General features: G+C 61.1%; 57 protein-coding genes and 1 pseudogene (2 of these 58 running past the window's edge). 41 read left to right on the top strand and 17 right to left on the bottom strand.

What is annotated here, in order from left to right; genetic code table 11:
• Both JOE65_RS00570 and JOE65_RS15385 read left to right on the top strand, forming a co-directional pair.
• Window positions 1–1,939 carry the 3' portion of an ATP-binding protein gene (locus JOE65_RS00570; RefSeq protein ID WP_205161423.1) on the top strand. Its footprint begins 1,454 nt before the window's first position, so the window shows 1,939 of its 3,393 coding nt (coding positions 1,455–3,393); its start codon lies beyond the left edge, outside the window; its stop codon occupies window positions 1,937–1,939.
• Window positions 1,929–3,167, top strand: a complete 1,239-nt coding sequence (locus JOE65_RS15385) for a Wadjet anti-phage system protein JetD domain-containing protein (protein ID WP_205161424.1) — start codon at window positions 1,929–1,931, stop codon at window positions 3,165–3,167. Before JOE65_RS00570 ends, JOE65_RS15385 begins: the two co-directional genes overlap by 11 nt.
• A gap of 35 nt (window positions 3,168–3,202) precedes the next feature.
• Here JOE65_RS15385 and JOE65_RS00580 read toward each other — a convergent pair whose 3' ends face one another.
• The 5 genes from JOE65_RS00580 to JOE65_RS00600 all read right to left on the bottom strand — a co-directional run bounded on the left by JOE65_RS00580 (window position 3,203) and on the right by JOE65_RS00600 (window position 6,420).
• Window positions 3,203–3,994 carry an amino acid ABC transporter ATP-binding protein gene (locus JOE65_RS00580; RefSeq protein ID WP_205161425.1) on the bottom strand — a complete coding sequence of 264 codons (792 nt, stop codon included), beginning with the start codon at window positions 3,992–3,994 and terminating at the stop codon, window positions 3,203–3,205.
• Window positions 3,981–4,640 carry an ABC transporter permease subunit gene (locus tag JOE65_RS00585; protein ID WP_205163944.1) on the bottom strand — a complete coding sequence of 220 codons (660 nt, stop codon included), beginning with the start codon at window positions 4,638–4,640 and terminating at the stop codon, window positions 3,981–3,983. The genes JOE65_RS00580 and JOE65_RS00585 overlap by 14 nt, the downstream gene beginning before the upstream one ends.
• Window positions 4,641–4,649: 9 nt before the next feature.
• Entirely contained in the window at window positions 4,650–5,468 is an 819-nt protein-coding gene (locus JOE65_RS00590) for an amino acid ABC transporter substrate-binding protein (RefSeq protein ID WP_205161426.1), read from the bottom strand.
• Window positions 5,469–5,539: 71 nt separating this feature from the next.
• Complete coding sequence (locus JOE65_RS00595; RefSeq protein ID WP_205161427.1) at window positions 5,540–6,109, bottom strand: hypothetical protein; 570 nt, start codon at window positions 6,107–6,109, stop codon at window positions 5,540–5,542.
• Complete coding sequence (locus JOE65_RS00600; RefSeq protein WP_205161428.1) at window positions 6,028–6,420, bottom strand: hypothetical protein; 393 nt, start codon at window positions 6,418–6,420, stop codon at window positions 6,028–6,030. Before JOE65_RS00600 ends, JOE65_RS00595 begins: the two co-directional genes overlap by 82 nt.
• A 166-nt stretch (window positions 6,421–6,586) precedes the next feature.
• On the opposite strand from JOE65_RS00600, the gene JOE65_RS00605 reads away from it, so the two are divergent.
• From JOE65_RS00605 to JOE65_RS00640, 8 genes are all read left to right on the top strand, one after another.
• A complete protein-coding gene (locus JOE65_RS00605; protein ID WP_205161429.1) occupies window positions 6,587–8,473 on the top strand; it encodes an FAD-dependent monooxygenase in 1,887 nt (628 codons plus the stop codon).
• 12 nt (window positions 8,474–8,485) lie between these two features.
• On the top strand, window positions 8,486–9,031 hold the full coding sequence (locus tag JOE65_RS00610; RefSeq protein WP_205161430.1) for a DUF421 domain-containing protein: 546 nt from the start codon (window positions 8,486–8,488) through the stop codon (window positions 9,029–9,031).
• A gap of 34 nt (window positions 9,032–9,065) precedes the next feature.
• A complete protein-coding gene (locus tag JOE65_RS00615) occupies window positions 9,066–10,088 on the top strand; it encodes a restriction endonuclease (RefSeq protein WP_205161431.1) in 1,023 nt (340 codons plus the stop codon).
• Window positions 10,089–10,142: 54 nt separating this feature from the next.
• Entirely contained in the window at window positions 10,143–10,391 is a 249-nt protein-coding gene (locus JOE65_RS00620) for a type II toxin-antitoxin system Phd/YefM family antitoxin (protein WP_205161432.1), read from the top strand.
• Window positions 10,388–10,651, top strand: coding sequence for a type II toxin-antitoxin system RelE family toxin (locus tag JOE65_RS00625; protein WP_205161433.1), 264 nt, complete (start codon window positions 10,388–10,390; stop codon window positions 10,649–10,651). The genes JOE65_RS00620 and JOE65_RS00625 overlap by 4 nt, the downstream gene beginning before the upstream one ends.
• A 71-nt stretch (window positions 10,652–10,722) precedes the next feature.
• Window positions 10,723–11,889, top strand: coding sequence for an acetylornithine deacetylase (argE, locus tag JOE65_RS00630; RefSeq protein ID WP_205161434.1), 1,167 nt, complete (start codon window positions 10,723–10,725; stop codon window positions 11,887–11,889).
• An 85-nt stretch (window positions 11,890–11,974) separates the two neighbouring features.
• Window positions 11,975–12,112 carry a hypothetical protein gene (locus JOE65_RS00635; RefSeq protein ID WP_205161435.1) on the top strand — a complete coding sequence of 46 codons (138 nt, stop codon included), beginning with the start codon at window positions 11,975–11,977 and terminating at the stop codon, window positions 12,110–12,112.
• Window positions 12,113–12,117: 5 nt separating this feature from the next.
• Complete coding sequence (locus JOE65_RS00640) at window positions 12,118–13,260, top strand: N(5)-(carboxyethyl)ornithine synthase (protein WP_239536566.1); 1,143 nt, start codon at window positions 12,118–12,120, stop codon at window positions 13,258–13,260.
• A gap of 145 nt (window positions 13,261–13,405) precedes the next feature.
• Here JOE65_RS00640 and heR read toward each other — a convergent pair whose 3' ends face one another.
• Together heR and JOE65_RS00650 are read right to left on the bottom strand one after the other, a co-directional pair.
• Window positions 13,406–14,182, bottom strand: a complete 777-nt coding sequence (gene heR / locus JOE65_RS00645; protein ID WP_205161436.1) for a heliorhodopsin HeR — start codon at window positions 14,180–14,182, stop codon at window positions 13,406–13,408.
• 313 nt (window positions 14,183–14,495) lie between these two features.
• Window positions 14,496–15,428: a transposase gene (locus tag JOE65_RS00650; RefSeq protein ID WP_205161437.1), complete on the bottom strand. Its 933-nt coding sequence runs from the start codon at window positions 15,426–15,428 to the stop codon at window positions 14,496–14,498.
• Window positions 15,429–15,553: 125 nt separating this feature from the next.
• Between JOE65_RS00650 and JOE65_RS00655 the strand changes: the two are divergent.
• The 3 genes and pseudogenes from JOE65_RS00655 to JOE65_RS00665 all read left to right on the top strand — a co-directional run.
• Window positions 15,554–16,153, top strand: a pseudogene (locus JOE65_RS00655) (endo alpha-1,4 polygalactosaminidase); the annotation flags it as partial.
• Between the two features lie 514 nt (window positions 16,154–16,667).
• Window positions 16,668–17,204, top strand: a complete 537-nt coding sequence (locus tag JOE65_RS00660) for a hypothetical protein (RefSeq protein WP_205161439.1) — start codon at window positions 16,668–16,670, stop codon at window positions 17,202–17,204.
• Entirely contained in the window at window positions 17,201–17,563 is a 363-nt protein-coding gene (locus tag JOE65_RS00665; protein ID WP_205161440.1) for a GntR family transcriptional regulator, read from the top strand. The genes JOE65_RS00660 and JOE65_RS00665 overlap by 4 nt, the downstream gene beginning before the upstream one ends.
• Before the next feature lie 22 nt (window positions 17,564–17,585).
• Here the strand turns inward: JOE65_RS00665 and JOE65_RS00670 are convergent, their stop codons facing one another.
• On the bottom strand, window positions 17,586–18,308 hold the full coding sequence (locus tag JOE65_RS00670) for a GntR family transcriptional regulator (protein ID WP_205161441.1): 723 nt from the start codon (window positions 18,306–18,308) through the stop codon (window positions 17,586–17,588).
• Between the two features lie 121 nt (window positions 18,309–18,429).
• On the opposite strand from JOE65_RS00670, the gene JOE65_RS00675 reads away from it, so the two are divergent.
• The 10 genes from JOE65_RS00675 to JOE65_RS00720 all read left to right on the top strand — a co-directional run bounded on the left by JOE65_RS00675 (window position 18,430) and on the right by JOE65_RS00720 (window position 27,689).
• Entirely contained in the window at window positions 18,430–19,764 is a 1,335-nt protein-coding gene (locus JOE65_RS00675; RefSeq protein WP_205161442.1) for an ABC transporter substrate-binding protein, read from the top strand.
• 148 nt (window positions 19,765–19,912) lie between these two features.
• Window positions 19,913–20,782 carry a carbohydrate ABC transporter permease gene (locus JOE65_RS00680; RefSeq protein WP_205161443.1) on the top strand — a complete coding sequence of 290 codons (870 nt, stop codon included), beginning with the start codon at window positions 19,913–19,915 and terminating at the stop codon, window positions 20,780–20,782.
• A 3-nt stretch (window positions 20,783–20,785) separates the two neighbouring features.
• Complete coding sequence (locus JOE65_RS00685; protein WP_239536567.1) at window positions 20,786–21,655, top strand: carbohydrate ABC transporter permease; 870 nt, start codon at window positions 20,786–20,788, stop codon at window positions 21,653–21,655.
• Window positions 21,656–21,690: 35 nt separating this feature from the next.
• Entirely contained in the window at window positions 21,691–22,479 is a 789-nt protein-coding gene (gene nagB, locus JOE65_RS00690; RefSeq protein WP_205161444.1) for a glucosamine-6-phosphate deaminase, read from the top strand.
• On the top strand, window positions 22,476–23,438 hold the full coding sequence (locus JOE65_RS00695) for a glycoside hydrolase family protein (RefSeq protein ID WP_205161445.1): 963 nt from the start codon (window positions 22,476–22,478) through the stop codon (window positions 23,436–23,438). The genes nagB and JOE65_RS00695 overlap by 4 nt, the downstream gene beginning before the upstream one ends.
• A gap of 25 nt (window positions 23,439–23,463) precedes the next feature.
• Window positions 23,464–24,366, top strand: a complete 903-nt coding sequence (locus JOE65_RS00700) for an endonuclease/exonuclease/phosphatase family protein (protein ID WP_205161446.1) — start codon at window positions 23,464–23,466, stop codon at window positions 24,364–24,366.
• Between the two features lie 18 nt (window positions 24,367–24,384).
• Window positions 24,385–25,344: an ROK family protein gene (locus JOE65_RS00705; protein ID WP_205161447.1), complete on the top strand. Its 960-nt coding sequence runs from the start codon at window positions 24,385–24,387 to the stop codon at window positions 25,342–25,344.
• The gene (locus JOE65_RS00710; RefSeq protein ID WP_205161448.1) at window positions 25,341–26,570 is read left to right on the top strand and encodes an amidohydrolase family protein; all 1,230 of its coding nucleotides are present in this window, start codon (window positions 25,341–25,343) and stop codon (window positions 26,568–26,570) included. Before JOE65_RS00705 ends, JOE65_RS00710 begins: the two co-directional genes overlap by 4 nt.
• Window positions 26,571–26,702: 132 nt before the next feature.
• Complete coding sequence (locus tag JOE65_RS00715; RefSeq protein WP_205161449.1) at window positions 26,703–27,290, top strand: pentapeptide repeat-containing protein; 588 nt, start codon at window positions 26,703–26,705, stop codon at window positions 27,288–27,290.
• 12 nt (window positions 27,291–27,302) lie between these two features.
• Window positions 27,303–27,689 carry an RNA-binding S4 domain-containing protein gene (locus JOE65_RS00720; protein WP_205161450.1) on the top strand — a complete coding sequence of 129 codons (387 nt, stop codon included), beginning with the start codon at window positions 27,303–27,305 and terminating at the stop codon, window positions 27,687–27,689.
• Window positions 27,690–27,879: 190 nt separating this feature from the next.
• Here JOE65_RS00720 and JOE65_RS00725 read toward each other — a convergent pair whose 3' ends face one another.
• Window positions 27,880–28,533 (bottom strand): NUDIX hydrolase, encoded by a 654-nt coding sequence (locus tag JOE65_RS00725; RefSeq protein WP_205161451.1) that lies wholly within the window; start codon window positions 28,531–28,533, stop codon window positions 27,880–27,882.
• A 57-nt stretch (window positions 28,534–28,590) separates the two neighbouring features.
• Between JOE65_RS00725 and JOE65_RS00730 the strand changes: the two genes are divergently transcribed.
• Genes JOE65_RS00730 through JOE65_RS00740 form a run of 3 tightly spaced genes read left to right on the top strand, consistent with a single transcriptional unit; the run spans window position 28,591 to window position 30,455 of the window.
• Entirely contained in the window at window positions 28,591–29,370 is a 780-nt protein-coding gene (locus JOE65_RS00730; protein ID WP_205161452.1) for an MBL fold metallo-hydrolase, read from the top strand.
• 9 nt (window positions 29,371–29,379) lie between these two features.
• Entirely contained in the window at window positions 29,380–30,066 is a 687-nt protein-coding gene (locus JOE65_RS00735; RefSeq protein WP_205161453.1) for an HAD family hydrolase, read from the top strand.
• On the top strand, window positions 30,066–30,455 hold the full coding sequence (locus JOE65_RS00740) for a hypothetical protein (protein WP_205161454.1): 390 nt from the start codon (window positions 30,066–30,068) through the stop codon (window positions 30,453–30,455). The genes JOE65_RS00735 and JOE65_RS00740 overlap by 1 nt, the downstream gene beginning before the upstream one ends.
• 19 nt (window positions 30,456–30,474) lie before the next feature.
• Here JOE65_RS00740 and JOE65_RS00745 read toward each other — a convergent pair whose 3' ends face one another.
• A complete protein-coding gene (locus JOE65_RS00745) occupies window positions 30,475–30,654 on the bottom strand; it encodes a hypothetical protein (RefSeq protein ID WP_205161455.1) in 180 nt (59 codons plus the stop codon).
• Window positions 30,655–30,787: 133 nt separating this feature from the next.
• Between JOE65_RS00745 and JOE65_RS00750 the strand changes: the two genes are divergently transcribed.
• The 5 genes from JOE65_RS00750 (at window position 30,788) to JOE65_RS00770 (ending at window position 35,205) form a co-directional block, all read left to right on the top strand.
• Window positions 30,788–32,296 carry a S8 family peptidase gene (locus JOE65_RS00750; protein WP_338021512.1) on the top strand — a complete coding sequence of 503 codons (1,509 nt, stop codon included), beginning with the start codon at window positions 30,788–30,790 and terminating at the stop codon, window positions 32,294–32,296.
• A gap of 74 nt (window positions 32,297–32,370) precedes the next feature.
• Window positions 32,371–32,979, top strand: coding sequence for a class I SAM-dependent methyltransferase (locus JOE65_RS00755; RefSeq protein WP_338021513.1), 609 nt, complete (start codon window positions 32,371–32,373; stop codon window positions 32,977–32,979).
• A 51-nt stretch (window positions 32,980–33,030) separates the two neighbouring features.
• Complete coding sequence (locus JOE65_RS00760; RefSeq protein ID WP_205161456.1) at window positions 33,031–34,182, top strand: thermonuclease family protein; 1,152 nt, start codon at window positions 33,031–33,033, stop codon at window positions 34,180–34,182.
• Between the two features lie 38 nt (window positions 34,183–34,220).
• Window positions 34,221–34,940, top strand: coding sequence for a hypothetical protein (locus JOE65_RS00765; protein WP_205161457.1), 720 nt, complete (start codon window positions 34,221–34,223; stop codon window positions 34,938–34,940).
• Between the two features lie 55 nt (window positions 34,941–34,995).
• Entirely contained in the window at window positions 34,996–35,205 is a 210-nt protein-coding gene (locus tag JOE65_RS00770) for a hypothetical protein (protein ID WP_205161458.1), read from the top strand.
• Window positions 35,206–35,208: 3 nt separating this feature from the next.
• Here JOE65_RS00770 and JOE65_RS00775 read toward each other — a convergent pair whose 3' ends face one another.
• Window positions 35,209–35,631 carry a ChaB family protein gene (locus JOE65_RS00775; protein ID WP_205161459.1) on the bottom strand — a complete coding sequence of 141 codons (423 nt, stop codon included), beginning with the start codon at window positions 35,629–35,631 and terminating at the stop codon, window positions 35,209–35,211.
• 228 nt (window positions 35,632–35,859) lie between these two features.
• On the opposite strand from JOE65_RS00775, the gene JOE65_RS00780 reads away from it, so the two are divergent.
• Genes JOE65_RS00780 through JOE65_RS00790 form a run of 3 tightly spaced genes read left to right on the top strand, consistent with a single transcriptional unit; the run spans window position 35,860 to window position 39,742 of the window.
• Window positions 35,860–37,233, top strand: coding sequence for an MFS transporter (locus tag JOE65_RS00780; protein WP_205161460.1), 1,374 nt, complete (start codon window positions 35,860–35,862; stop codon window positions 37,231–37,233).
• Window positions 37,234–37,291: 58 nt separating this feature from the next.
• A complete protein-coding gene (locus JOE65_RS00785) occupies window positions 37,292–38,689 on the top strand; it encodes an NAD-dependent succinate-semialdehyde dehydrogenase (RefSeq protein ID WP_205161461.1) in 1,398 nt (465 codons plus the stop codon).
• 48 nt (window positions 38,690–38,737) lie between these two features.
• Complete coding sequence (locus JOE65_RS00790) at window positions 38,738–39,742, top strand: NADP-dependent oxidoreductase (protein WP_205161462.1); 1,005 nt, start codon at window positions 38,738–38,740, stop codon at window positions 39,740–39,742.
• Between the two features lie 49 nt (window positions 39,743–39,791).
• On the opposite strand, the gene JOE65_RS00795 is transcribed toward JOE65_RS00790, so the two are convergent.
• Both JOE65_RS00795 and JOE65_RS00800 read right to left on the bottom strand, forming a co-directional pair.
• Entirely contained in the window at window positions 39,792–40,913 is a 1,122-nt protein-coding gene (locus JOE65_RS00795) for an ABC transporter permease (RefSeq protein ID WP_205161463.1), read from the bottom strand.
• Window positions 40,910–41,842, bottom strand: a complete 933-nt coding sequence (locus tag JOE65_RS00800) for an ABC transporter ATP-binding protein (RefSeq protein ID WP_205161464.1) — start codon at window positions 41,840–41,842, stop codon at window positions 40,910–40,912. Before JOE65_RS00800 ends, JOE65_RS00795 begins: the two co-directional genes overlap by 4 nt.
• Window positions 41,843–41,926: 84 nt before the next feature.
• On the opposite strand from JOE65_RS00800, the gene JOE65_RS00805 reads away from it, so the two are divergent.
• Window positions 41,927–43,306 carry a short-chain fatty acid transporter gene (locus tag JOE65_RS00805; protein ID WP_239536568.1) on the top strand — a complete coding sequence of 460 codons (1,380 nt, stop codon included), beginning with the start codon at window positions 41,927–41,929 and terminating at the stop codon, window positions 43,304–43,306.
• Between the two features lie 35 nt (window positions 43,307–43,341).
• Here the strand turns inward: JOE65_RS00805 and JOE65_RS00810 are convergent, their stop codons facing one another.
• Window positions 43,342–43,980 carry a pyridoxine/pyridoxamine 5'-phosphate oxidase gene (locus JOE65_RS00810; RefSeq protein WP_239536569.1) on the bottom strand — a complete coding sequence of 213 codons (639 nt, stop codon included), beginning with the start codon at window positions 43,978–43,980 and terminating at the stop codon, window positions 43,342–43,344.
• A 296-nt stretch (window positions 43,981–44,276) separates the two neighbouring features.
• Here JOE65_RS00810 and JOE65_RS00815 point away from each other — a divergent pair, with 296 nt between their 5' ends.
• The 3 genes from JOE65_RS00815 to JOE65_RS00825 all read left to right on the top strand — a co-directional run bounded on the left by JOE65_RS00815 (window position 44,277) and on the right by JOE65_RS00825 (window position 48,278).
• A complete protein-coding gene (locus JOE65_RS00815; RefSeq protein ID WP_205161465.1) occupies window positions 44,277–44,900 on the top strand; it encodes a hypothetical protein in 624 nt (207 codons plus the stop codon).
• Between the two features lie 115 nt (window positions 44,901–45,015).
• A complete protein-coding gene (locus tag JOE65_RS00820) occupies window positions 45,016–46,410 on the top strand; it encodes an IS1380 family transposase (RefSeq protein WP_205161466.1) in 1,395 nt (464 codons plus the stop codon).
• Window positions 46,344–48,278 (top strand): YhgE/Pip domain-containing protein, encoded by a 1,935-nt coding sequence (locus JOE65_RS00825; protein WP_205161467.1) that lies wholly within the window; start codon window positions 46,344–46,346, stop codon window positions 48,276–48,278. The genes JOE65_RS00820 and JOE65_RS00825 overlap by 67 nt, the downstream gene beginning before the upstream one ends.
• Window positions 48,279–48,461: 183 nt before the next feature.
• Here JOE65_RS00825 and JOE65_RS00830 read toward each other — a convergent pair whose 3' ends face one another.
• From JOE65_RS00830 to JOE65_RS15390, 3 genes are all read right to left on the bottom strand, one after another.
• Window positions 48,462–49,010 (bottom strand): acyl-CoA thioesterase, encoded by a 549-nt coding sequence (locus JOE65_RS00830; RefSeq protein WP_205161468.1) that lies wholly within the window; start codon window positions 49,008–49,010, stop codon window positions 48,462–48,464.
• A gap of 86 nt (window positions 49,011–49,096) precedes the next feature.
• A complete protein-coding gene (locus tag JOE65_RS00835) occupies window positions 49,097–51,016 on the bottom strand; it encodes a S8 family peptidase (RefSeq protein ID WP_205161469.1) in 1,920 nt (639 codons plus the stop codon).
• A gap of 193 nt (window positions 51,017–51,209) precedes the next feature.
• Window positions 51,210–53,669, bottom strand: a complete 2,460-nt coding sequence (locus JOE65_RS15390; protein ID WP_205161470.1) for a flippase-like domain-containing protein — start codon at window positions 53,667–53,669, stop codon at window positions 51,210–51,212.
• A 188-nt stretch (window positions 53,670–53,857) separates the two neighbouring features.
• Between JOE65_RS15390 and putP the strand changes: the two genes are divergently transcribed.
• The 3 genes from putP to JOE65_RS00855 form a co-directional block, all read left to right on the top strand.
• Window positions 53,858–55,381 (top strand): sodium/proline symporter PutP, encoded by a 1,524-nt coding sequence (gene putP, locus JOE65_RS00845; protein ID WP_205161471.1) that lies wholly within the window; start codon window positions 53,858–53,860, stop codon window positions 55,379–55,381.
• Window positions 55,382–55,553: 172 nt separating this feature from the next.
• Entirely contained in the window at window positions 55,554–56,045 is a 492-nt protein-coding gene (locus JOE65_RS00850; protein ID WP_205161472.1) for a methylated-DNA--[protein]-cysteine S-methyltransferase, read from the top strand.
• A gap of 118 nt (window positions 56,046–56,163) precedes the next feature.
• Window positions 56,164–56,423 carry the 5' portion of an RNA polymerase sigma factor gene (locus JOE65_RS00855; protein WP_338021514.1) on the top strand. It continues 136 nt past the right edge of the window, so only the first 260 of its 396 coding nucleotides appear in the window; the start codon lies at window positions 56,164–56,166; its stop codon lies off the right edge, out of view.

Here is a 56,423-nt window from a genome sequence, read left to right on the forward strand (position 1 = left end):
TGGCGAATTATTGCGCGTGCGCGACGGCGAGGGCCTCTGGGAGGGTGCGGCGGAACGCACTCTGCACGGTTTCGCGCTCTCCCTGTTGGTGCCCGAAGAGCACTACGCTGCCGTCAGTGCCTGGGTGGACAGCAACAATGTGCGCGGCCGGCTGGTCTACCGTCGCGTGGGTGGCGAGTACTCGCCGAAAACGGCGGAACAGGGAACACTCGCCGCGAAGATCGTTGTGAAGCAGGGCACCCCCCTCCGCGACTTCCTGCTGGATGAACTGGCCAGCCGATACGACTACGTCTGCTGCGAGCACCTCGCGGACTTCCGCCGTTACCCCAAGGCGCTGAGCGTCCGCGGACAGCTCAAGGGCGGGCGCGGCCGGCACGAGAAGGACGACCGTCGGGACATTTCAGACCGACGAAACTATGTGCTCGGCTGGGATAATCAAGCCAAAATCGCCCGGTTTCTGAATGAGCAGGAGGAACTGCAGGGCCAGCTGCGCAGCACGGAGGCGCACGTAACCACGGTGGACGACGGGCTGGGCAAGCTCGGCCGGCAACACCAGCAGCTGGGCACGGTGGCGTCGGTGGCTGATTTTACCGAGATCGGCTGGCAGCTGACCGTCCGCCGGGTTGAAGAGCTGCGGCAGGAGCGGGAAGGACTCGAATCGGCCAGCGATATTCTGACCCAGCTGACTGCCCGCGAGGCCGAAGTGACGGCCCAGTTGACGCGGCTTGAGGAGAAGGACCGTAAGCTCAGCGAGCGCTTGGGCGGCAATGACAATGCGTCGAAGGCAATCGCCGAGACCATTGAGGAGTGCCAGAGAATTCTGGCCGAGACCCCATTGACGGAGAACGACGGCGTCCTGGCCGCCGTCGCCCGGCTCACCGCTGACACGCTTGGCGAGAAGACACTCACGTACAAGAACACAGCGAGCATGGAGAGTTCGGTGCGGACAACGCTCACCAATCGAGTTGACGCGCTGACGAAGCGGATCGCCACCGTTGCCGCATCCACCGTCCGGCAGATGGCTGATTTCCGCAACAAGTACCCGAATGAGACCACGGAGATGGACGCTGCTCTGGAGTCCGCCGTCGAATTCAACCGGCTATTGGAAGACCTGGTGAGCAACGGGCTGCCGCGATTTGAGGCGCGTTTCAAGGAATCACTGAACCAGAACACCATCCATGAGGTGGTGGCGTTCAATGCCTTCCTGGACAACCGGGCGCAGGACATCCGCAGCCGCATCAAGGAGATCAACCTGTCCCTGGCTGGCATCGAGTACAACCGCGGACGGCACATCCAGCTGGAGCCGCAGAACAGCACGGACCTAGAGGTGCGGCAGTTTGGCAGCGACTTGCGGGCCTGCTCCGAGGGCAGCCTGGGCGATACAGACCAGTACTCGGAGCAGAAGTACCTGCAGGTGGAGCGGCTCATCGAGCGGTTCCGCGGCCGCGAGGGCTATACAGCTCTGGACGACCGGTGGACGGCCAAGGTCACGGACGTGCGCAACTGGTTCACCTTCTCCGCCTCGGAGAAATGGACTGAAACCGGTGAGGAGTACGAACACTTCACGGATTCGGGCGGGAAGTCTGGCGGCCAGAAGGAGAAATTGGCGTACACCATCCTCGCGGCGGCGCTGGCGTTCCAGTTCGGCTTGGGAACGGGTTCGACGGCGGGGCGCAAGGGTGCCGGGCGGAGCTTCCGCTTTGTGGTCATTGACGAGGCGTTCGGCCGCGGGTCGGACGAGTCCGCGCGTTACGGCCTGGAACTCTTCCAACGAATGAAACTACAACTGCTGATCGTCACGCCGCTGCAGAAAATTCATGTGATTGAGCCGTTCGTGTCCCATGTGGGATTTGTGGCCAACCCGCAGGGCGACGATTCGCAGCTGCGCAACATGAGCATCCAGGAATACCGGGACGAGCGGGACCAGCGTGCCGGCTGAGGCTTCCCGTTGGACGGGCGTCGCCGAGCTACGGTCCGCCTCACGCACTGCCTGGAACCGTGGTGTCCTGCTGCGCGAACTGCTGGAGCCCACGGGAGCCTACCCCCGTCGTCGTCCGTTGAAGAAGCCCACCGCGGCACAGCTGCGGACAGACTATGCGGCCGCGCACGAGTGGGTTGGCGAGCTATTCCGTGCAGCCGGCGATTTCGTGCTGGAGACGGTGGAGGTGGGGCGCACCACGATCGGGGCCAATGAGGTGCCGGCGGCTGCCATCTTCGCCTCGGCCCGGGATGAGATTGCCTTCGCGGGAAAGACCAGGGACTCGCTGCGGTTTCTGTCACTGGCTGATCAATTGGCCGCACTGGATCCACGGCTGCGCGGGTGGGCGCTGAAACGTCCGCTGGAACTGCTGGAGCTGGGCGAGAATGCGCTGACGGCTGGGCGGGTGGCGCTTTGGCTGCGGGAGAACCCGTCGCCGGAGGTGTACGTGCGGCAGCTGAGTCTGCCCGGCGTGCACACGAAGTTCGTGGAGACGCATCGGCGGGTCATTGACGCGATGATTGCTGTGCTGGGGGCTGAATCGGACGACGTCGGCCCTGCCGGCTCCGCTGCGGACGTGCCCGATCCGGTGCTCGGCACTGCCCGTACCGCCGCCGCACGGTTCGCGGAGCGCCACGGGTTCCTGCACCCGCCTGAACGCGTACGTTTCCGGGTGCTGGACCCAGAGCTTTCGATACTGGGATCCGTCCGGGACCTTGCGGTGACGGCAGAGGCGTTCAGCACACTCGAGCTCCCGATTGACCGGGTGGTGGTGACGGAGAATCTCGTGAACTTCCTGGCCCTGCCGGAATGCCCTCGTACTCTGGCGCTCTTTGGCGGGGGCTACGGGTTTTCCGCCCTGCGCGACGCCGGCTGGCTGCGAAAATGCGCGGTGCATTACTGGGGCGATCTGGACACGCACGGCTTCCAGATCCTGGACCAACTGCGTGCAGTCCATCCGCACGTGTCCAGTCTGCTTATGGACGAGGCGACGCTGCTGGCGCACCGTGAGATCTGGGGCGCCGAGCCCTCTCCCTCCCGAGCCACGTTGACCCGGCTGACGGACGCGGAGGCTGCGGTGTATCGCGGACTACGTGAGGATGCGTATGGCCCAGCCCTTCGCCTGGAACAGGAGCTGATCCGGTGGGACTGGGCGCTGGAGCGACTGAACCTATCACTCGGCGACTGATGCAAGGCTAGTGCTAGGCTGCCGCCCGCCACCCGTTAGAAGGGGTTCAGCAACCGCTGCACGAAGCGGCGGGTACGCTCCTCGGCAGGCTGGCGCAGGACGACGTCGGGGCTTCCCTGCTCCACCACCACGCCACCGTCCATGAACACCACCTGATCCGCGACCTCGCGTGCGAATGCCAGCTCGTGGGTGACGATCACCATGGTCCAGCGTTCCTCGGCGAGTTCCTTGATAACCGTGAGGACTTCGCCCACGAGTTCCGGGTCCAGGGCCGACGTCGGCTCGTCAAACAACAGCACGTCCGGGTGTAATGCCAGCGCGCGGACAATGCCCACGCGTTGCTGCTGCCCGCCGGAAAGCTCCACAGGATGCTGATCCTTTTTGTCCGTCAGCCCGACCCGGTCCAGGAGTCGCTCGGCCTCTTCCACAGCATCCGCCCGACGTCGGCGCTGCACCTGCACCGGGCCCTCGATAACGTTTTCTAGCACGGTCTTGTGCGGGAAAAGGTTGTACTGCTGAAACACCATCGCGCTGCGGTCGCGCAGGGCGGCCTGCTGCCGGCGTCCTACCGGGCCGGAAAAGTCGACGGCGGGTCCGCCACGGAAGGAGACCGTACCGCCGTCGGGCGTTTCCAATCCGTTGAGCGAGCGCAATACGGTGGTCTTGCCGGAACCAGATGGTCCAATCAGGGCCACCACCTGGCCCTCCGAGACGGTGAGGTCGATGGACTTTAGCACTTCATTGGCACCGAAGGACTTCTGCAGGCCGCGGACCTTCAGGACGGGCTCAGTGTTCTCAGTGTTCTCAGTGTTCTCAGTGGGCGACATAGCGGTCCAGCCTCTTCTCCATATAGGACTGTGCGGACGACAGGGCCAGGCAAATGACCCAGTAGACAGCGGCAGCTTCGATGTAGAGCACCATGAATTCCTGGTTGAACGCGGCGATCTCCTGCGCCTGCCGGAACAGTTCGGTAACCAGGATCAGCGATGCCAGCGACGTGTCTTTCACGAGGCTGATGAAGGTGTTGGACAGTGGCGGCACCGAGACGCGGGCGGCCTGCGGCAAGATGATGCGACGCAGAGTTTTGCCATTGGACATACCGATGGTGTGGCCGGCTTCCCACTGTCCGCGAGGGACAGAGAGGATCGATGCGCGGATGATCTCCGCCGCGTACCCGCCCACGTTGAGGGAGAACGCAATGATCGCGCTCGGCCACGGGTCAATGGTCAGCCCGATGGACGGCAGCCCGTAGAAGATCACGAAGAGCTGCACCAGCAACGGTGTCCCGCGGATAATCGACACGTAGACCCGAGAGATGCCGCGAAGTACTGCTACCGAGCTGAGCCGCATTAGGGCAATGATCAGGGCGAGCGCCAGACCCAGAATAAAGGACGCCAGCGTCAGCGGAATAGTACCTTTGATGGCCCCCTGGATCATGGGCCAGAGCGAGCGGGCAATGAGGTCCCAGTCGATGCCCACCGCTTAGCTGCTGACGTCGGTACCGAAGTACTTGTTGGAAATCTCCGCGAGCGTCCCGTCCTGCTCCAGCTCCGCGAGCGCCTTGTTCACGGCGTCGACAACCTCCGTGCTTCCCTTCCGGAAAGCGAGCGCGGAGTAGGACTTCTCTTCGGTTTCGGCCGCAATCTTGATCTCGTCGTCGGGCGAGTTCTTCTGGTAATCGAGGTAAGTGAGCTTGTCATTGATCGTGGCGTCCACCCGACGCTGTTTCAGGAGAGTGACCGACTGTGCCCACCCCTCGACCGCCTGCACGTTGGCGCCGGACTCCTTCGCCAGTTCATACCAGTTGCTGGTGAGGGACTGTGCGGTGGTTTTGCCCTTCAGATCATCGAAGGAATCAATGGCCTTGTTGTCCACTCTGGTCACGATGACGCCGGAGCTGACGGTGTACGGCTCAGAGAATTCATACTTTTCTTTGCGCTCATCCGTCATGGTCACCTGGTTCGCGATGACGTCAAAGCGTCCGGCTTCCAGACCTGCGAAGATCCCGTCGAACTGGGTTTCCTCAAACTCGGCCTTCACTCCCAGCTTGCCGGCAACGGCCTTCATCACCTCGACGTCGTACCCCGTCAGCTCACCCGTGCCGTTCTCGTGGAAGGTGAAAGGGCGGTAGGTTCCTTCCGTTCCCACGGTGATGACGCCGGCGTCCTGAATTTCCTGCAGGGTGGTCGGCGCGGCGCTGGAGTCCGGAGAGGACGGATCGCCCTCGGTGCTACTGCAGCCGGCAACGGCCAGGGTGGCGGCCATTATGAGGCCAAGAAAGGAAAGCCGAGGGCGGGTCATGGGATGTCCTTCTGATCGGGAGGGTTTCCAGTACAGCAGGAGCAACCATGGGTTGGCTAGCAATTATTCCGCTATTCGTAGAGCACGTACTCCGGCTGCGGCTTGAGAGCGAGCACCTCGGCCGGCGTCATCAGCGGCCCCAGCGCTGCATCCTCCTCGAAGAACAGCTTGAACCCGGGGTGCACGGTGGCCGGCTTGCCCGCCATGACCGCGTTGTACGTCTCGGTTTTGCTGCCTGGGCTGCCGATGCCGTCCACACTCTGCACGACGGCGACGCCCGAGTGTGCCTTGATGGCATCGGCGTTGGTGACGACTCCGTTGGCAACCTGGTGGTAGACCAGCACCTTCTGCGGCAGATCGTTCTTGGCAACAATGCCGTCCAGATGGGCCGCGATCGTGTTGATTTCTGTCCCGTCGGTGTTCCCGTACGTGAAACCAGGGATCTGACCGGGCCCCACATCCCATTCGGGATCCAGGGCGATGCCGACGTCGAGCTCCTTCAACCACTTTCCTAACCGCTGAACCTCTGCGGTCATCGACGACCGTCCCGGTTGGATATTCAGCAGCAACAGCGCATCGTGGCTCCGGGCGGCGTCCAGATAGCGACGAATCGTTTCATCGGAGGTATGCGTCCGGTACATCCCAGGTTGCCAATCCCCAGCCGTCCCATGGCGGGCGCGTGCGGGTGGCCACTGTAACCCACCAGCCGGTAGTCGGGGAAGATTTCCATGCCGCCGCGGGGCAGCTCCACCGGCTCCGGGGTGGGTGTAGGCGTTGGGGTTGGCGTGCTGCTTGCGGTTGCCGATTCCGTTGCGGGACCGGGCGACGACGCCGTCGCCCGGACAACGGACGCTGTGGTCTCTGGTGCTTCTCCCCCGCCAGCAGTGCAGCCACTCAGGACGAGGGCAGCCGCGACGAACAAAACGGGCAGCGAACGGTGCAGGGAAACCATTCGTGCGAGTCTAGCGGGGATGGGGTGAGGGGAAGGGCTAGCCAGCGGTTGTGACCCGCATCATGCTTGACGTAAAGTGTCACCAACACGCCTTATTCGATTATTGAACGCTGCGTTCAACTATCGAACACTCGTAGATTTTCAGCCAGAGAAGTGAGGACCATCCGTGCAGTTTCACCACCACGGTTACGTATCCGGGGACCCGCGCGTCCAGCCAGCGGCCGGCGTCGGCATCGACCGCCCTGAGGAACTGCCCAACGAGGTTGACGTACTCATTGTGGGATCCGGTCCTGCGGGCATGCTGACCGCAGCGCAACTTTCGCAGTTCCCCGGCATCACCACGCGCATTGTTGAGCGCCGTGAGAACCGGCTGGAAATCGGGCAGGCTGACGGCATTCAGGCCCGCAGCGTTGAAACGTTTCAGGCGTTCGGGTTCGCGGAGCGGATCACCGCCGAGGCGTACTGGATCACCGAGATGGCGTTCTGGCGGCCCGACACCGAGAACCCCACCAACATTATTCGTGGCGGCCGCGCCGTTGACGACGCAACGGGCATCAGCGAATTCCCGCACCTCATCGTCAATCAGGCCCGCGTGCTGGACTACTTTGCCGAGGTCATGGCGAACTCCCCCACGCGCATGAGTCCGGACTATGGTCTGGAGTTTCACAGCATGGTGGTTGCCAACGACGGCGACTACCCCGTCGCCGTGACTCTCACGCAGGTCGGTGGCCCCAACGATGGCCAGGAGCGCACGGTAAAAGCCAAGTACGTTGTCGGTTGCGATGGCGCGCGCAGCAAGGTTCGCGCGTCCATTGGCTGCACGATGGCGGGTGATCAGGCCAACCACGCCTGGGGCGTCATGGATGTGGTGGCCAAGACGGACTTCCCGGACATTCGCACCAAGTGCGCCATTCAGTCGAACGACGGCGGCAGCATCCTGCTGATCCCCCGCGAAGGCGGACACCTCTTCCGCATGTACGTTGACCTCGGCGTGGTGGCGGAGGACAGCAAGGGCGCGATCCGCAAGACCACCATCGAGCAGATCATCGCCAAGGCCAACGCGATCCTCACCCCTTACACGCTCGACGTGCGCAACGTCGCCTGGCACAGTGTTTACGAGGTCGGACACCGACTCACAGACCGGTTCGACGACGTCCTCCCCGACTCGATCGGCACCACTACCCCGCGCGTGTTCATCACCGGCGACGCCTGCCACACACACTCCGCCAAAGCCGGCCAGGGCATGAATGTGTCCATGCAGGACGGGTTCAACATCGGCTGGAAGCTCGCCCATGTCCTCGAGGGCCGCAGCCCAGAATCACTGCTGTCCACGTACTCGGCCGAGCGCCAGGTCGTGGCAAAGAACCTGATCGACTTCGACAAGGAGTGGTCAACGCTGATGGCCAAGAAGCCCGAGGAGTTCGAGGACCCCTCCGAGCTCGAGGACTTCTACGTCCGCACCGCCGAGTTCCCGGCCGGGTTCATGACCGAGTACACGCCGTCCATGATCACAGGCGACGCAACGCACCAGGACCTAGCCACCGGGTTCACAGTGGGCAAGCGCTTCAAATCCGCCATGACCCGGCGCGTTTGCGACACCAACCCGATCCACCTCGGTCATCACGCCACAGCGGATGGCCGCTGGCGAATCTACGTCTTCGCCGACGCCGCTCCGGCCGGATCGCCGTCGGGCGTCACCGACCTCGCCGAATGGCTGTCCAACGCACCGGAATCACCGCTTGCGGTTACTCCGGAAGGGGCCGACGTCGATGCCTGGTTTGACGTGAAAGTCATCTACCAGCAGCCTCACCAGGATGTGGACTTCAACGCCGTCCCGGCAGTGTTCAAACCCGACGTCGGGCCGTTTGCGTTGACCAACTACGAGAAGGTTTACGCAACTGATCCGAAGTCCGACATCTTCGAAGAGCGTGGCCTGTCCCGCGACGGCGTGGTTGTGGTGGTGCGACCGGACCAGTACGTGGCCAACGTGCTACCGCTGGCGGCGACCGACGAACTCGCCGCGTTCTTCGCCCCGCTGCTGTCTGCACGCTAAAAGGAGCTGTACATGTGGACGGAATTCGGGCTTGATTGGGTCGATGCGGCGAGGGTGGTCATCTCGTCGATCGTCTTCTACGTCGCGGTGCTCCTACTCGTGCGATACCTCGGTCAACGCACGCTGGCCAGCCTCTCGAGCTTCGACATCGCCGCGATTATCGCCCTCGGTGCGGTCATTGGTCGAGCCATCCTCGGCGACACTCCTACGCTCGTGGCCGGGCTCCTGGGCATCACCACGCTCTTTGTCCTTCAGGCACTGACCGGTGAGCTCCGGCGCAACCGTAAGGCCGCCCAGATTGTTAACAGTCCTGCTGTCCTTCTGATGGCAGGGCCACTGTTGCTCGATGAGAACCTCAAGAGATCGCACATCGTTGCCAGTGAGGTGCACACGCGGCTGCGTCTGGCTGGTATCCGTTCGCTTGAGGAAGTGGCGTGCGTGATACTCGAACCAACCGGCCAAATCAGCGTGCTGCGTCGCGGAGAGAAAATCGCCCCGTCGCTGCTCGTGGGCGTTATCGGCGCTGAGCTGTTGCCGGCGTCGTTTATCGGTGAGTAACGGACGCAGGCAATCAAGCTGAATAAGGGGAAAATTGAAGACTATCTGGGGAATTCACAACGACGCACTGACGGACGAACTGGTCGACGAGGGATTCGTCAGCATTGGTTGGGAGATCGGTGATATCCGGGCCATCGGTAGTAGCCGCGCTCAACTCAAGGAAGCTCTGGAGCGAAAATACCCCGACGAAAAACCCGGCGCTTATCCGGTCTGGGCAGGAATTCTACTGCGGTTCGCGTTCGAGATGGAGCCAGGCGACATCGTCATTGCTCCGAATAAGCGAGACAGCACCCTGAACTTCGGCCGCGTCGTGGGTCCGTACGAGTTCGAGGTCAACGAACCGATTCATCCGCACCGTCGTCGTGTTGAATGGTTACATACCGGAGTCTCTCGCGGGCTGTTTCCGCAGAAAGCACTATACGAAATTGGCTCGGCTTTGACATTGTTCCGCGTCAAGAACAACGACAAAGTGTTTAACGCGTTCCTCGCAGGTAATCAGCAAGGTGCCGTTGATCCACAGCCAGCGGTAGCGCCGCAAGAAGCAGCCGAGGAATGGGCTGAAGACGAGCCAAGTGCCACTCGCCTAGAGCAATTTGCACACGACACCATTCTCAAAGCACTCCTCGAAGAGCTGAGCCATGAAGAGTTCGAGCACTTCACGGCTGACCTTCTGCGTGCCATGGGCTACCAAGCGCGAGTGACGCCTTTCTCGTCCGATGGAGGCATCGACGTCATCGCCCACCGCGATCCTCTCGGCCTTGAGCCACCTCAGATAAAAGTGCAGTGCAAACACACAGCGGCCCAGCAGTCGCGACCAGACGTTCAGCGACTCAGTGGCACTTTGGCCCAAGGTGAAATGGCCTTATTTGTTTGCCTTGGTAATTACACCAAGGAGGCCTGGGGCTACGAACGAGAGCGGCAGAACTTGAGACTCCTTACTGGAGCAGATGTCGTTGACCTCACTTTGAAGCACTACGATTTACTTCCAGCTAAATGGCGGGTCCGCATGCCCCTCAGGCAGGTTTACGTTGTGGATAGAGTCGCTGAAGGTCGCTGACTTGGCGAGGCGTAACTTCTGTACATTCTTCAATTAGAAACGTACACTTAAATCATGTCAACAATGAGCGTTACGGACGCGCGCAGTCGTTTTCCTGAAGTTCTGGAGCGAAGTAAAACCGAAGCCGTGTTCCTCGAACGCCACGGGCGACCCACCGCAGTCGTCCTCAGTCCTGAACAGTACGAAAAGATGTTGGAAGCCCTCGAAGACGCTGAGGATGCAGCGGCTTTTGATGATGCTATTGCCGAGGAAGGCGACAACATTCCCTGGGCGCAGGTCAAGTCCGATCTCGGTTGGGAATGAGCACCTACCGAATCGAGCTGCGACCGGCCGCAGTGAAGGCACTGCGGAAAGTTGACCACCAGGACCGCGCTCGCGTTCAGGGCGCCATCGCACTTCTGGGCACAAACCCACACCCGCCAAGCGCCAAGGCGCTGCAAGGCAGGCCGGGCTTCCGCGTACGAGTGGGCAATTACCGCATTATCTATACGGTCGTCGACGACATCCTACTGATCGTCATCGTGACCCTGGGTCACCGGTCAAGCGTCTATGGGCATCCCTGAGACGGCAACTTCGCGATTCCCTATCGACACCGCGTTGACGACGATCGCACCACCCCGGGTAGAGTCGGCAAATGAATTCTTCGCTGGACTGGATCACCCGCCTCGTCTCCTTTGACACCACCTCGCGTGACTCCAACCTTGACCTGATCGACTGCATCGCCGACGAGTTGCGCAAGTACGGCGTCGAGCCGTTGATCCTTGCCAACGAGGACGACGCCGAGGTCCGCAAGGCCAACCTCTTCGCGACGTTCCCGGCACACGATGGGACTACAGAAGGCGGCGTCATCCTGTCCGGGCACACCGACGTTGTACCGGTCGATGGGCAGAACTGGGACAGTGATCCGTTCACCGTTCAGGAACGTGATGGCCGGCTCTATGGCCGCGGGACAGCGGATATGAAGGGCTACCTCGGCGTCATCCTCGGCAAGCTGGAGCACATCAGTCAGGCCAAACTCTCCAAGCCACTGCATCTAGCCTTCTCCTACGACGAAGAAGTTGGGCTGCTTGGCGCTCAACGGATGGTCGGGCAGTTCGCAGAGCACGGCATCAAGGCGGACTCCTGCATCGTGGGCGAGCCCTCGGGCATGCGGGTGGTACGCGGACATAAATCGATCAACCTGTTCGTCGCGCGATTCCATGGGGTGGCCGCCCACTCCTCGCTGACTCCCAATGGCCTGAACGCCATCCACTACGCAGGTCGCTTCATCGAGTTCTACCGCCAGCTGACCCAGGGCTGGAAGGACAACGGACCGTTCGACGACGCCTACCCGGTGTCGTTCACCACGGGCGGAGTGAACGTGATCTCAGGAGGCATTGCCGGAAACACCGTGCCTGACCTGTGCGAGGTCGAGTTCGAGTTCCGCGCGCTGGGAACCGTTAAGGCAGACCCCATCGTCGCGCAAATACGCGAGTTCCTCGTCGACGTGCTCGAACCCGAGATGAAGGCAGAAAACCCTGCAGCCAGCATCGAACTGGTCACCAAAGCACGCGGCCCGGGGCTGGACACGGATGACGACGCCGCCGTCGTCCAGTTCGCTGTGGACTGTGGCGGGCTGGCCACTGACGAGAAGGTCACCTACGGAACCGAGGCCGGACTGTTCCACGGCGTGGGTATCGAAACGGTTGTTTGTGGACCCGGCGAGATCGCCGTCGCCCATGCGGCCAATGAATACGTTGAGCTGGAACAGATCGAGGCTTGCGAGGCGTTCATGGACTCGCTCATCGAGCATCTCGAGTAGGAGCAATGCCGTATGGTCAGGGGTACGGAGCAAATCACTGCTCCTGTTAAAGCGCAGCATTATTTGATGCGCTGAGGAGACACTCATGGCCGACAAATCGCCCCGACAGTCCGCATCCAAAAAATCGGGTAAGTCCCTCAAGGAAAAGCGCACCGAGAAAAAGGCAAAGGCCTCCGGTGCCACTACGCCTGACATCCTGACCACTAACAACAAGAAGCGCTGAAGCATTTGACTCTTCTAAAACTCGGAGTTCTTGCCACAACGCGCAAGCCTGATGAGCGCAGGCTTGCCATTCACCCCTCGCACATTGAACGCATTGACGCGGACCTTCGCGAGCAGATCATTCTTGAGCAGGGCTACGGCGAACGCTTCGGGATTTCGGACGAGAAACTCGCAGGGTACGTGGGGCGGATCGCTCCGCGGGAGGAGCTCCTCGCGGCAGCGGACGTGGTGGTGTTGCCAAAACCTCAGCCGGCGGACCTCGAAGAGTTCCGCGACGGCCAGATCCTCTGGGGCTGGCCACACTGTGTGCAGGACCGCGACATCACCCAGTTGGCCATCGATAAGCGGCTGACGTTGATCGCCTTCGAAAGCATGAACCACTGGGCGTCCGACGGCGGTTTTGGTCTCCACGTTTTCCATAAGAACAACGAGATGGCCGGCTACTGCTCGGTGTTGCACGCACTGGAGCAGACCGGATCAACGGGCGACTACGGCCGTCGCCTCAGCGCCGTCGTCATCGGTTTCGGAGCTACAGCTCGCGGCGCGGTAACGGCCCTTAACGCGCACGGCATTCACGACGTCCAAGTGCTGACAAACCGTGCAGTGGCCGCCGTTGGATCACCGATTCACTCGGTCCGGATCACCCAGTTCGATCATGACGAAAACGCCCCGTACCTCAGCAACGTCATCACCGACCGGGGACGGATGCCATTGGCGCCTTTCCTTGCCGAGCGCGATATTGTGGTGAACTGCACCCTGCAGGACCCTAACAATCCGTTGATGTACCTGGACGAATCGGATCTGGACGCGTTCAGCCCGGGCAGCCTCATTGTCGATGTGTCCTGCGATGAAGGCATGGCGTTCAGCTGGGCCAAGATGACCACCTTTGCCAATCCCACGTTTGAGGTCGGCGACCACGTGGTCTACTACGCAGTGGACCACACGCCGTCGTACCTGTGGAACTCGGCGACGTGGGAGATCAGCTCGGCCCTGATCCCGTCACTGCGCACGGTCATGAGCGGTCCCGAGAGCTGGGACGCTGATTCCACCATCGCGCGTGCTATCGAGATTCGCGACGGCGTCATCGTCAACCCTGCGATCCTCGATTTCCAGGAACGCGCGGCGGACTACCCGCATGCGCTTGCCTGAAATCAACTGATCACCGCATAAGGCGGGCGGACCCCCTCGGGACAACCCGGATTTTGCGTTCGAGTGGGGGACTACCAGATCTTCTACACGATCGACGATGACGTTTGCTGGTCGTCTTTGTGACGCTCAGCTTCTGAAGTGGACGTTAGACGGCGAGTGAGCCAGCGAAGATCTGCCAGGCCAGCGCGGACTTTGCTACCAGGCTGAGCACTAAGTAAACCTTTTCTCCATAGCCGTAGTTCGCCCATTTGCCGACACCGCGGTACTGCAGCCACTGATTGACGGCGAAGCTCATGAAGAACACGAACAACGACACGACGATGCCGTAGACAAACCCGGGGACCTGATTGGCGTCACCGCCACTGGCCCCAATCAGGTTAACGAGAATCGCCACCCACGGGGCAGCGCCTGCGATGCAACCGAACCAGAACGGCAACATAGTGGTGTGAGCCCTGCCGGGCGGGTTCATGACCTCCTGCAACCAGCCAAAGAGGATCATCGCCACGTTGGCACCCACAACCAACACCACTGCAGTGATACCTGTAATACCGTTGTAGAAGCCGATGAGGACCACCATGATCGTGGCACTGACGGAATATTCAATCCATCTGAAGCGGTTCATCCCAGCACGCAGGTCCTTCTCGTAGCGAGAGCGGAACACGGTGGCGGTCAAGAGGTGATCGAGTGCAGCCAGCGCCAGGAAAACTGCAATGACAGGCCCTATTGCAACATCGAACAAGGGCTCAGGCGCTGGTGAAGCTGCGCCCGGTGGGCCTGACGGGAACTGTGACGTTACGGTGATCGCAAAACCATTGGCGAGCACAAGTACTGCTATTACCTGAGCTGCGTGCAAAAGCGTGAGGCTGAGGTTCCAGCGACGAAGCCGGATCATTTCGGAATCGGAAACTGTTTTGGCTTCCATCGCTGTCCCTCCTGGAGGGGGCCGGGTGACATACGCGGATTACCCTATTGCCAACGTAATGCAGGTACAACGCCCTGAGCAACGCTTTCAGTAATCGAGCAGTGAAATCGACACCTTTGTCCGTGTTACCTTCAATTCATGCATCCATTCTCCAAGGGTTTCTTGAGCCTCGGAGTAACCTCATTTTTACTTTTTGGCACCGGCTGTGCGGATGTTGAGACCTCGAACGTCCAGGTGTCATTGCCGCCAACAACAGGATCCTTCGATTACCAGCTCAACGGGGGTTACGTCCCAGCAGATGGCGTTAGCGTCCTCACCCGAGACAGCACGGACATGCCTGCCAAAGGGGCTCTTCGCGTTTCGTGGTGAATATCAGCCCGCTGATATTCACCACGAAACGCGAAGAGCCGTGTTGCTCCCGGGCGACGCGCTGGCGGACCCCGGTGAGCATGTCATTGGCCAGCAAGACGAGGTGGAAGTGATCCACGCTGACGGCGGCATCGGGCAGGTGCTCGCGCAAGGCTTTGCGGAACGCCGCCGACGGGTCGATCCCGACCGTCTCGATGCCGGCCAGCCAGGCGGCGGGTCGGGACTTGAGCCAAGCCCCGACGCCGTGGCTGTCGCGGCCGTTCACGATGCCCAGTACCTGGCCGGAATCGACATCGACGATGGTGGACATCCATGGCTCGAACCGGGACCATTTCCCGCTCTGCTGGTCCTTGAACCAGCGCACGGATCGGTAGCGGTGCTCATCGATCCCCAGCCGTGCCGGGGTCAGCAGGTCCACCGATGGCAGCGCCAGGGCGGCAGCGACAACAACAGTGTTGACCAGCCACCAGGAGACCCCGAACGCGGCCGCGACCTCGCTGGCCGCTCTGCCGGAGGAGACGACGGCGTCTTTGAGCGTGTCCTTGAGTCTGGCCGTAGACCGGGCGAAGCGGGGCACTTGCGGGGTCGACTCGGCAAAGGTCTTCCGGGTGCAGGCAGGTTCGTCACAGAAGAACCGGCGCTTGGCCCACCACACGCTCACCAGCCCGGCGACAAGGATGTCGCGAACTCGCTGTCTCCGTCTCGAATGCACCCGGGTGGAAATCATGCCGCAGCCAGGGCAGCCCGGCGGGAAGTCCGAGGCGATGGTGACAACACGGATACCGTCACCGTTCATAACGGCGGTGACGATTCGGTAGTCGGGCAGATTGAACAGTGTCGTCGCCGCATCCGGGCACGACTGGGTAGGCTGGTTCAAGGCTCGTGGTTCCTGACTTGAGAAGAATGCTAGACACATCCATCTCAACAGGGCCACGGGCCCTTACTTTGCTACGACACGAACCCCGGATTCACCACCAACCGTGAAGAGCCGCCAAAGGGGTCTACTCCATCTGTTACGTGAACGGATTCCAAACCCAGCCGGGCGAAGTGTGGCCGGAGTCATTACTCCTCAACACGGCTCCAGGAGAACCTTTGGTAGACCCCGGTTGGCCTGATGAACACCTATTGGACATTTCTACGGCCGCGAAACGCTCCGCTATAGCTGACCGTCACCAGCAAACAATCGCCCACTGTTCAGCAAAGGGCTTTAGGGCCATCGAGTTCGACAATCTCGATTCTTGGACTAGATCCAAAGCCGCGTTGAGCATGGATCATGCAGTCGCATTCGCGAAGCTCCTAGTGAAAGCGACCCACGAGGCCGGCCTAGCAGCCTCTCAGAAGAACACCCCCGAACTTGCCACGGTAGGGAAGCAGGACATTGGGTTCGACTTCGTCACCACCGAAGAATGCGACCGCTATTCCGAGTGCACGGCGTACGCCGAGGTTTATGGGAAACACGTCCTCGACATTGAGTACACCGATGATCTTCGAGGTGATTTCTTCGAAATCTGCTCTCGGGACACTACACCTCAGCAGACCGTCCTGCGGGACCGCGACCTTGCTCCTCGGGGTACCACTGGTCACATCAGCGAGCGTTGTTGAACCAAACCCTGGTTCTCGGGCAGCCCCTTCAGACCGGCAGGAAAGTTGGTCGATACAATTACGGCAGCGTACCAATCACGTGATACATTGAATGTACTTGCTGATTGATACACTCCTACCCTGTTGTGAGGGCACAATGCTTCTACTCGTCTGGTTCGTATTCGGCACTATGATCTTGGGCATTCTGGTCGGGGGCACATGGTGGCTGATCCACGGTCGTAAAACCAAACCGACGTCTGGAGCGGTTGCACTCTTTACAGCATTGGGGTCAGGAGTAGCTTTCCTCGGAGCAGTTTTTCTGCGCACGGTTTCTGCTCCGCTGTTGTTTCCGTCACCACTGTCCAGTGAAATCGCTCGGTGGCTGTCAGACGCGCAATTCACAAAACCGCTCGCGCTGGGAATTTGTGCGGTCATTATCCTCGCGTTCCCCCTGACTACGCCTTCCCCTCAAGGAAGTGCCGACCTGACTCCCAGAAATCCATTCAGTTTCGGTCGGAAGAGGTGGTTCATCGGCATGGCCTCTATCGTCGGGGTCATTGTCATCGTCACAGTTCTGGCCGGGATGGCATCCGAGCCCGATGATGAGGGCCTCTGGCGCAGCATAACTGTTGATTTCGGGACCACGACCATAGGGACTGGTATCTACGGGTGGTACTACTCTGTTCCCGCTCTCGCACTGCTGGCCGTCCTTCTTGCAGCGACAGTCCTCGCATTGTGGCTGATCGCTCGCCCCGCGCTTGGTGTCGACCACGCCAACGATGTCCTTACCCGCAGATGGAGGACTCGCAATATAGTGGCAGTGGCATCCGGCGCACTCCTCTTACACCTGTCCGCGGTCTTCAACTCCGTGGCAGGATCGGCGTCCTTCCATGCCACCGTACCGGTCGAAGCAGACGTACTTGCCACGTTCGGTCCCTCGTTTGCTGCCCTCGAGCCCATCCTCACCGTCGGAAGTTTTGCGGCCGCGAGCGTTGGATACGCGCTCTGGGTCGGGGTTCTGCTGTCGACTACAGGCGCGCGCCGTGCGGCAGTCACGCGAGTTCGCTCATGATCATCACCTTGACGGGATCGGCGCCGCCCGCCGAACAGATCCGTGATCAAATCCGTGGACTCATCGCCGCAGGCAGACTCGGCGCCGCCGAGCGCCTACCCTCAGTTCGCCAACTCGCAAAAGACCTCGGCGTCGCCCCTGGCACAGTAGCCAAGGCCTATAAGTCTCTCGAAGCCGAAGGATTCATCAGCACCCGAACCGGAGGCGGAACCCGCGTCAGTGCAACAGCTCTGGCCACGCCACGCGCTGTGGTGGACGCCGCTCGGGCCCTCGCCGACATCAGCATCCATTCCCAGATCGACGTTGAGGAAGCGACGCGCCTACTGCACGCCATCTGGCCACCGCCATCGAACGGGTGAGTGCCAGCCACGGAACCCCAAACTACTCAGAGGTTCGGTCCATTCGCGCGAAGTAGTGGAATCGGTCGCCGCGGAAGACCGACTTTGTCCATTCAACGGGTCTGCTATCTGCGTCCAGCCCCAAGCGGTGGATCATCAGCAGCGGCGCCCCCACCTCAATCTCGAGCAGCCGCGCTTCATCCGGTCCTGCAACCCGGGTTGCCACTGTGTCTTCAGCGACCGCGATCTCAATGCTGTAGCAACGGCTCAGCGTCGAGTAGAGCGAGCCGTATTCATCCAGACGCTCGCGAATATGGGGCAGGTCACCGGGAATGTGGGCTATCTCGTGCGCTAACGGTTCACCGTTAATCAGTCGCACTCTTTCAACCCGGGTCAGTAAAGATCCCGGGGACACATCCAGTTGCGTGGCCTGCAGAGCATCAGCCGGAACAGAGTCCACGGAAACGATCCTCGACGAACTCTCCAGATTCTGAACCACTGCGTCCTCAGAAAAGGACGTCAACTGGCGGACATACGTGGGGTGCGGCGCCGCAATGAAAGTGCCCTTCCCCTGCGTCCGGTTCAGTACTCCTTCAGCGACCAGCTCGGCGATAGCCTGCCGCACCGTGGTACGCGACGTGGCGTAACGAACCGCCAGAGCTCGCTCCGGTGGAAGCGGCGCGCCCGGCTCCGACTCCCCCACGAGGAGGCGCAGTTCTTCCTTGAGTACGTAGTACTTGGGAGCAGCAGAGACAGGTAGAGCCATGTAGTGATGGTACCGCGCAAATAAATGGACTAGTCCAATCTATTGACTTGGAAATTGGTCTAGGCCAAGCTAGTCAGATACTCACACCTCAAGAGTTTTACTCGGGATCGAAAGGGACACCATGCTTCATTTAAGAAGGTCGCGTCATGTCGCCGCGACAATCGGCGTCGGGCTTTCCATAGCGCTGGCCATGACAGCCTGTTCCGGCGGGGGCTCGGACAGCGAAGGCTCACAAGACGGGAGCATCGAAGTATGGGCGCACACCGGCCAGAGCGCCGAGTCCGAGGCCCTGCAGGCACTGGTCAAGAAGTTCAACTCGTCGCAGGAAGATGTCACCGCGAATCTGACCCTCATTCCCGAGGCGGACTACACCAGCACCATCCAGGCCACCTCCGCAGATGAGCTGCCCGACGTCATGGAAATGGACGCGCCCACCATGGCGTCCTTTGCCTACGACCGCAAGCTCGTACCGCTGGACGACGTCCTCTCCGCTGACACCCTCGATAATCGCATCGAGGGAGTCAGCGAAAGTGGAACCTACAACGACCAGACCTACGCAGTGGGAATGTTCGACGTCGGCCTGGGCCTGTGGGGGAACAAGGCACTCCTCGAAAAGGCCGGGATCAAGGACATTCCGACGACGGCCGAGGAAGCGTGGACAGTCGACGAGTTCGAAGAGAACCTCGCCAAGCTGGCCAAGACAAGCGCCTCAGGCAAGGCCATAGACCTCGGCGAGGCCAATGGATTCGCTGCCGAGTGGGGCACTTTCACCACGACGCCGGACGTCTGGTCCGCAGGCGGCACCCTCATCAAGGACGGCAAGGCTGAGGGAGTCATCAACAGCCAGGAAAACGTTGACGCGCTCAAGCAGTGGGCATCCTGGAAAGAATACGCAGACCCGAACACCAGCGGAACCGCCTTCCCTGAGGGACAAACAGCACTGACCTGGACCGGTAACTGGATGTACCCCACGTTCAGCGAAGCACTCGGTGAGGACCTGGTCTTGATGCCGCTGCCGGACTTCGGCAACGGGACCAAGGCTGGTCACGGATCATGGCAGTGGGGCGTCACCCCCGCAGCTGAGGGCAACACCGAAGCAGCTGGTTCGTTCCTGGACTTCCTGATGACGGACGAAAGCATCGCCGCCATGGTGGAAGCCAATGCGGCCGTTCCGGGTAGCACCACCGCGCTGGAGCAGAGTGAACTCTACGGACCGGACAAGCCGCTGGAAATGTTCGCCAACAACCTCGCATCCGCTTGCAGCTCAGAGGACGTAACCGAAGAATGCATCGCCGTGGCACGCCCGGTCACACCGGGTTACCCAACGGTGACCAGCTCGTTCGGCAGTGCGCTCCTCGCCATCTGGGGAGGAGCGGACGTCAAGGAAGAACTCGACGCCGCAGCACGCGCCATTGATTCCGACTTCTCGGACAACAACGGCTACGAAGACGAATAACCGAAACAGGAGCGGGGCCGCACAGGCCCCGCTCCTTCGCACGTAGGAGCTCCCCATCGCTACCTCAACTGGCGTAACCCTTCCGAATGCCGACACCATTCGGCGCCCCAGGAAAAAGAACCGGGCCGGCGGTCTTGCCGGGCCGCTCATGGCAACACCTGCGGTGCTGCTGCTCATCCTGTTCGTCGCAGTGCCATTTGTGGCAGCGATCGGGTTCTCCCTCTACAACGTCCGCTTGGGCGATCCGCGCTCCCCCAACTTCATGGGTCTTGAACAATACGCCCGGATCCTCACCGACCCGGATATTTCCGCACAGTTCCTCAGCGCACTGCTACACAACCTCATCTTCGCCGCCGTGGTGGTGCCCGTTCAGACGGCCCTCGCCCTCGGCCTGGCCCTCCTGGTCAAGAAGAGCATCCCCGGCGTCGGGATCTTCCGCTCCCTCTACTTCCTGCCCGTGGTCTTCCCCATTGCGTTGGTTGCCATCATCTGGCGGCTGATCCTTGCCCGCGGAGATCAGGGACTGCTCAACTCCGCCCTGGCCTTCTTCTCCGGCGGCGCCTTTGGTGCTCAGGACTGGCTCGGCTCCGAAACGACGGCGCTGGCATCCGTTATAGTCCTCTCCATCTGGCAGGGCTGCGGATTCCAGATGGTCATTCTCCTGGCCGCACTCCAGCAGGTCCCCGGCGAGCTCTACGAAGCGGCCGAACTAGACCGCGCCGGCCCCTGGCAGCGCTTCCTTCACGTCACGCTTCCCGGCATCAAGACGACGCTTGTCTTCGTGGCGCTCTACACCATGATCCTGTCGCTACGAGTGTTCGACCAGATCTACGTACTGGCTAAATCCGGCGGGGGCCTCAATGAAGGAGCAACACGAACCGTGATGTACGAAGCGGTGACAGCCGCCTTCGACCAGAACAACATTGGCCGAGCGAGCGCGATCTCCGTGGTGTTCTTTGTCATCGTTGTCATCCTGTCCCTCATCCAGCGCCGTGCAACCCGGACCCAGGAGGGCTGAGCGATGCAGACAACAACAGCACCAACCCAGAACATCAGCCGCCGCAGACGAGCGTCATACGTACCCCACTACATCGCTCTACTGGTGACCGGGACCCTATTCCTTGCCCCCGTGGCCTACATGGTCGCGGCCTCACTGGCACCGGCCAGCAAAACCCTTGCCGGCTTTGAAGTGTTCGATGTTTCACAATGGGGCCTGCATAATTACTCCGGTGTGTCCTCCAGTCTCTCCTCGGACAGCACCGGGCACCTGTGGCAGTTCTTCGCCGTCTCCTTCACCGTGACCGTCGCCGTCGTCGGGCTTGGCTTGATCGTCAACTCCATGGCGGCGTACGCCCTTTCGAGGCTTCAATGGCGCGGACAGAAAATCATCCTGCTCAGTATCCTCATGCTGCTGATCGTCCCCTTCGAGGCAGTCGCGGTCCCCATGTTCTACCTCTACAACGACGCACGGAACACCCTGTGGATCCAGATTGTCCCCTTCGTTGGAAACGCGCTGGCCATCTTCCTGTTCTACTCGTTCTTCAGCGGCATACCCCGAAGCATTGACGAGGCAGCCCTCATGGACGGCGCCGGACCGTGGAAGATCTTCTGGCGCATCATTGCGCCCATGAGCAAGCCTGCTTATGCGTCCGTGGCCATTCTGACGTTCCTCACCCAATGGGGTTCATTCCTCTGGCCGGTGCTGATGATTTCGGACCCGAACCTGAGACCCCTACCACTGCAGATCAGTGTCTTTGCCGGGCAACTCCCCCCAGCATGGGGGCAGGTCATGGCGTTCGGGGTCCTGCTGGTCATCCCCGTCATCGTGGTTTTCCTGATTTTCCAACGGTGGTTCATCGAAGGCGTTGCCAGCTCAGCCGTCAAAGGCTGACCCACTCATAAACCCCCGTCCAGAAAGGATCACCGTTGGAAGTTCTCATCCTGCCCCGCCCGGCCGACGTCGGCGCTTACGTTGCCGATCTGTTCGCCGAGCGAATCCAACGGAACCCCGGCATAGTTCTCGGCGTCGCAACGGGATCCTCTCCCCTGGCCACTTACCGGGCGCTCGCCAACCGGAAAGAGCGTGAATCACTACAGGTCGAGGACGTACAGTGCTTTGCCCTGGACGAATACGTTGGTCTTCCCGCCCACCACCCCGGCAGCTACGCAACATTCGTGGAGTCGGAAATCACGGTGCCGCTCGGGCTGAACCCGGCGAACATTCACGTGCCCGACGGCGCCGCCACCAACTTGGACCAGGCCTGCCTGGACTACGAGCAGGCAATCTCCGATCACGGCGGAATCGACCTTCAGATTCTGGGAATCGGCGCGAACGGGCACATCGGGTTCAACGAGCCGACGTCGTCGTTATCATCCCGCACAAGGATCAAGGCGCTCTCCTCCCAGACGCGGGAGGACAACGCACGCTTCTTCGAAGCCCCCGACGCCGTTCCCACCCACTGCATCACCCAGGGACTGGGCACCATCATGGACGTGCACGAAATAGTTCTCGTGGCGCAGGGAACGCATAAGGCGGCGGCAGTCGCGGCGGCGGTGGAGGGCCCGGTAGCCGGGCTATGTCCGGCGTCGATCCTCCAGTTTCACCCTCGGATAACCTTCGTCCTCGACGAAGAGGCTGCCAGCAACCTCTCGCTGCGGGACTACTACCGTTCGGTGCAGACCGCCAAATCATCTCTGGGAAAGGGATCAGCATGACGTTTCGTCTCGAAGAACATTGGGCGTGGGATAGCTGGCTCACCGACGACGGCGAGAATTACCACCTGTTCTACCTCCAAGCGGACCGGTCCTTGAAAGACCCGCAGAAACGACATCACCGCGCGTCGATAGGGCACTCCACGTCCCCGAATCTAGAGGACTGGACGCATCTGCCCAACGCGCTGTCGGCTTCCGAGGGACCAGCCTGGGATGACCTGGCCACCTGGACCGGCTCCACGGTACAAGGACCAGACGGACGCTGGCACCTCTTCTACACCGGGGTGAGCCGCGCCGAAGACGGCCTGCAGCAGCGGATCGGCTCCGCGGTCTCAAATGATCTGGTTTCGTGGACCCGCTCCGAGCAGCCGCCCCTTGAAGCGGATGCCCGCTGGTACGAGAAACTCGGAAACGGGACCTGGCCGGACGAGGCGTGGCGGGATCCGTTCGTCTTCTTCGACGAGGACACCAACCAATGGCACATGCTGATAACGGCCCGAGCCGCCACCGGCGATCCCGCCCAACGCGCCGTCGTCGGGCACGCCGTCAGCCCTGACCTGGAAAACTGGGACATCCAGCCGCCCCTCTCCGCGCCAGCAGGATTCGGCGAAATGGAAGTGCTCCAGACCCACCAGGTCGACGGCGAGTTTGTACTCCTCTTCTCGTGCCTGCCGGAGTACGCTCCCGGAATGCCCGCCTCCGAGCACAACACGGGAACGTGGATCGCCCGCGGAGAGAGCATTCTGGGACCCTGGGACATTGAAGGCGGCTCCCCCTTCTTCATCCCGGGCATCTATGCAACGCAATTGTTCCGCACCCGCGATGGCCAGTGGGTCCTCTTTGGCTTCGGGAACAGTGTGGACGGAGAGTTCACCGGCGAAATCATTGCTCCCATCCCACTCACCGAGGTTCTGGATGGCCAACCCATTTTTCCACCAGTGCTTAACGCACGGCATCACTAAAGGAACCCGAAAGGAAGTCATCAACATGTTCAAAAAACTGATCGCAACCAGTTCCGCGTTCGCGCTTGCCGCCACCGGCGCAATCCTCTGTGCACCGGCGGCCCAAGCCGATGCACAGGGCAAGGACAAGCCACAAGAAGTGACCGTCATGTCCTTCAACATCCACTACGGCGCGGACAGCGACAACGTCCTTGATCTTGAACGCACAGCCAGCGTCATCGAGGATTCAGGCGCGGACATCATCGGGCTCCAGGAGGTGGACAACCACTGGTCCTCACGCAGCGAATTCCTCGACGAGGCCGCCTGGCTCGCCGACCGTCTGGACATGCACTTCACCTACGGGGCCAACCTGGATCTGGAACCACAACGCGGTCAGACCGAGCACAGCCAGTACGGGACTGCAATTCTCAGCGAGTACCCCATCATCTCGTCTGAAAATCACCTCCTCGAAAACATCGACTATGAGGAACGGCCAACGGAACAGCGCGGACTACTTGAAGCAGTCATCAACGTGAAGGGCGCCCACATGTCCTTCTACAGCACCCACCTCGATTTTCAGCGGGCCGAACAGCGCGAACTCCAGGTACAGGAAATTCTTGATATCACGGGCAAAACAAAGCGGCCCACCGTAGTAGTCGGTGACCTGAATGCTGAACCGGATGCGCCAGAACTCCAGCCGCTCTTCTCAACCCTGACCGATACGTTCAAGACGCTCGGACAAAACGAGGACTACACCTTTGCACCGGACATTGACGGTGTGCCCGGCAGCGGATCCGTGGAGAACCCGACCATCCGCATCGACTACATCCTCGCCTCACAGGACATCAAACTGCTCTCCGCTGAAGTCATCACAACATCGGCGTCAGATCACCTGCCCGTCGTGGCAGACTTGCTGGTGCCCAAACGCCCCAACGGCCTGGTCAAGTAGCAAGGACTGCAACACACGATGACGACCATGAACCAAGCCGCGGTGCTGGCAGTCGATATTGGTGGAACAACCATCAAGGCGGCCATCTTCGTAGGAAATGAGCTGGTTTCGGAGCCCATCAGCGTTCCAACCTTTTCGGCCACGTCCAACGCTTACAACAGCGTCGTGACCGCTGTGGAAACGCTGGTGAGGCAGGCAGAACTCCTGCGGCTGGAGCCACGAGTTATAGGCGTGGGCAGTCCCGGTCCCGTGGACTCACAGCGCGGGGTCATCAGTTTCGCTCCCAACCTACGATGGAAAGATCTGCCCCTTGGCAGTGACCTCCAGAAACAGTTTGGTCTTCCAGTAGTCATCGATCACGATGCCAGGACGGCCGCCCGTGCCGAGATGTCGGTACGGGCGGACCTCCAGGATTGTGTATTTATCCCCATCGGTACTGGCATTTCCGCAGCTATCGTCAGCCGCGGAGAGATAATTCAGGGCGCCTTGGGTCAGGCCGGAGAACTGGGGCATATCCAGGTGTTTCCCGGCGGAGAAACCTGCTCGTGCGGGAGCGCCGGTTGCCTAGAGGTTTACGCCTCTGCCAGCGCCATCCTGAACCGCTACCGTGCAGCCGGCGGCACCAGGGCCAGTTCCACAGCTGACATTCCGAGCCTGATCAACGACGACCCTGTCGCGGCCCGAATCTGGTCCGAAGCCATTCATGCACTCGCCACGGCGGTGACCACGCTGACCTCCCTGTTGGATCCAGAAGAAATCATCATCGGGGGTGGCCTGGCAGTAGCGGGACCCACACTCCTGTCGCCCCTTCAGGCTGCAGTGGAGAGCATGCTTCCGTGGCGTAAACCGCCAGTGCTCAGCCTTTCCCGCGTTGGCCCATCGGCCGGGCTGCTTGGCGCGGCACTACTGGCCAGCTCAACCCTCACCAAGGCAACCCTCATCAAGACAACGCTCACCAAAGCATCAGGGGAGCAGTGAATCACCAACAGAAGTCCGTTATCGCCGGCCAGTTGAACACCGGCGTCGACCACTACGCGTCGGGAATTCTAGCCGTGGCCGACGGCGTCATTGCCTATGCCGGCGAGTCCAGCGGGTTCCCCTTAGAGGGCTGGCCGGATCCAGTAGTCGTGGATCCACGGCAGATCCTTGTCCCCGGATTTGTGGACGTTCACTGTCATGGCGGCTTCGGCACAGATTTCTCGTCGTCGTCGGAATCAAGCATCCGGCACGGCCTCCATCAGCTGCACCTGCACGGGGCAACAACGCTGGCGGCCAGTCTAGTCACCGCCGCCAGGGAAGACCTGCTCCAGGGCCTCACACTCTTTGCTTCACTGACCGAGGAGAATCTTGTCGCCGGCAGCCACCTTGAGGGGCCTTTCCTCTCGCACTGCCGTCGCGGTGCGCAGAACCCAGAGTGGCTACGGGAGCCTGACCCGGAGCTGACGCTGGAACTGCTCAACGCCGCCCAGGGCACGCTCCGGGTCATGACCTACGCCCCCGAACTTCCAGGTTCCACGCAGCTGCTGGAGCTCCTGACAGAACACGGCGTACTGCCCTCACTGGGACACACCGACGCCGACGCCGTCACGGCCGCAAAGTCCCTGGCTCACGTACGAGGGTTGCTGGCGTCCCACCCCCAGGAGAACCGACGGGCCGTGCCAACGATCACGCACCTCTTCAACGGCATGCCACCCATCCACCACCGTGCTCCGGGAGCCGCGCTGGCTTGTCTGCGCGATGCCGCCAAGGGCCAAGCGATCGTTGAGCTGATAGCAGACGGAAACCACGTGGATGCGTTCATGATCACCACAACCTTCGAACTTGCAGGGGCCGAGAACATTGCGCTGATCACGGACTCAATGGCCGCTGCCGGGCTCGACGACGGCATCCACCGGCTGGGCTCGAGTGAAGTACGCGTCAGTGACGGCCAGGCAACGCTGACCTCCACCGGCGCCATCGCCGGAGGCACAGCAACCATGGCCGACGTTCTGCGGACCACCCTTGCGGCAGGCGTGCCGTTCGCAGACGCGGTCCGTTCAGCGACCGTTGTCCCCGCGGGAATCCTTGGCCTATCCCACCGTGTCGGAAGCTTGTGCGCCGGAATGGACGCCGACGTCGTAGTCCTCAACGATCAGCACACGGTCTCTGCCGTCATGCGCAAGGGCAGCTGGATCAAGGACCTCGAGGCCGAGGTCGCTGAGTGAACGTGTTCCACCGCCTGTTGTGCAGATCGCGGGCTCTGGCGTGACTCTGTCATGCAGGTCAGGGGCTCGCGCGGCAATCCGGTGCCCCTGACGTGCACAACAGACCCGCGCCAAGGATGATGTACTGAACTCATGACCGACACCATGCGCTCGTCCGAGGACTGGTACGCCCGGGATCTTTCCGGCGAGGAGTTCACCGACGTCACGTTCTCTGATCTGGACCTGACGGAGGCGACGGCGACGGGCGCCTCTTTCGACCACTGCACGTTCAAGCGGGCGTCCTTCAACGTCGCCGCATTCACGGACAGCTCTTTCGCGAACTGCACGTTTGCGCACTGCAACTTTTTCGACGCCGCGTTCACCGGGTGCCGGATGGTGGGCAGCATATTCCAGAAGTGCAGCTTCAACATCACCAGGATCGACGGCGGCAACTGGTCCATGGTGGCGTTGCCGGGCGCCGAGCTGTCCAAGGCAGTGTTCAACTCCGTGCGGATGAGCGAGGCCGATCTGCGCGGGGTGAAGTGTTCTGGCGGTACGTTCCGCGACGTCGATCTCGGGGGTGCGTGGCTCGACGGCGCCGACTTCAGCGGGGCGGATCTGCGCGGCAGCAACCTCGTGTCCCTTGACCCGCAGGAAACAAATGTAAAAAAGGCTGTGGTAGACATGCAGCAGGCCATTGTTCTAGCAGGGAACCTCGGCCTTGATATCCGTCCAGACTGATCAGGTTCCATCATGAGCGCATTTTCTTCCGGCGCCGTCCGGATCGACGCATGGCTGTGGGCCATCCGCGCCTACAAAACCCGTTCCGCCGCGACCACCGCGTGCAGGGCCGGCCACGTCCGGCTCAATGACAAGCCCGCCAAGGCAGCACACATTGTGGTCCCCGGTGACACCATTCGCGTCCGCCAGCCGGGCTTCGAACGCATCCTTGAAGTACGCCAGCTGATCGCCAAGCGCGTTGGTGCAGAGGCGGCGTCGCACTGTTTCACTGACCACACGCCGGCGCGGCCCAAATTGCCAGCCCTTGGCCTACCGCAGCGCGACCGCGGTGCCGGCCGACCCACAAAGAAGGACCGCCGGGATCTCGACCGCCTGCGGGAAATGCGCGACGACGGTTAGGCGGTCTCCACTTCACGCTGCCAGCGATATTCGACCCATCCCACCGCGGGGAGTCCGCCCCACCGCGGAATCTGTTCCACTTTGGTCATCGGCAACCGCATCGTGCCTTGTCAGCTGGGCAACACGCCGTCGGGCCCTTCCAAAGATGGACAGACTCCGCGGCGAAGAAGAGGCACCGCGCAGAAAAGACTTAGAGCACTGGCCGCCCGGGCAGCATAGCCCACACCGGCTCGATGGGCCGTCCGCTGCGGAACTGCTTGTCATCCGGGTCCAGGCCCACCAGTTCTTCGAGCAGGTGGCGCGTGGGCGGCATGAGTTGCAGTGCGCCGTCGTCGGCTTCCGTGAGAATGGACCGAACGGAAGACCAGTGCGAGGAACTCGCTTCCGTGGTCTGATGGCGGGGGTCCAGCGAAGGTGCTGGCTGGGTGAGATAGAAGTAGGTGTCGAACCGTTTGGGCATGCCCGACGGCGTCACCCAGTTGGCCCATGGCGTCAGCTCGCCGGCCGTCAGGGAAGCCCCTGTTTCCTCCTCGACTTCGCGCAGCGCAGCGGCCAAAAGGATCGCCGACATCTCACGGGTTGAGCGCGCGCCGCCGTCGCTTATGGCGCTCTTCTGCCACGCGGAGGCGTGCCGTTCGGCTACCCGGGAAAGCTCAGGCTTTCGGGCGGTGACGTAGTCCTTGCCGTCTACACGGCCGCCGGGGAACACCACCATTCCGGCAGCGAAGTCCATGGTGTGCGCCCGGTTCTGGATGAACACCACGGGATCGTCGGCGTCGCGGCGCAGCATGATGACGCTGACCGCAAGACGGGGTAAAACGGGTGCTTCGGGCGCCGCTGGCATGGGACCTTCTTCCGGATACTTTCTCCACAGCAGACTACCCGTGTCTACGATTGGACCATGACAACGCCCGACGCCGGTTCCCCCGATCCCTTAAAGCGCAGCAGTCCCCTGACCCGGTTCAGGCTGGCCCCGAACCCTGGCCCCATGAGTCTGGAGGGGACCAACTCGTATGTCATTGGGGCTGGCACGGTGGTGGATCCCGGGCCCGACGACGAGGCGCACCTGCAGCTGCTGGCGTCCGTGGGGGATGTCCGGCTGATCCTCATCACGCATCGCCATCCGGACCACACGGCTGGCAGCGAACGCCTGCGCGAGCTGACAGGTGCACCCGTGCGTGCCCTGGCTGCGGAGCATTGCCACGGCGGGCGCCCACTGGTGGATGGCGAGGTGATCGACGCCGACGGCGTGGAGGTGCGTGTGCTCGCTACTCCCGGTCATACCTCTGATTCAGTCAGTTTTCACCTGCCCGACGACGGCATTAACGGCTCGGTGTTGACGGGTGACACGATCCTGGGCCGGGGCACCACGATCATCGACTACCCGGATGGTCGATTGGGCGCCTATCTAGAATCACTGGAGCTGCTCAGGGCGTTGGGGCCAGCCACGGTTCTGCCAGCGCACGGTCCGATCCTGCCGGATCTGAGCGCGGTGGCGGAAGCGTATTTGGAGCATCGGAGTCAGCGCCTCACCCAGGTCCGCGCAGCGCTTCAAGAGCTGGGACCGGAAGCAACGGTTGAGCAGGTAGCTGACCATGTTTATGGGGACGTGGATCCTTTGGTCCGCGGTGCGGCCGAGGCCTCAGTGGGCGCACAACTGGACTATTTACGAAGCGAATAGAGAGAAACGATGACGCAGCGAAAAGGTGTTCTGTTCGATGTCGACGGCACGCTCGTGGACAGCAACTACCTGCACGTTCTGTCTTGGTGGCAAGCGTTCCGGAAAGCCGGGCACGATGTTCCCATGGCGCAGATCCACCGGTGTGTGGGCATGGGCGGCGACAAACTGGTTGCGGAGCTTCTGGGCGATGATCGGGATATGGACCACGACGAGGCGTTGAAGGCCTCGCACGGCGCTGTCTACTCCACACATTGGCCGTCGTTGCGCACCCTTCCCGGCGCCAGAGATGTCCTGCTGCGCGCCCATGAGTCGGGACTCGCCGTCGTCCTCGCCTCTTCTGCAGAGCAGGCGGAATTGGATGTTCTGCGTCAGGTGATTGATGCCGACGACGCCATCGATGCGGCAACAAGCTCCACCGACGCAGAGGCCAGCAAGCCGGCGCCGAACATCCTTGAAGCGCCGCTGGAGGCCGTTGACGTGCGCTCGGAGAACGCAGTCTTTGTGGGCGACGCCGTGTGGGACGTTATCGCCGCGAAAGAACTCGGGATGCCGTGCATCGGTGTGGAGTCGGGCGGAACGACGGCGGCTCACCTCACCGAAGCCGGTGCCGTCGAGGTCTACAAGGACACCGCTGAGCTGCTTGCATCGTGGGAGAAGAGCGCGATCGGCAAACTGCTCGCAAAGCGCACAGACTAGTGACTGCGTTTCAGCCGAGGGGTGAAGGACGGCAGCGGGTCACGGGGGTAGCTGCGGCTGTCTGGGCGGCTGCATTCACTGAGGCGTTCGGGCTCATCAGCCCAAGCACTCTAGGGCGGGTCCGTCTGAAGAAGACCGCTGCCCTCGACGATGCGCTCGTGGCCATTGTTTACGACGATTGGCGAGGCGACATCGCTGGTTTCGTCTTCACCGTTTGTGACCTCAATGAAATCGATGCATCCCATCGGGACCCGGTGAATACGGCTAGGGGAATGGTGCTTGGGGAGCTCATCGAGCCCAGCCCGCACGGCCAGGTTCGGGACGTGGAACTCCTCCGACCACTCAACAACGAGTTTTCCGGCATTCGGTGGTGGGGCGACGTCCCGTAGTTGCCGACTTGCAGCGCGGCTAGCCCTTGTGCGGGAGCGACTTGGTCCGGGACACTCTCACGGACTTTCCTTTGCCCGCGACCTTCACGATCAGTCGGTAAATCGCGAACAGTCCGACCGACAGTAAAAGAACCATTGGTCCGAAGGAGCCAAGGGCTTCACCGAAGGTTGGAACGATCGGATTCTCGAGTGCGCGCATGGTGACGACACTACCGGTGCCGCGAAGAAAGTTTGTGCTGTAAGTCACTGGATATGCGCGTGGACCCTTCCGCAATGCAGTGCCTCATGTAAGGATCGAGAAGTCCCAATCATTCTCATCTGGAGGTCCAACCGTGACCAGAACTGTCCTTGCTCGGCGTACATCGGCGGCCTTCGCCGTCGTCGCCCTTGCTGCTTCCGCCATGGTCGGCAGCAGCGCCGCAGCAGCCCCCACCGTGGAGCCCGTCTCCACTCCTGTCCCGTTCGAGGCCGCCGACGGGCAGCTCATGAGCTACGTGGTCAACGCGAAGCGTGCCAACCGCGGCCAGACCAAACAGGTCGTCAAGGCCATCGAGGCAGCCGACGGCGTCGTCATCCAGCAGTGGCCACAAATCGGCGTGGTGGTGGTGCAGTCCAAGAGCGCAGACTTCCGTACTGACGTCATGAAGACCGGCAAGAACTTCGTCGAGTCCGTTGGTGCAACCCGCACGGCAACGGTCTCCGAGGGAACGCCCGAGGGCATCCTCACCCCGTGGGCTGATCAGCGCCAGCGTCGTATGACAACGGACGCACAGGCCAAGGCGGACCTCAAATACGGCAACGCAACCTATGAGGGTGCCGCTGTCGATCCGCGCGAAAGCGAACAATGGGATATGGCCCAGATCAATGCTGATCAGGCGCACGAGGTCACTGACGGGTCCCGTGACGTGCTCGTCGGCGTTCTGGACAGCGGCATCGACGCCGATCATCCGGATCTGCAGCCCAACATCGATGTTGCGGCTTCAGTGAACTGCTCCAACGCCGGCAAGCCGGACACCTCCGCAACCGGTTGGCAGCCCACCACCTCTTCGCACGGCACACACGTTGCAGGCACGGTGGCCGCCGCCCGCAACGGCGTCGGCATTGTTGGTGTTGCGCCCGGTGTGCGCATGGCTTCGGTGAAGGTAGTGAGCGACGACGGTTACATCTATCCCGAATACGCTGTCTGCGGTTTCATGTGGGCGGGAATGCAGGGCATGGACGTGACCAACAACAGCTACTTCGTTGATCCGCTGACTTTCTGGTGTGGCGACCAGCCTGATCAGGCTGCGGTACGCACCGCCGTCGAGCGCGCTGTCACGTGGTCTACCGACCAGGGAGTTGTCCACGCAGCGGCTGCAGGTAATGCCGCCTACGACCTGTCCAACAAGACCACGGACACCGGCAGCCCCAATGATGGGACCGCCGTCGACCGCCAAATCAACAACGACTGCAAGGACATTCCCACGGAGCTACCGGGCGTTGTGACCGTTTCCTCGACCGATCAGGCGACGGCGCTGTCCTCGTTCTCCAACCGTGGACTGGATACGATCGACGTAGCTGCTCCGGGTTCGCGGATCCTGTCCACGCTGCCCGACAACTCTTACGGCTCGTTGAGCGGCACGTCCATGGCGTCACCGCACGTGGCCGGTGTTCTGGCTCTGATGAAATCCGCTCACCCGAGCTGGACTCCCGCACAGATGATCAAGCAGTTGCGCAAGCAGGCGATGGACCACGAGTGCGCACCCGCATCCTCACCGCGGGGCGCTGAGTGCATCGGCACCCTGGAAAACAACAGCTACTACGGAGAAGGCATCACGGACGCACTCGCCGCCGTACGCTAAATCCCCAACAAGTATCTGGCCGGGGCTGTGACCCCGGCCAGATGCATGTCCGACCCGAGGTGTAGCCTGAGCAGGTGAGAAACGAGACCCTGTGGGAAGCGAAAAAGCGGGATAATCCCGGCCATTCAGCCTGGTACATCGAGCGGTTTGAGCAGATGCGCGCCGATGGTGCAGATCTGCACGGTGAGGCACGGCTGATCGACGCCATGGCATCCCGTAACGCTCGAATTCTGGACGCGGGCTGCGGGCCCGGGCGGATCGGCGGCGAGCTTGCGCTTCGCGGTCACCAAGTGGTGGGCGTCGACGTCGATCCTGAACTCATTCAGGCCGCTCAGGAGACCCACCCCGACGTCGAATGGCACGTTGGTGATCTGAGCGAACTGGACCTGCACGACGGCGGCGGCCGCTCAGCCTTTGATCTCATCGTCTGTGCGGGCAATGTCATGACCTTCCTGGCCCCGGGCACTTCTGACGATGTTTTGCGGAACTTCGCGGCGCATCTCTCGGCCGAAGGCAGGGCCGTTGTGGCCTTCGGGGCTGGCCGTGGCTACAGTTTCGACACATTCCTTTCCGACGTCGACGCGGCTGGACTCACGTGCGACACACGGTTCTCCACGTGGGAGCTGCGGCCGTGGACGACGACGTCGGACTTTCTCGTAGCTGTGCTGTCTCTGGCGGAGTAAAGACTGACATACACTTCTGGCTAATAACTGAAAACAAAAGTTGGGGAACTTATGAACACGGCATCCACAGCCATGCGCAATTCGCGGTGGCGACAAAAAGCTGCGCAGCTCACAACGACGGTACTTGCCGGTCTAGTCTTCATCGCTTCGTCAGGCTGCTCACCGTCGAGCGACGCGAAAACCGCCGAAGTGGTCCGCGTGGTCGACGGTGACACGCTGGTTGTCCTCATCGGGTCCGAAGAGGAAACCGTCCGGCTGCTCAACGTGGACACACCGGAGACAAAAGACCCCAACAAACCGGTCGAGTGTATGGGCCTGGAAGCCACCTCGTTCCTGAAGCAGCTGACGCCACCGGGCACCAAGGTTGGCCTGGATTACGACGTCGAGCGTGAGGATCGCTACGGACGCACGTTGGCCGCTGTATTTCTGGCCGATGAGACGTTCGTCAACGCGGAAATCGTAAAAAACGGCTTCGGTGTACCCGCTGTATTCGAACCAAACCGCAAGTATTATGACCAAGTCCTCGCCGCTCAAGGTGACGCAGAGCAGTCGCAGGCGGGCCTTTACGACGACGCCGCCGAGTGCAGCCTTCCCTCCGAGTTGGACAACGCTGTTGAAGCTCTCGAGGCCGCCGCCGAATTGCCCGTAGGCACAACAGCCGCCACCGCTGTCACAGCCTTTACTGCTTTGGCTGCAGCTCTGGCAGGAGCCAAAGCGTTGAATGAGCTCATTGAAGCCGCCCAGGACACAGCCTGGGTGACAGCAATTGCCGGCACCAAGTCGGTAGCTCTGCTATCCCGCCTCGACCGACAAATCGTAGCCACAGAGAAGCGACATTCTATTGTCGGCGCTGAGGTGAAGCGGCTCGAGAAGGCTGAAGCTGCAGCGGCAACAAAGGCCAAAGCCGTGAAGGAAAAGAAAGTGGCGGCGGCCAAGGCGGAGAAAGCGCATACTGAGGCCGTTGCCAAACAAGCCCGAGAGGCCGCCGCCATAGAGGCTGAACAAGAACGTGAGGCGGCCATTGAACGCGAGCGCATTCGGAATCTCCCACCAGCCCCGGCGCCTTACGCGCCCCCGGCGCCCGCCCCGTATGTGCCAGCCCCGGCGCCGTACATCCCGCCTGTCCAGCAGGACCCCTACCCCGGTTATACGGGGCCACGATGCTATGCTCCGGGCGGGAAATCCTGGAAGCCTTGTCCCTGACACCAGGTGAGGGCCGAAAGTCGCCCTAAGCTATTTATATGGACATTGACCCTCAGCGTCCCGTCGCCGTGAAGCATCTCCCGTGGAAGAAGATTCTCTTTATTCTGCTGGCTATCCACGCGTTGGTGGTTGGTTTTAGTTTAGTTTCGCCTCTGCTGACCGGCATGCCTCGGGGACAGACCCAGTTCAGCGTGTACTTCGACGTGAACTATGAGGGCAATTTCCCTACCTGGTGGAGTGTTGTCCAATTATCCGGCGCAACTGTGTTCCTTGCGATAACCGCGTGTTTCGCGTGGTATTCCCGGAGCCGGGGCTGGATCGCGTGGAGTGCTCTTGCGGCATTGATGCTGGTACTGAACCTCGACGAGGGCACCTGGCTGCATGAGCGGTTCGACCAGATAGCGCTGCATATTGTTGATGTTCAGGATTTCACCTTTGTATGGCTCATCTTCGGTATACCCCTGGCCTTGATAATCCTGGTAGTTTCGTGCATCAGCGCCCGCCACCTGCCGTTACTGGCCCGGAAACTGGTGCTGGCAGGATTCGTCACATTGATGTTCGCGGCCGTCGGCATGGAGCTCATCGCTGGCTCGTTTATCCAGGCTGGTACGAGCACCGTATGGATTGCATTGAGCTATCACCTCGAAGAATTTTTGGAACTCGCTGCTGTCGCGCTGATTCTCGTCGCTCCCCTGACGGCCTACCGGCTACGACCGACGATGGACGGCGTCAGCCTGCAACTCGAGCCCAAGACGTGAGCATCACCTCCGGTGTGCACTGTCATTTTGCGGTGTGGATTCCTACCATGGGGTCATGGACAAAAACAACGACGCCGAATCTCCAAAGGACACCTTCATCCCCCTGGACGACGAACCCATAACAAAGCGTGATGCCACGCCGGGCGATGAATCGGCTGTGTCACCTGCCACGCGAGCGAAGTATCGGCACCTGATGATTGCTGGGATCGTCGTGATTGTGCTCGCTGTGACAGCAGTAGTCTTCATTGCCTTGATGATCAACTGAAAATTACTCTCTCGCTTCAGCGGTCTTCTTGTCGTTGGCCTTCTGTAGAGCCTTGATCAGTTCGCTTTTCGTCATATCCGAACGCCTGGAGATATCGAGTTTCTTCGCGAGTTCGTAAAGATGCTCTTTGGACGCGTTCTGGTCTACGCCGCCGGCGGTATCACGAGAGGTGTTCTTTCCGCCCTTCGCCTGCGGATCCGAAGGCCCATTTTCATCCTTCGGTTCCCAATGGTCGCCAACCTTCTCGTGCGTGTGCTTGAGCGCGCTGTAGGCAACCCGGTTCGTTCTCTCATCGTCGCCGTCGTACTCTTCCGCCGCGGAATCATGCGCCTTGGCGTACGTTTCCTGAGCCAACGTGTCCGAGCGTTTCAACGTGCTCGGCAGCTCTGATTCCTTGACTTTGCCGCTCTTCGTTGTCTTCGGCATTCTGCACCTCATTCTCCGCGGTGACCGCGAATCGGCTGTGTCTCCACTCTGTACCAGCTAAAGGCCCCTCGCAACACTTTAGCGTCTGACTTTCCCGCTCGGTGCGCGCCCAACCAGAGAACCAGCTAGCCATTGGCCGGCAAGCTGTATAACGTTTTGTTCCAGACGAGGACCGTCGGTACATCACTACCGACCCCCTATTGGGCTACCGAAAGGCATGCGGTCACCATGGCAGAACCGAAGAAGGGCGATTCGGCGGAAGAGTTCGCCGCTCCGGACCTGGAGAGTGAAGCGGGACGCAAAACCATCCGACGGGCTATCGCCGGATCAGCCATCGGTAATGCAACGGAGTGGTTTGACTACGGTGTGTACGCCGTCGTCGTCACCTACATCACCGCCAACTTTTTCCCCGGCGGCACCGAATGGGCTCTGGCAACATTCGCAATCTCATTCCTGGTCCGCCCCCTCGGCGGATTTTTCTGGGGCCCGCTAGGGGACAAGATCGGCCGCAAGGCCATCCTCGCGCTCACCATTGTTCTGATGGCCGGCGCCACCTTCGCTATAGGACTCATCCCCAGCTACGAAACGATTGGTTGGTGGGCTCCCGCCCTGCTGATCCTGATGCGGCTCATTCAGGGCTTCTCCGCGGGCGGCGAATATGGTGGCGCAGCCACGTTCATGGCCGAGTACTCGCCCGACAAAAAACGCGGCTTCTTTGGCAGCTTCCTGGAATTCGGGACCCTGGCCGGCTTTGCTCTGGGTAGCGCGATCGTGCTCTTCCTTCAGCTGATGCTCGGCGACGCCGCGATGGAAGAGTGGGGTTGGCGTATTCCGTTCCTGGTCGCGGGCCCACTTGGTCTGATCGGCTTCTATCTGAGGAACAAGCTGGAGGACACCCCCGTCTTCCGTGAACTGGATAAGGAAAAGGCTGAGGAGCCAAGCGCCAAGACCGAACTGCGCGATCTCATCCGGAAGTACTGGCGCCCAATTGTCGCTATGTCCGGGCTGGTTATTGCCCTCAACGTCGCCAACTACACGCTCCTTGGCTACATGCCCACCTATCTTGAAACACAGATCGGCATGTCCAACAACAGTTCACTCGCGCTGATCCTGATAGGTCAGGTTGTCATGATGATTCTCATCCCGTTCGCGGGACGCTTCTCAGACAGCATCGGACGACGACCCATGTGGCTGTTCTCCATGGGAGGTCTCTTTGTGATGGCAATCCCCATGTATTTGCTGATCGGAACCGGCTTCACAGGTGCACTGATCGGCTTCTCCGTACTCGGCATTCTCTACGTGCTGCAGCTCGCCACCATCTCAGCGACCTTCCCGGCCATGTTCCCCACCCACGTCCGCTATGCAGGTTTTGCAATCACCTACAACATGGCCACTGCCATCTTTGGTGGCACTGCTCCTTTGGTCAACGAAGCCGTCATTGAGGCCACCGGCAACCTGCTGTTCCCGGCCTTTTATATGATGGGCGCCAGCGCCGTCGGGCTGATCGCGTTGCTCTACGTTCGTGAGACCAATGGCAGGTCGATCCGCGGAACTGAGCTTCCAGGGGATCCGACGGCGGCGGAGAAGTCAGCCATGGCCTAATGTTCGCAGCTGGCTTACCTACTGTTCAGACCGCCACTTGTGTGACTACGGTTGAAGCATGAGTGCATACAAGACAGTAAACCCGGCCACCGGCGAAACGCTGAAGGAATTTGAGCAGACCACAGACGCTGACATCCAAGACGTCATGGCTCACTCACACAAGGCATACGGCTCCTGGCGCAGCACCGCCGTCGAAGATCGTGCGGCAATCTTGTCCCGCGTTGCGGAACTGTACAAGGAGCGCAAGGACGAACTCGCCGCCACCATCACCATGGAGATGGGGAAGGTCACAGGGCAGGCGCAGGGCGAGGTGGACCTCTCCGCCAGCATCTACCAGTACTACGCGGACAAGGGACCGCAGTACATGCAGGATGACACGATCGACGCCGTCGGCGGTGGTGAAGCAGTCGTGCGCACCGAGGCCATCGGTTCCCTCATCGGCATCATGCCGTGGAACTTCCCCTACTATCAGGTGGCACGGTTCGCAGCGCCGAACCTACTACTGGGCAACACCATCATGCTCAAGCACGCAGAGAACTGCCCCCAGTCGGCGCTGGCCATAGAGCAGATTTTCAAGGACGCTGGCCTTCCCGAAGGTGCGTACATCAACGTCTTCGCGACCAAGGACCAGATCGCTGACATGATCGCCGACCCACGCGTTCAGGGCGTGTCCCTGACAGGCAGCGAACGCGCCGGATCCGCCGTCGCCGAAGTAGCAGGTCGCAACCTGAAGAAGTACGTGCTGGAGCTCGGCGGATCAGACCCCTTCATCGTCCTCGACAGCGACGACCTCGACAAAACCGTCAAGGCCGCCGTCGCCGGGCGTATGGGCAACGCCGGACAGTCCTGTGTCGCAGCCAAGCGGTTCATTGTCCAGGAAAAGTACTATGACGATTTCGTGGAGAAGTTCACTGCGAAAATGTCGAAGATGAAGCCAAACGATCCCACTCAGGCGGATACGCGCTTCGGCCCTATGTCCTCACAGTCCGCTGCGGATGGGTTGATCGAGCAGATCAAGGACGCTGTGGATAAGGGCGCTACCCTGCGTACGGGTGGACACCACGTTGAGGGGCCGGGCGCGTTCGTTGAAGCAACAGTACTCACTGATGTGACACCCGAAATGCGTGCCTACAGTGAGGAACTGTTTGGCCCCGCTGCCGTTGTGTACAAGGTCGCAGACGAGGAAGAGGCCATCGAATTGGCCAACAGCTCTGCCTACGGCCTCGGCGGTTCCGTCTTCAGCACGGACACCGACAGAGCGAAGTCAGTAGCGCAGCGCCTTGAGACGGGCATGGTGTGGATCAACTCTGTCACCAGCACCCAGGCTGACCTCCCCTTCGGCGGAGTGAAGCGTTCCGGCGTTGGCCGCGAACTGGCCAAGTACGGCATGGACGAGTTCGTGAACCGCAAACTGGTTCGCACCCCAGCGTCGAAGCCAGCACAGCCAGCTGGCTGAGCGACGTTGTCCGGATAGCTCATCACGCCAGAAGAAGGAGACCTAACAATGGCCACCAGCACACAGATTCAGCTCACATCACGTCCCAAGGGCGCTCCGACGCCCGAGAACTTCCGGAGCGTGCAGGAAGATTTGCCGGACCTGCAGCCCGGTGAGGTTCGGGTGCAGAACAAGTTCGTTTCCGTTGACCCGTACATGCGCGGCCGGATGAACGACGCCAAATCCTACGTACCGCCTTTCCAGCTCGACGAAGCCATGACCGGCGCAGCCGTTGGCCTCGTGACGGAGTCCTCCAGCGATGACTTCGCTGAGGGCGACGCCGTACTGCACAGCTTCGGTTGGCGGGATATTGCGCAGGGTCCGGCGGACCAGTTCACGAAAGTCCAGGAAATCCCCGGGCTGGAACTCTCGGTGTACCTCGGCATTCTCGGCATGACGGGGCTGACGGCGTACGCAGGGCTCACGCGCATTGGCGGCTTCCGACAGGACGACGTCGTTTTCGTCTCCGGTGCCGCTGGAGCCGTGGGAAGCGCCGTCGGGCAAATGGCGCGCGTTCTTGGGGCCAAGCAGGTCATCGGCTCGGCCGGGTCCGCAGAAAAAGTGGAGCTACTCAAGAGCAAATACGGCTTCAACGACGCATTCAACTACAAGGATGGGCCCGTTCGCAAACAGCTGCGGGACGCTGCCACGGAAGGCATTGACGTGTACTTCGACAACGTCGGTGGCGATCATCTCGAAGCCGCGATCGACGTCCTGAACCGTAATGGCCGTGCAGCGCTGTGCGGGGCAATCTCGCAGTACAACAACACCAGCCGCGAGCCTGGCCCGGACAACTTAGGCAATCTGGTCACAAAGTCCCTCAAACTTCAGGGGTTCATTGTTGGTCAGCATCAGGATCTGCAAGGTGAGTTCGTGGAGAAGATGTCCGGATGGCTCACCAATGGAGACATCGTTTTCGACGAAACCGTGGTGGACGGCATCGACAACTCAGTTCAGGCGTTCCTGGACATGATGGGTGGATCGAACACCGGCAAAATGGTGGTCCGCGTCTAAATCGGCGCCCGGCGGCCTCACAGGGTGAGGCTGCCGGGTCCTTTTTTAACTAAGCGATTCGTGTTCCCCGGGGCAGACGACCCGCGGGCGTTGCCAAACGCTTCCAGCCAATGAGAATCAGCGCCCCGGCCAAGAGAGCCTGAAGTGCGAGTCCCAGCGGCCAGATCGGCATCAGCCCAGTAGGTGGCGGTGACTGCGCGTAAGGACCTGAGAGCTCCTCACAGGTCTGCTCAAAATCAGGGCCTGCCTGCGCCGTCCTCAAACCGAGGCTCACCGATTCCATGACCCCGGGCACCCGGTAGTCCTCAGCAGTCCCGGAGTCTTCCTCGGAAACGCGGTTGTACGGCACAGAATCTGCCACGATCACAAACGGGTTCGCGGCCAATAGCCAGGCAGTCCGCTCCGTATGGAGGACCGGCTGTCGGTAGGTCTCAGTGGTGCACGTGAAGTCTTCATCCTTCGGCTCGGCCATCGAATCAAAATCGTCGGGCAGCGAATAGTTTGCAGTCGTGACCTCGGCCTCCTCTTGAACCAGGACCATACTCAGGCCGAAGCCAATCAGCGTTCCGATACTCAGCAGGGCCACGAGCATGTAGGTGATGACGATCGAGAACAGTGGGCGAGCGGCGATTGCCGAGACACCGACACCGATGGCAGCCACCAGGCCCAGTTCGACAGCGAGCATCACCAACGACACAAGTGTCTCGGAAAAAGAGACACCGCCGACAATGAGCGCCCAGACGATAAAGGGAAGGCTGATCACGAGAAAGGCCAGGGCAGCGGCCCAAGCCGTCAGCCACTTACCCCACAGAACCTGACCGGGTGTCAGCAGCGTGATCTGGATAATCGCGAGTGTTCCGGCCGCACGGTCACCGTTGATGGCTGTGGCAGAAAGCCCCGGCGCCACGAGGAGCCCGAAGAGCAGCACGGTTCCGATCACCAGTTCAAAGAGGATCGGGCCGCCCTCCCCCTCAGCGTTCATCGAGGCAGTAGTCACTGCCGCCAGGACGAATATGAGCCCTAGAAGGGCAAACCAGATACCGAGCACGATGTACCAGGAGCGAGCTCGCAAGCGCTGCTTCATCTCGAGCTTGAAGACAGCTTTTACACCTGCGATCCACGACAGCGAATGCTGCGGATGAATGTCATTTTCCTTGAGCTGCGCAGTCATAGCTGATCGGCCTCCAGGCTCATGTATGTCTCCTCCAGGGCGCCCCCGGCTGCGGCGAATGCGGTGACCACGACGTCGTCCATAACCAGCGTGCGCAACAGCGCTGCCGCTTCGGTAGTACTGCCAAGCAGAACCTCATACTCCGCACGGCGAATGTCGCCACTGACTTTGAATGCCACGCCGCGACGTTCCAGGGCAGCTGCTAGCGGCTCCAATGGCTCGGCCCGAATCGTGTAGCGGCGAGCCTGCGCGCCCGCCTCATTGAGGGTCTGGGTCTTCACAGATTCGCCACGACTGACAAACACCGCGCGATCCGCGATTTCATCGAGCTCTGCCAACACGTGGCTGGAGACGACTACCGCTTTGCCCTGCCCCGCCAGTGTCCGCAGTAATCTGCGCAATTCCACCCGTGAGCCCGGGTCCAGACCGGAAGCGGGCTCATCCAACAACAGCACCTGCGGATCGTGGATGAGGGCTCGGGCCAGACTAAGCCGTTGCTGCTGGCCGCGGGACAACACCCGGGCAGGCTGATCGGCGAGATCGCTGAGCTTTACAGTTTCCAGTAGCAGGACAGCGCGGGCGTGGCTGGCCGTTCGGTCCAAGCCGTAGAGCGTGCCCATGGTCGTCAGGACTTCAGTAGCGGTCAGTGACTCCCAGACGCCCAGGGTATCCGGCATCCAACCAATCAAACGTCGTACCGCCGTCACGTCTTCTTGTGGATCAACGCCACTGATATGCACGGTCCCGGCGTCCGGGGCCAGCAGCGATGCCAGCATCAGCAACAGCGTTGTCTTGCCGGAACCGTTTGGTCCGATCAGCGCGGTGACCTCACCTGCCGGTGCCTCAAAGTCGATGTTGCGCACGGCCTCAACGGACCCGAAACTTCGCCTGACGCCGCGAGCGACTATTCCCCCATACGTCTCTATCATGAGGAGAACTGTAGGTCAGCTATTGGTACATGCCGATGAAAGACACCACATTGTTAGCAACGCCGTCGAGCACAGGAGAGCACCATGCCCACCACCCATCCAGAGTCAGGACAGAAGCCCTCCCGCATCTCGGCAGTGATGCGACCGGTGAACTCCGTGGTCGAGCGGTTCATTCCGAGCGCCCTGGTGTTCGCCGTCGTTCTCAGTCTCGTCGTCGCGATCCTGGCGTTGGTCCTCACCGACGCAGGTCCCGTCGATGTGCTGGTCGGCTGGGGTGACGGACTCGCGGGGCTCCTCGCCTTCATGACTCAGATGGCGCTCATCCTGCTGCTCGGCCACGCACTCGCCAACACCGGACCCGTACGGCGGCTACTCACCGCCATGGCGGGACTGCCGAAGAGCCCCGGTCAGGCGTACGTATTCGTATTTCTTGCCGCAGCCGTCGCTTCCCTCATCACGTGGGGATTGGGCCTTGTGGTTGGCGGGCTGCTGGCCAAGGAAGTGGCCGCGCAAGGCCGCGAGAAAGGGTTGCAACTGCACTTCCCCATGCTGGTAGCTGCCGGCTTCTCCGGATTTGTGGTCTGGCATATGGGCTACTCCGGATCAGGACCACTGGCCGCCGCCACCGAGGGCTCCTTCATCGCGGAGCAGCTGGGCCGCACCATCCCCATCACGGACACCACCTTCACCTGGTGGAATATCACGGCGGTGGTTGCGACCATTGTGCTAGTCGCCGTCGCGTTGGCTCTGGTGGCACCGAAGGCAGGGGACAAAATTGTTGAGTTGCAGGTCGATGCTCGCAGCTCGGATGACGTCGCCATCGACGACGAGGTAGTCACCCCAGCGGACCGCGTGGATGCCAGCCGAATCCTGACCACCCTGGTGGGTCTAGCCCTTGTGGCGTACCTGATAACCCACTATGTGCAGGGAGGTACGGCCACGCTCGATATTGTGAACTGGACCTTTCTGGCGCTGATCTTCCTGCTGGTTCGCAACCCGTTTGAGCTGATCGGCTTGATCAAGAACGCAGCTTCCAATGTTGGCGAAATCCTCCTCCAGTTCCCGTTGTATGCGGGAATCATGGGCATTATGACGACGACGGGGCTGATCGCAGTCTTCTCTGATTTCCTCGTCAACATCGCCACACCGGGGACGTTTGGCGTGCTGGCTCTCCTGTCGGCCGGGATCGTGAACTTCTTTGTTCCCTCGGGCGGCGGGCAGTTCGCCGTGCAGGCGCCCATCATGCTCGACGCCGCCAACCGCCTCGGGGTCGATCCGGCTGTGGCGATCATGGCCGTGTCCTACGGCGATCAGTGGACCAACATGATCCAACCGTTCTGGGCGCTTCCCCTGCTCGCGATCGCCGGGCTGAAGATGCGCGACATCCTCGGCTACACCATGGTCACCCTGATCGCGTCCGGCATCGTGTTTGTGGGGATCCTGTTGATCGTGGGCGCCGGCTGAGTTCCGGAGCGCAAAGAGCCACGCTTCGTTAGGCGCTAAGGCCAGAGAAGTTCGCGGGTCCACCCCTCGGCCTGACGGACGTAGCGGACGCGCGTGTGCAGGCGCTGATGGTCGGCCTGCCAGAATTCCACGCTGTGTGCGGCCACGTTGTAAACGGTCCACGAGGGATCGCTGTCCGGGGCCTCGACCCGAGCAACCGCTTCATGGACCTCCGCCAGGCTTCCAACGACGCTGCTCTGATTACCTGCCGTCACCAGTGCTCTGGCATCAGGATGCCGGCGATTGAAATCTGATTGGTTCTCTTCGGCGCTGCCGGGCAGCACTTTTCCACGGATGCGGATCTGGCGGCCGGCTTCGGGCCAGAAGAACGTCAGGGCGGCCGACGGCGTTAGCTCCAGCTGCTTTCCTTTGGGGCTGTTACTGCTGGACGCGAAGGCCCAGTAGTCCTCAGTGATGTCCTTGAGGATGACCACCCTGGCATCCGGACAACCGTCCGAGTCCACTGTGGCGACGTTGACCGCGTGCGGTGCCCTGACGCCGTCGTCAATGGCCTGTTGGAGCCACTGGAGAAAGAGTTCGGCAGGAGTTGACGGTGCAGCTTCCGGGCTGAAGTGGGGCATGTCGACGGGGAAGACAGGTAGTCCTCTGAGCAGATGGATCGCAGAGACAGTCATGGGGAAAGTGTAGTCGGCGCGAGTATTCAGCCCCTGATTCGTGGCGCGACGCAAAGACTCTTGTCACCACAACGTGTAGTGATGCAATTCACACCAATATGATGTAAGTTACTCACCAGTAGCCTAAAAATGTAATGGGCATCACAAATGTTCGTCATGCGTGAAGCATCGCGGCTCTCGACGGGGAGCCACAACGTCGCCGACCGCATAGTGCCCATGACGAGGGCCTACAGGCCACACCTCGTCAGTCCCATATCGGTCCTCGACCGCTGTTGCTAACACAGAGGAATTCACCCATGCCAAGTTCACCCCTGCGTGCCAACACGGGCAGCCGTTTTCACGGCGTCCTGACAGTGCTCCTAGCGCTGTTACTCATTGCCATGTTGGCCTTTTTTGTCCTGTTCTCGAGCAAGGTTTCTGCTGGTGCCAACGAGCTCAACGACGGAGCCGTCCGCGCCTCCGACGGCGCTTCCGCCCTGAACACAGGGGCGGCCAAAGCGGTCGACGGAGCCGAGAAAGTCGAGGATGGGACAGCCAAGATCGACGGCGGCGCCCAGAAACTCGCCACCGGCCTGAAAGAGGCCAACACCGGGGCTGGAAAGCTCAAAAAGGGTGCAGCCGCGCTCGATAAAGGTGCCGGGAAGCTCTCTACCGGAGCTAACACGGCGGCCGAAGGTGCCATCACTCTGGAGGCAGGAGCAGCGAAGCTCGCCGTCGGAAGCGACAAGGTTGCCGCAGGTGCTGGCCGTGCCGACGTCGCTGCCCAGAAACTGTTCGGCGGCGCCTCCAAGTTGACTGCCGGAGCGACGGCGGCCAACAAGGGCTCCATCGATCTTTCCAACGGCGCTGGCCGGCTGGAAGCCGGAGCAGGGGAACTCGCCGCTGGCGCGAATCGGCTGACCACAGGCGCTAAGCCTTGATCCACCGATAGGTTTCTGAGGTTGCTCGGCGGTTTAAACACGAAATGCCCGTCTTTTCAGGGAAAATTGGACTTACCACAGCTCAAGTTTCTCGAAAATGAAGGACATCTCGTAGATGCTAGTTTCCCATACCCCTGCCGCGGTGTCAGCTTCCTTTAACGAGGAGAACCTTGTGTCCGGGACCGGGCTGGTTCCGGTGATGCGTCTAGCCCAGAATGCGGGCTTGCACGAACTGGTCGATGAGTGGTTAAGCGTGCCCACGGACAAGGGCGCCAACGCCGGATTGAAGGTCGCAGCTTTGGTGGCGGGCATGGTCGCCGGGGCTGATTCCATTGATGACATGGCCGTGTTGCGCCATGGCGGAATGAAGAAGATTTTCACGGGCTGTTACGCTCCTTCAACGCTGGGTTCATTCCTGCGCGCGTTCACGTTTGGGCATGTGCGTCAGCTCGACGCGGTCGCTTCCCGTCTCCTGGTGAACCTGGCCAAGGCGGCACCCCTGTTGGGCACACCGTCCGGGGAGGACTTCATTTTTATCGATGTTGACGACACCATCGTGGAGGTTCATGGGTATCAGAAGCAGGGCTCCAGCTACGGGTACTCCGGAGTTCGTGGGCTCAACGCCGTCCTGGCCACCGCTTCCACGAAGGACACGGCCCCGGTGATCATCGGCCAACGCTTGCGTAAGGGGGCCGCGAATTCGGCCCGCGGCGCTAAACGCTTCGTCACGGACGCACTGGCCACCCTCAAACGCACCAACGTGGCAGGGAAGATGTTGTGTCGTTTTGATTCCGCCTACTATGGCCACGCCACAGTCAGTGCCGCCGTGGCTGGTGGGGCCGACGTTTCCGTGACGGTGCGCATGGACCCGGCCATCAAACGCGCCATCACCGCCATCGAGGAGACTGCGTGGGCGCCGATCCAGTACACGAACGCGGTCTTTGATGAGGCCACCAGTGCCTGGGTGTCCGCGGCGGAAGTCGCCGAAGTGGAGTTCACCGCGTTCTCCTCGCGGAAGAAGGCCGAGAGGATCACCGGGCGCCTGGTGGTACGCCGGATTCCTGAACTGAATCCCAAAGCCACCGATGGCCAGCCCACCTTGTTCGACACGCACCGATACCACGCGTTCTTCACCACCGTCCCGGCCGGAACGCTCGGCACGGTCGAGGCCGACAAAACTCACCGTAAACACGCACAAATCGAGCAAGTCAACGCCGATATGAAGGACAGCGCCCTGGCTCACCTGCCCTCGGGGAAGTTCGCAGCGAATTCGGCCTGGCTGGTCGCTGCGGTGATGGCTTACAACCTCACCCGGGCTGCCGGGGTCTTGGCCAAAGGGACCTTCGCCAAAGCCCGGACCGGAACGATCCGGCGAAAGCTCATCAATGTCCCGGCCCGCATCGCCTCCAGCGCACGAAGAATATGCCTCCACCTACCCGAGGCATGGCCCTGGCAAACAGCCTGGGAGCAGCTCTCTGCCGCGACCCACGCGCCACCGCAAACGGCATAAAACCCATCCACCCAGCCGAAACCCGGCCCAACGAAGAACCCAAAACGTGGAACACCAACGGCAGCAAGGCCACCCGATCGTCCCTGCCCAAAAGCACAAAATCAAGCAAATCCTCGAATCAGCACGCACCCGAACCGGATCGGTGGATCAAGGCTAAGTCGCTGTTCCAGGGCGCGGCCGCGGTTGACGAGGGCGTAACAAGCCTCGGAGCTGGCGTGGATCAAGTACACAATGGCGCTGGCGCACTTTCGGCCGGAGCTGGCAAGGTTCAGGCCGGAGCACAACAGCTCGCAGCCGGAACGGACAAGGCCAAGGCCGGGTCAAAGCAGCTCGCAGACGGCACCGCAGCCGTTGATGCCGGACTCCGCGGCGATCCGAATAATGATGGGGCTGGCGGTATTGATGGAGGCGTCCATGCCCTTCAGGCAGGATCCGGAGACCTGAAGGCCGGTACGGAGGAGATCATCGCCGAGATCGACGTCAACCTGCCGCTGGCACAAGAATTGGTTGACGGGGCACAGCAGGTCAGTGATGGTGCAGCCACGGTGAACGGTGGCGTCCAGCAGATTGACGGCGGCCTCGGACAATTGCAGGCAGGGTTCAAGGGTGACGGATCTAACGAGAACCCTGGCGCCGTGGACGGCTCAAAGCAGCTCGCTGACGGCCTAGTGCAACTGCGAGCCGCGCTGAAGGCCGGTATTCCGCCAGCACTACTCATGGGCAAGATCGATGAAGCTGTGGCCGGCGCGGAAAAACTGAATGTAGGAATCGTTCAAGCAGACGCCGGTGTTGATACCCTCAAGGCTGGCTCCTCGGAGCTCGCTCCGGGAACGGCCGCTCTCGCAGCCGGCGCAGCTAAGGTTCATGGCGGCACTCTGGAGTCTCAAGCCAAGACGCAACGTCTCCGCGACGAGGGCATGGTCCCCCTCGATGCTGGCGTCGTCAAAGTTCAGGATGGTTTGAACCAGCTGGATGCTGGTCTGCACGGCGGCGGCGACGGCGGCCAGCCCGGACTCCTGGAAGGCACCGCTGCGCTCAAGGGCGGAGCCGCCAACCTCAACGGTGGCCTGGCACTTCTTCAGGCTGGCTACCAGGGTGACGGCACACCGCAGAACCCGGGGCTCCTCAAAGGTGTTGGCGCAATCGACGAGGGCGCATCGGCTCTCGCTGTCGGAACTACCAAGCTCAGTGCTGGTGCTGACAAGCTCTCAGCCGGAACAGGCCAGTTGGCCGCCGGGTCAAAGGAACTATTCGGTGGCACCACACAGGTTGCAACCGGAGCCAACACGCTCGCAGGTGGTGCTGGTGAGTTGAGCGCAGGTTCGTTGCAGCTTGCCGATGGCAACGGAAAGATCGCCGCCGGAGCTGTGAAGCTCGAAGATGGAACGGGCGAACTCGCCTTCAAGACTCCGGGCCTCGTTGAGGGCGCCTACACGGCCGCCGATGGGGCTCGGAAGATCGGTGACGGTGCGTCGAAGCTCGCGGACGGCAACTACAAGTTGGCCGAGGGCGCAACGAAGCTGGAAGACGGTTCCGGAAAGCTCGTGGACGGCACCAAGTCGCTGGCCAAGGGCACCGAGAAGCTCAACACAGGTGCCGGTGATCTGAGTAAGGGCACCGCCAAGCTCAACGCCGGTGCTTCCGAGCTCGCGGACGGCAACGCTGCACTGGCCGAGGGTGCAAGTCAGCTCGCGGACGGCAATGGCAAGATCCATGACGGCACGGAGAGGATGAGTTCGGCAACGTCAGCAATGACACCAGCCCAGATTTTCACTTCCCCGGCAGTCCTGGCGGTTCTCATCCCGCTCCTGCTGGTCGGTGGCCTACTGGTCATGATGCTCGTGACGCGTTCACGCCGCGCCCACTAGCAACTAGGCACAGCAAAGAGGGCGGTTACTGCTTCGGCAGTGACCGCCCTCTTCGCTGTGCCCGGACCAAACTTACCCGTAGCCAGAAGGGTACCGTGCTGGTGACTATTCGTCATTAGTGGTTGGTAATTCTCTGCTATTCCAACCAGAACTGACCAATGGTCACCCTGAAACGTGAAGAATCTAAGGCCAGACGCTCGGCGCGGGACGCCGCGTGCTGGGCAGTGCGTTGGCTTCGCGCCATTCGTGAATCCAGTCGGGCAGTTTGAAGTCCTCGGGGGAGGTAACGCCGGCCGCCTCGAGAATATCCTCGTTGCTGACTGGACCGTTCTTGCTGACCAGTCGGCCGGCGAGGATGGCGCGGGCGTAGATTTCGCCATCGCACACCATTCGTTGTTCAAAGTAAATGGCTCGCTCGTCGAAACCGAGGATCTTCGATTCCATCGTGTATTTCTGCCACAGGTTCAGCGATTTACGGAAAGCGATGGTCTCGGCGCTGACCACTGGACTCCACCCGCGGCCGCGCATGGTCTTCCAGAACCCGTTACGCACCAGGAGATCAAAACGGCCGAGATCCATCAGTGAGAAGTACATGCCGTTATTGACGTGCATGGCTACGTCGATGTCAGTGGGCAGCACGCGCATGGGGACCGAAGAGGTGTCCCAGAAGTCCAGTCGGGAGCGGCGGGTGGAGAGCAGTAGATGCAGAAGGGTACGAAGAAGGAGATGCATCCCACTATGTTACCCGTGAGTAACAAGCACGTTAAAATCAGCAGGCACGGCCCATGAGGAACCGTGCCTGCTGAAAGTGCTGGTTATTACTTGACTGCTACTGCCACATCGTCCACGTAGAACGACGTTGACTGTGATCCGTCTTCCTGACCGAGGAAGCGCAGAGTCACGCTCTTGCCGGCGTACCCATTCAGGTCAAGGGTGCGCTTGACGTAACCCTGGCCCTTGTCGAGGTTGGAATATGTGGCTAGAGTCTTCGTTCCCGAAGAAGTGATGGCCTGAACCTTCATCGTGTCGTACTTGCTGTAGCGACTTGTTTCATTGGAGAGCACTGCCAGGTAGAAGTCCACCTTCGCCGCAGCACCGTTAGCCGGTACCGTTACAGCCTGATCCAACTGGTAGGTGGTGCTTGATCCCCAGCCATTCAGGTAACCGAACTTTGACCCTGAGTGTGCGGAGGTCCCGCTGCTGATGACATCAGACCGGTTGGAGCTCCACCCGGAGATACCCGATTCGAAACTCGGGTTGACCAGCAGGTTGCCGCCAACGGGATCCGGATCCGGCGTTTCGCCGCCGGCCACGGCATTCACAGCAGCCGTGGCGTCAACAAGGCCCGCTCCACAACCGCCGGAGCAGGTGCCTGCGAGAGGGCGAGTGGTGTCCTTCAGGAGAGTTTCCACCTGGGCTGGTGTCAGCGTGCTGTCGGCTTCATTGAGCAGTGCAACAAGACCTGCAACATGCGGGGTGGCCATGGACGTGCCCTGGTACTCCGCGTAGCCCTCGGCTCCGGGGGTGGTGCGGCCGGTGTTGATGGTGGAAAGGACGCCGCGGTCGTTGGAGGAATCTCCACCCGGGGCGGTCACGTCAATGTCGGCTCCATAGTTGGAGTACGGGGCGCGGTTGCCGAAACGGTCACTCGCGGCCACGTTGATCACGTTGTCGCAGTTGCCCGGGTTTGAGTTGGATGCGTTCTGGTTAGCGTTACCGGCGGCCACGACGACTGATGTTCCGCGCGAAACGGCTCCGTTGATGGCGTTCTGGTAGGTGGCGCTGCAGGTGCCGCTTCCACCAAGGCTCATGTTGATGACATCGGCTTTGTTGGGGTTAGCTGGAACGCCGCTCACTGATCCGCCGGAGGACCAGACGATGGCCTCGGAGATGTCGGACAGATAGCCACCGCACTTGCCAAGAACCCGCACGGGAACAATGTTGGCGTTATAGGCAACGCCCGCAACACCCTTGCTGTTGTTGGTAACGGCCGCAATGGTGCCTGCTACGTGCGTGCCGTGCCAGGAGGAACTACCCGAGCCGCCGCCGCCACATTCACCGGATGCGTACCAGTCACCCTCATCAGCAGCGTTGCTGTCGCGGCCGTTGCCGTCGCGCGCCATGCCCGAGTCGGCAATGAAATCGTAGCCCGGGAGCACGTTGGCATTGAGGTCGCTGTGACTGGTGATGCCGGTGTCGATGACAGCTACGTTGACGCCCTCACCCGTGACCTTGTCCCAGGCGGTTGGCAGGTTCATGCCTGCGGTCTGACCGAAGTAGTGCCACTGATCGTCGTAGCGGGGGTCGTTGGGTGTGGAGGTGGGCTTCATGAGAAGGTCCGGCTCGATATACTCCACGTCGGTGGAGGAAACGAGCTTCTTCATGAAGGACTTGGCCTTATCTGATGACAGCTCCTTGCTCAGGTCGATGACCTGGGCGCCGTCGGACATGGTGCGGAGTTCCTTGACTTTGACGCCGTATTCCTTGGCGATCTTGCCGTAAGCGTTCGCACGTCCTTGTGCGTTGCTTGCCTGCGCCTTCTCCTTGAACTTCACGATGTAACGGTCGTAGGTCTTGCTGTTCTCGATGTTCTGTACCTGGGCGATGCCGTCCCCGGCGCCGTCTGCTCTATCGCTGTTGTCGCCCATTGCTGGAGCGACGCTCAGCCCCATTGAGCCGACGACGACGGCGGCCGAGAGGGCCAGCGCCTTCACAGCTCCGCGGTGTGTTGCACGCATGAAATTTCTCCGAACGGTAGTTGTGTGATGACGGTCCGGCCTACATCGGCGCGATGCAAACTGGTCCTGCTAGGTAATCTAGATCACAACCGTGCAAGAAACATCACGCGCGTATTATTTCCTTCAAGTTCGCATCGAATCGAACGATAAACATTGACAGCCGAACGATTTGGATTAAGGTAGACGCCGTCGACTAGAGGTGGCCCCGTTTGGTCAGGAACCGGATGGCGGTCCACCCGAACGGAACTCTCAACCAAAAACTGATGAGCCGGAATAGCAGAACGGCAGACAGGGCCACCGCGGCATCCACCCCTGTGGCTGTCAATCCGAGCACCAGGGAGGACTCAACCGCACCCAGCCCTCCCGGCGTCGGCACGATGGAGCCGAGCAAGTTGCCGATCAGGTAAACGATCACCAGATGGATGGCGTCGATGGAGGCGCCGAACGCGGCCAGACACGCTGCAAAAGTGAGGACGTATGCGGCGTTCGACAGGACGATTCCGCCCAGTGTCAGCACAAGCCGGCGAGGCTGGGTCAGCACGTCCAGCATGCGCGGCAGAGTGCCGGTAACAAGGGCGCTCCACTGCCGTTGCGTGAACTTTCTGACTGACGGGATCAGCAGCGAGGTGGTGGCGAGCGCCAGAAGGCCAAGCACGACGGCGATTGCCACGGGCACCGGGACCAGTTCGAACGTGTCGGTGCCGGTTGCTCCTGCGGAAAATCCGCTGGCGACGGCAAGGGCGAGGACGACGAGTCCCATAACGGCGAGCATCGAGATCTGGAGCAGTCCCATGCTGGTCACGGCTATGGGTGTGCGCACACCGGCCTGTTGCAGGTATCGGGCGTTGAGCGCAGGTGCGCCCACTCCGGCGGGGGTGATGAGCGCCGTGAATGAGGCACCGATCTGGACAAGAACGCTGCGCCAATAACGCAGTTTTACCGGTGCGACTCCGTGAAGGGACATTGCTGTCCCTAGATAAGTCGTCAGTGAAAGCGCCAGCGCGACCACAGCCCACCAGGGGTTTGCGGTTTCCAGCAGATCCGCGAAGTTGATGTCGGCTACCTGGATGGCGAGTAGGTAGGCGGCGAGCGCACCAGCTGCGATGGCGACAATTTTGCGGGTGCTGAACCTGCTGACCTGCTCGGGCTCTGTCTGGGCTTCCGGGACTAATGCTGTGATGGCAGCGCGCAGTTCGGGCAGGATGGTGGTGTCGCGGCGCAGGATGCGCCGAGTGGATCCGGGGATGACCAGTGGTTGGAGCACGGGTAGCGCTCTGATCACTGTCCGCCTGCCTATGCAGCGCACCCCGGACTCGACCGCTCGCTGAGATCCAACAACTGTTGCGAGCGCCGTCAGCAATTGGGCCAGGTCCAGCTGTTTGGCCAGCGGGGAGGCTGCGACTTCCCCTTCTTGCAGTCCTCGGAGCCAGACGTTGCCGTCGTCGTCAAAGCAGACAGTCTCTCGGCTCAGGGACCGGTGAGCAACATTGCCGGCGTGGAGCTTATGCAGTTGGTGCCAGATGTCGTCCAATTGGGCGTCGGTGACTGTGTCGTCGTCGCGCTGCCCCAGCGCATACATGGTGGGCGTGGATTCGGTGGCCAGAAGAACAGAGGAGAGGCCGACGTCGGCGATGGTGATCAGTTGTGGCACTCTGGCGCCAGTCGCCGCCGCCATGGTGAGGATGAGCGCGTCTTTCTCGGCAGTCTGGCGCAGGGAGATGCGGGCCTGACGTCGCATCGCTTCTCGGATTCTGACGGCTCTCCAGAGTTCCACGAACGATCCGCGAATCCTGCTGTCCTCATCGAGTACGGCCAGGTCGAGACGACGTCCGTTGGTTTCTTCTACTCGGTAGAGCCGCAAACCGTAGCTGCGCGGCGATTGCCAGGCGTAGGGCTGCCCGGCGTCCATCCCGAGAGGAACTCTGTGGATTCGTGACGGCGCGAGGCCTGCGGCGCGCATCGCCTGGACTAGCCCGGCTCCCCGGTGATCCTTGAACCCTCGAAGCATTCGGACGGTGAGGCCCACGAGCCTACCCACGAAGAACGTGAGAAGTGCGGCGCCCAACGCCAGCCTGTTGCCGAAGACGCTGAATCCCAGTGAGAGCAGCAGCGCAACCCACGCCACGTTGAGGGTGCTGAGGTTGCGGCGTGGCCCGAGCGCGGTCAGCAGCGCCACGAAGGCTACGGAGTGGGAGAGGATGGGTGAATTCTGACCGGCTGGTGCAACGACGGTCAGTGCGTTGAGTAGCCTGTCCGGTGCGGTCTGCTCCAGGAGCAGTCGCACACCAAAACTGACGACGACGCCGGCTGCCGCGGCTAGAATGCCGGCTCCGACGTGGTGAAGTGCTCGGCGGATCAGCAGTTCCACGAGCGTGATGAGCGGAATCAGCACGGCGATGGAGCCAAGGGCGTTAAGCGGGAGGCTCAGCAGTGGCCCGGAGACGTCTAGTAGTTGGCGAAGATCGTCGTCGAGCCCATTAACTGTCCGGGGCAGATACAGCTCAAGACCGAGTGTGAGGAGGACTCCAGCAGCTGAGAGCAGTAGCTGGATGAGGTCCGATGGGCGGCGCAATCGGTCGCCTTTTTCCTCATCAGCAAAGTCGCTGGCCGCGCGAAACGGAGAGGCTCCCTGTCCGTTCTCCACTGCACTCACCACCCAATTAAACCCGATCAGACCCGCAGCTCAAATCACGGTCGTTGTCAATCTGTTATCGGCGTTTTCTACAGTGATCTAAATCACATTATTAGGGTTTCTGAGTACAACCTTGGAAGAGTGGGCCACTGCCCTAAACACGTACACCTGAATTTCCTGAATTTCCTGAATTTCCCGGAGGACGCGAGATGACCGACCAGACATTCAAGTACCTAGCTATGGCGCTTTATATGCTTGCCATGCTAGGTATCGGCTGGTATGCATGGAAAAAAACCACCGACTTCGACGACTATATGCTGGCAGGTCGTGGCCTCAAACCGGGGGTTGCTGCCCTGAGTGCCGGAGCATCAGACATGTCCGGCTGGCTCCTCATGGGCTTGCCCGGCGCCATCTACCTTTCGGGGCTCTCCGAAGTCTGGATGGCAGTAGGACTAACCGTTGGTGCATGGCTGAACTGGAAGTTCGTGGCGCCGCGCTTGCGCAGCTACACGGAGGTATCCAACAACTCCATCACCGTACCGAGCTTCCTCGAAAACCGGTTGAAAGATAAGAGCCGCATCCTGCGCGTCGTCGCCGGCGTCATCATCCTCGCGTTCTTCACGTTCTATGTATCCTCCGGTTTGGTTGCAGGCGGCGTCTTCTTCGAGAGCTCCTTCGACTCCAAATACTGGATCGGCATGGTTGTCGTCGGCGGGATCACCATTCTCTACACCCTGTTCGGCGGCTTCATGGGAGCCACCTTCACCGATGTGGCCCAGGGCATTATGATGTTCCTGGCACTCATCATCGTTCCCATCGTGGGCCTCGTCGCCGTCGGTGGTTTCGGCGGAATGATGGATTCCATCAACGACGTTGATCCATCACTGGCCAGCCTCGGCGGCGGTACACTCCTTGGCGGTATTTCCGCTGCAGCCTGGGGGCTTGGCTACTTCGGTCAACCACACATCGTCATCCGGTTCATGGCCTTGCGCAACCCACAGGACGCCAAGGCGGGCCGTCGTATCGGCATCAGCTGGATGTTGGTCTCGATCATTGGTGCCGTGATGACCGCGCTGGTGGGTATCGCGTACTTCCAGCAGAACCCAGAGTTCACCCTGACAGACCCCGAAGCAGTGTTCTTGGATCTCGCGCAGATCTTCTTCCATCCGCTGATCGGTGGACTGGTCTTGGCAGCAGTGCTTGCGGCCATCATGAGCACCATCTCTTCACAGCTCATTGTGTGCTCCTCCGCCCTGGTTGAGGACCTCTACAACATGGTGGCCAAGAAGACGCTGTCGGCAAAACAGGGCATCCTGCTGGGCCGTGCAGGTGTTCTCCTGGTTGCTCTCGTGGCCATCTCACTCGCGGCGGGCCGCAGCGAGTCCATTCTGTCGCTGGTTGCGTTCGCGTGGGCTGGTTTCGGCGCGGCCTTCGGTCCCATCATGCTGCTGGCCCTCTACTGGAGGAAGCTCACCATGCCAGGGGCACTCTCCGGCATGGTTGTGGGTGCGGCCACGGTGTTCATCTGGGGCAACATCGAGGCACTGACCTCAACGCTCTACGAGATCATTCCAGGCTTCATCCTCTGTTCCGTTGTGGCGATCGTGGTCAGCAAGATGACCTACAAGTTCAACGCTGAGATTGACGCAGAGTTCGACGAAGCGATCCGTCGTCTCGACGGAGAAGCTTGGGCCAGTGCTCAGAAGGAGCCAGTCGCCGCAGGCCAGCGCTAAGAGCTAGCTCCACCGGACCCGGGTCTTGGTCGCGCTTCAACAGATTTTTCTTGTGAAGCGTGGCTGAGGTCCGGGTGTTGTGGTTTAAGTGGCGGGTCAACTCACATTTACCGTCGCCCGGACGTATACAGGGTGAAAGTAGAGTGGAGGCGTGATGGGAAAGGATAGGACCATGAAAACCCATGCGGTGATGGACTCCCCCATTGGTGAGCTGACCCTGGTCAATATGGGCGGAACGCTCAGCGCCCTATACATGGAAGTTCACGCGCGCCGCCCCGAGGCCTCTGCCCTTGGTGAGCGTTCAGCCACCGGCTTCGAGCAGGCCACCGAGGAACTCAACGAGTATTTTCGCGGGGAGCGACGATACTTCGCGGTTGCCACCGAAGCGTCCGGCACCGCGTTTCAGGAACGGGTCTGGAAACTGTTGAGGGAGATTCCCTACGGCGAGACTCGAACGTATGCCCAGTTGGCGGATGCACTGGGCGATAGGAAGGCAATCCGCGCGGTGGGAACCGCCAATGGACGCAATCCGCTCTCCATCATTGTGCCGTGCCATCGCGTGGTGGGCTCTGACGGCTCCCTGACGGGTTTTGCGGGCGGACTTGAACGCAAGGAGTACCTGCTGGGGCTGGAAAACCTGGCCCGCCAGAAAGCGCTGTTTTGAGCAAGCCGCCCTTTGAGCAGGTTGTCCGCGACCACGGCCCCACGGTGCTGAGGGTCTGCCGCGCCGTCCTCGGATATCACGAGGCGAGGACGCATGGTCCGAGACCTTTCTCGCCGCTATGGGCGCCTATCCCGCACTGGAAGCGGGCATCACGGTGGAAGCCTGGCTCGTCACCATTGCCAAGCGCAAGGCCATCGATCAGCACCGCATGACCGGGCGGACACCCGTGCCGGTGGATCTTCTGCCGGAAAGCGTTCTGCCGGAAGGTGTCCTGCAGGAGCAAACACTCAGCGAAGACCACGACGGCGAGTTGGCCGCAGCTTTGCAACTGCTTCCGCTGCGACAACGCGAAGCGATCGCGTATCACTATCTTGCGGG

It is taken from the genome of Arthrobacter roseus (assembly GCF_016907875.1).
GTDB lineage: Bacteria > Actinomycetota > Actinomycetes > Actinomycetales > Micrococcaceae > Arthrobacter_J > Arthrobacter_J roseus.

Coding starts and splice junctions, on each gene's coding strand:
- JOE65_RS00580 (WP_205161425.1), bottom strand. CDS start 3,994: ATGTCGCCCACTGAGAACACTGAGAACACTGAGAACACTGAGCCCGTC.
- JOE65_RS00590 (WP_205161426.1), bottom strand. CDS start 5,468: ATGACCCGCCCTCGGCTTTCCTTTCTTGGCCTCATAATGGCCGCCACC.
- JOE65_RS00595 (WP_205161427.1), bottom strand. CDS start 6,109: ATGTACCGGACGCATACCTCCGATGAAACGATTCGTCGCTATCTGGAC.
- JOE65_RS00600 (WP_205161428.1), bottom strand. CDS start 6,420: ATGGTTTCCCTGCACCGTTCGCTGCCCGTTTTGTTCGTCGCGGCTGCC.
- JOE65_RS00610 (WP_205161430.1), top strand. CDS start 8,486: ATGTGGACGGAATTCGGGCTTGATTGGGTCGATGCGGCGAGGGTGGTC.
- JOE65_RS00620 (WP_205161432.1), top strand. CDS start 10,143: ATGTCAACAATGAGCGTTACGGACGCGCGCAGTCGTTTTCCTGAAGTT.
- JOE65_RS00625 (WP_205161433.1), top strand. CDS start 10,388: ATGAGCACCTACCGAATCGAGCTGCGACCGGCCGCAGTGAAGGCACTG.
- argE (WP_205161434.1), top strand. CDS start 10,723: ATGAATTCTTCGCTGGACTGGATCACCCGCCTCGTCTCCTTTGACACC.
- JOE65_RS00635 (WP_205161435.1), top strand. CDS start 11,975: ATGGCCGACAAATCGCCCCGACAGTCCGCATCCAAAAAATCGGGTAAG.
- heR (WP_205161436.1), bottom strand. CDS start 14,182: ATGGAAGCCAAAACAGTTTCCGATTCCGAAATGATCCGGCTTCGTCGC.
- JOE65_RS00660 (WP_205161439.1), top strand. CDS start 16,668: ATGGCCTCTATCGTCGGGGTCATTGTCATCGTCACAGTTCTGGCCGGG.
- JOE65_RS00665 (WP_205161440.1), top strand. CDS start 17,201: ATGATCATCACCTTGACGGGATCGGCGCCGCCCGCCGAACAGATCCGT.
- JOE65_RS00670 (WP_205161441.1), bottom strand. CDS start 18,308: ATGGCTCTACCTGTCTCTGCTGCTCCCAAGTACTACGTACTCAAGGAA.
- JOE65_RS00675 (WP_205161442.1), top strand. CDS start 18,430: ATGCTTCATTTAAGAAGGTCGCGTCATGTCGCCGCGACAATCGGCGTC.
- JOE65_RS00680 (WP_205161443.1), top strand. CDS start 19,913: ATGGCAACACCTGCGGTGCTGCTGCTCATCCTGTTCGTCGCAGTGCCA.
- JOE65_RS00685 (WP_239536567.1), top strand. CDS start 20,786: ATGCAGACAACAACAGCACCAACCCAGAACATCAGCCGCCGCAGACGA.
- JOE65_RS00695 (WP_205161445.1), top strand. CDS start 22,476: ATGACGTTTCGTCTCGAAGAACATTGGGCGTGGGATAGCTGGCTCACC.
- JOE65_RS00700 (WP_205161446.1), top strand. CDS start 23,464: ATGTTCAAAAAACTGATCGCAACCAGTTCCGCGTTCGCGCTTGCCGCC.
- JOE65_RS00705 (WP_205161447.1), top strand. CDS start 24,385: ATGACGACCATGAACCAAGCCGCGGTGCTGGCAGTCGATATTGGTGGA.
- JOE65_RS00715 (WP_205161449.1), top strand. CDS start 26,703: ATGACCGACACCATGCGCTCGTCCGAGGACTGGTACGCCCGGGATCTT.
- JOE65_RS00720 (WP_205161450.1), top strand. CDS start 27,303: ATGAGCGCATTTTCTTCCGGCGCCGTCCGGATCGACGCATGGCTGTGG.
- JOE65_RS00725 (WP_205161451.1), bottom strand. CDS start 28,533: ATGCCAGCGGCGCCCGAAGCACCCGTTTTACCCCGTCTTGCGGTCAGC.
- JOE65_RS00730 (WP_205161452.1), top strand. CDS start 28,591: ATGACAACGCCCGACGCCGGTTCCCCCGATCCCTTAAAGCGCAGCAGT.
- JOE65_RS00735 (WP_205161453.1), top strand. CDS start 29,380: ATGACGCAGCGAAAAGGTGTTCTGTTCGATGTCGACGGCACGCTCGTG.
- JOE65_RS00745 (WP_205161455.1), bottom strand. CDS start 30,654: ATGCGCGCACTCGAGAATCCGATCGTTCCAACCTTCGGTGAAGCCCTT.
- JOE65_RS00760 (WP_205161456.1), top strand. CDS start 33,031: ATGAACACGGCATCCACAGCCATGCGCAATTCGCGGTGGCGACAAAAA.
- JOE65_RS00765 (WP_205161457.1), top strand. CDS start 34,221: ATGGACATTGACCCTCAGCGTCCCGTCGCCGTGAAGCATCTCCCGTGG.
- JOE65_RS00770 (WP_205161458.1), top strand. CDS start 34,996: ATGGACAAAAACAACGACGCCGAATCTCCAAAGGACACCTTCATCCCC.
- JOE65_RS00775 (WP_205161459.1), bottom strand. CDS start 35,631: ATGCCGAAGACAACGAAGAGCGGCAAAGTCAAGGAATCAGAGCTGCCG.
- JOE65_RS00780 (WP_205161460.1), top strand. CDS start 35,860: ATGGCAGAACCGAAGAAGGGCGATTCGGCGGAAGAGTTCGCCGCTCCG.
- JOE65_RS00785 (WP_205161461.1), top strand. CDS start 37,292: ATGAGTGCATACAAGACAGTAAACCCGGCCACCGGCGAAACGCTGAAG.
- JOE65_RS00790 (WP_205161462.1), top strand. CDS start 38,738: ATGGCCACCAGCACACAGATTCAGCTCACATCACGTCCCAAGGGCGCT.
- JOE65_RS00795 (WP_205161463.1), bottom strand. CDS start 40,913: ATGACTGCGCAGCTCAAGGAAAATGACATTCATCCGCAGCATTCGCTG.
- JOE65_RS00800 (WP_205161464.1), bottom strand. CDS start 41,842: ATGATAGAGACGTATGGGGGAATAGTCGCTCGCGGCGTCAGGCGAAGT.
- JOE65_RS00805 (WP_239536568.1), top strand. CDS start 41,927: ATGCCCACCACCCATCCAGAGTCAGGACAGAAGCCCTCCCGCATCTCG.
- JOE65_RS00810 (WP_239536569.1), bottom strand. CDS start 43,980: ATGACTGTCTCTGCGATCCATCTGCTCAGAGGACTACCTGTCTTCCCC.
- JOE65_RS00815 (WP_205161465.1), top strand. CDS start 44,277: ATGCCAAGTTCACCCCTGCGTGCCAACACGGGCAGCCGTTTTCACGGC.
- JOE65_RS00820 (WP_205161466.1), top strand. CDS start 45,016: ATGCTAGTTTCCCATACCCCTGCCGCGGTGTCAGCTTCCTTTAACGAG.
- JOE65_RS00825 (WP_205161467.1), top strand. CDS start 46,344: ATGGCCCTGGCAAACAGCCTGGGAGCAGCTCTCTGCCGCGACCCACGC.
- JOE65_RS00830 (WP_205161468.1), bottom strand. CDS start 49,010: ATGCATCTCCTTCTTCGTACCCTTCTGCATCTACTGCTCTCCACCCGC.
- JOE65_RS00835 (WP_205161469.1), bottom strand. CDS start 51,016: ATGCGTGCAACACACCGCGGAGCTGTGAAGGCGCTGGCCCTCTCGGCC.
- putP (WP_205161471.1), top strand. CDS start 53,858: ATGACCGACCAGACATTCAAGTACCTAGCTATGGCGCTTTATATGCTT.
- JOE65_RS00850 (WP_205161472.1), top strand. CDS start 55,554: ATGAAAACCCATGCGGTGATGGACTCCCCCATTGGTGAGCTGACCCTG.